We start from the raw sequence: 57671 nt of genomic DNA, 5'->3' as shown, positions 1-57671 counted from the left end.
AATCGTTAATTCATCAATTAATTTGGAACGTCTAAAACTAAATGATGCCATTTCGGTAAATGCCTCGTAACTAACAAAAAGCCTTATGAACCATTTAAATAAAGGCTTCTCAGTTCTCGAAACGTTAATATTAATGAATTTAAAAGCCCCAAGAACCCAGTGTTCTTGGGGCTTTTTTGTTTTATAAAAAATATGATTTTTACATATGTTTTTCTAAAAATGGACCATAATCACGATCCGTATCACAAATATGTTTAAGTAACCAATCACGAAGAACCGTAAGCAACTGATTGGCAGGCAAGAGGTTTTTATCATATAAGCATTTGTATTCCATTACTTTCACTTTGAAATCATCATGTATTTTTTTGTGCTTTTCATAATTAGGATAGTTGTATTTGGCCATTAACGTTTCTTCATGAGAAAAATGAGTGTTTACATATTTGGTTAGACTTAGAAGTAATTCTTCCATTGTATCTTTTCCACGACCTTCTTTCATTGCAGCATGAAGATTATTTATCATAGTAACCAATTTCTTGTGTTCTTCATCGAATTTAGGGATGCCAACACTAAATTCATCATTCCATGTAATAATAGCCATAATTGAATCCCCCTAAAGTATATTGTGAATCATTTTAGAGAAAAATTCGACAAATTAAATACAAGTCCTGCAATTTTAATGATTTGTTTCTACAGCTTTGTTCGAAAGTATAAGTCAAATGAATGCTGGCAGGATTTATATTTATTTTGGCGAACATTTAAAAACAAAGTGATTAAACAAAGGAGCATAAGTGTGATGGATCAGGATATTTGTTTTGGAAACATAGTTGTAGATTGCAATGATGAACAAAAGTTGTGCCGATTTTATAAACAACTGCTTGGGTGGGAAAAACGTGAAATGTATGGACATCCAGCAGTGCGAAACGAAAATGGATTGGTGTTTTTATTTATAGAGGACGAAGAATATGTTTCGCCTATTTGGCCTGACCAATTAAATAAGCAACAAAAACAAATGCATTTTGATTTTCAAGTCGAGGATGTAGCTGTTGCAGTTCAAAAAGCAGAAACATTAGGGGCTGTTAAAGCAAAATCGCAGTTTGGTGGAGACCATTTTGTAACGATGCTGGATCCTGCTGGGCATCCATTTTGTTTTTGTGCTAAAGAATGATTTATATGGAATAAAAAGCACCTTTCGGGGTGCTTTTATTTTAATCCATACGTATATTATATGTTTTGGGAGTGATAAATAGAATTATCAAATAGAGTTTTCTTCCGGATAGGGGTCACAACATTTCATATACTGATAAAATAGTGCCAAATATTCTGTTTTTATAGAGGTATTTATATTCAAATAGAGAAATATATTTATAGAATTAAGTAATAAAAACAAGTAGGAGGAATACGAAATGAGCTGGTTTAGTAATTTAAAAGTAAGTCAGAAGTTGTATGTCTTGATTACTGTTTTTAGTGTGGCAATTATTGTTATTGGAGGACTAGGGTATGTTAATTTAAAACAGAGCAGTAATAACATGGAGGTTTTGTATAAAATCAACGTTGAAAAGTCCAATTTAGCGTATGAAAGTCGTTTGGATATCAGGCGGATACAGGCTGATATTTTTGCTTTACTTCTTACAACGGATGAGCGTGAAAATATGCGATTAACCGGTGAAATTAAGGACTTAAGAGCAGGAATTGATAAAAATAATGATGCCTATGCAAAACTTTCCTTAGATGAAAATGAAAAAGCGGGATTGGAAGGGTTTAAAGGTCTGCTGGCTAAATTCGATGGGGCAAGTGGAGCGGTAATAGATTTAGCTGTGAAAAATAAAAATCAAGAAGCGTATCAGATTTTTCGAACACAGATGGAAGGAATCTCCAATGATGTTGCAAAAAATTTAATTTCTATATCAGAAAGTAGTCATAAAAAAGCGGATGAAATGAGTATGCAAGCCAAAGAAGATTTAGAAAAATCAACGATGCTTGCTTTGGTGATTACATTGATTGCGTTAATTTTAGGTATCGGGATAGGATTACTTATTATTCGCCAGATTAATGCACGATTACAAGAATCTGTGGCATTTTTAGGACAGGTAGCAACCGGGAATTTTTCGAATGATGTTGATGCTCATCGTTTGCTGGATAAAAGTGAATTTGGTGTTTTATCCAAATCTATGAATCAGATGAATCAAAATATTCGCTCGTTAATAAAACAATTACTTAATACTTCGGAGCAGGTAGCGGCAGCTTCGGAGCAATTAACGGCAAGTGCAGAACAGTCGGCACAAGCGTCACAGCAGATAGCTGTCTCTATTACCGAAGTCGCAGCTGGTGCGAATCGAGAATTAGAAATTGCGGTAGCAACAAATCATATTGTGGAAGAAATGGCAAAGGGTATCCATCAGGTTACGCAAAATACAACTGGCGTTGCGAAAACGGCGGAGTCAACGACTACATCTGCTTATGAAGGGGGAAAAGCTATTGAAAAAACAATAGCGCAGATGGGGGCAATTAATAAACGGACAGAGGATACGGCGGATGTCATTGATGAGTTAGAAGCAAAATCAAAAGACATTAATACAATGGTAACATTGATTTCAAATATTGCCGATCAAACCAACCTGCTTGCCTTAAATGCTGCGATCGAAGCAGCAAGAGCAGGTGAACATGGCAGAGGATTCGCCGTTGTGGCAGAAGAAGTTCGAAAATTATCGGAACAGTCTGCAAGCGCATCAAAGGATATTCAAGTTCTTATAAAGGATGTGCAGACAAGAACACAAACAGCGGTTACTTTTATGAAAGAAAGTAAAAGAGAAGTTGCAAGCGGTGCGGAACTTGTTGATATTGCAGGAAGAACATTTAATGAAATTGTTATGATGATTAAGGGGATTACCGAAGAAATTACTAGTATTTCAGCTGCTGCTGAAGAACTCAGTGCGGGAACAGAGGATGTTGTAAAGTCGGCGGAAAATATTAAAGAACAAAGCAGTAAAATCTCCGAAGAAACAGAAACGGTTTCCGCGGCCACGGAAGAACAATCAGCATCCATGCAAGAAATTGCTGCGGCAAGCACTCACTTATCGAAATTGGCAGCCGATCTCCAAAATGAAATTCAAAAATTTACAATTTAATATATAGGGCATCATTTTCTTTCTCCGTAAGACCACTCAACTCTATACCCAATTTCTGATGATTGCCATATAGAATATTTAATGCAACTTATATAGAGAAAAAGCACTCGCAAGAGAGTGCTTTTTTTGCTAATATTTATCGAGCTATTATAAGTTGTATTACCATTTTATGATGATTCCACCGTGTGTTAATCCGGCACCAAAGCCGTACAGAAGTAAAACATCCCCTTTTTTGACTTTTAAATTTTGCTGACCTAACCAAATAGCTAATGGAATGGATGCGGAAGATGTATTGCCATAAAAATCATTACTGATTAAAGTCTTTTCGAAGGGGAAATTCAGTTTTGTGCACATACTTTTTATCATACGCAAATTGGCACTGTGGGGGATGAACCAATCAATTTGCTGGAGTAACATATCATTTTTATCTAATAAAGTTTGAACGCCAGTAGGAATATTTTTAATTACATATTCATATAAGAGAGGTCCTTCTTGCTGGAAAATATGTTCTTTTTCAAAAGGTTTATCATTTACCGTTGGCGCTAAATTGCTACAGGCGACAAGCGGGGCTAAATTTCCATCTGATGTAAAATAAGATTGTAGAATTTTCTGATGCGATGAATTTTTTTCCATTAGTACAGCAACAGCCGCATCACCAAATAGGATACAGCTGCCACGTTCGGTATAGTCGAGAATTTTTGATGTTGTTTCAGCGGCAATTAATAGTATTTTTTTGCTATGCCCAGCGGTTAACAAAGAATCAGCTACACACAGACCATACGTAAACCCGGTACAAGCAGCGTTTAAATCCATTGTGCCAGCATTTTTAATTGCAAAGTGTCCTTGGACAAGGGCGGCAACACTAGGCGTCAGGTGATCAGCAGTGAAAGTCGTTACAATAACCATGTCGACATCATCGATTGATAGCACGGGATTGCTTAAAAGATTTTTGACTGCTTTAATTGCGAGATCACTCGAAAATTCATTTTCAGCAGCAATATGTCGTTCTTGTACACCAGTACGTTGAAGAATCCATTCGTTCGATGTATCAATCATGTTTTCAAGATCACCATTGGTTAAAATTTTTTGGGGAACATAAGCACCGATACCTGTTATATTTGTATACATTTAAATACCTTCTTCATAGATTATTAAATATTAGTACCTAGTACTAATGATTGGCTAATTTATTTTAACACTGGATAGTCTATAATACAATGTTAAAATTGTGAATTAAAGAATTTTAATTTATGTAGATATTCTATGTTAAAAAGTGTTATAATATAATTATATGAGTTAAAGAATTTTAATTTTTATAATTCTAAAATTATAAGGTGGCGTTTAGTATGAATCATTTCGCGAAGAAAATAACTTTATTGACACTGATAAGCGTAATTCAATTAGGATTTGCTGTCGGCTTTACAGAGGCTTCTCCTTTGCACACGAATAATGACTCCTCTGCACAAGTTCAATTTTATGAAGGTCCTGGTGATCCTGGCCCTGGTAATCCAAATGAACTACGGCATGAACCACCACGGCATGAACCGCAGCGACCTCCACAACCACCAAAATCTCACCACCACTGGTGGGATCTTTAATACTTCAAAAAAGATATAGTAATTATTTTATCTAAAGCGCTAGGGAGTTATAAGACGCTTTTCGTGTCTTAATTAAAGGGATTTTTACACATTTAAACAAGGAGGCTATTTTCATGAGTATTTTATCCAAAAAAGGTATAATTGGGTTAGCGACAGGTGTTGCTCTTTTTGCAGGAACAATGAGTCCATTCGTTGCACAAGCATCTCCACCGAATGATGGTGAAGATGGAGTCAGACCTCCAATGATGGATCAACATCAAATATCACCAGATAAAGTGGCCCAAAACTTGTCGGATACATTTGGCATTGCTAAAGATGATATTTTAGATTATGTAAATGAAGGCGTTGGTGAAAGAGCTTTGTCGACAGGTTGCTTTTTGGCGAAAGCCAGTGATAAATCTTTAAAAGCTGTTATGAGTATCAAAATGAAAAAAGCAAGTTGGCGCGATGTTGGTCAGTCTTTAGGTCTTACGAAAGAAAAAATGGAATCTACTGGCAATGAAATTGCCGCAAATCGACTTGAAAGCAAATTAAAGATTGCCAAACAAACGGGATTAGGACTTCTGCAAGATGGATATCAACCGAATGATATTGCGCTTGCCAATGAATTAGCAGGAAATAGTAAAAAATCAATTCAGGATGTTTTAGCTATGAAAAAAATGAATAATACATGGGAAGATGTAGCAGATTCTTTAAATATTGATGAAAGTACGTTTAGAAATGATATAAAAATCATTCGTGATGCTTTTTCGAATGCAGGAGAATTTCCTGGACAACATAATTCCTTTTCACTGTAAAATAAGCTTGTTAAACAATAAAAGCCGTGTACTCAATTGTATACGGCTTTTCTGTTGCAAGTTGTATCGATAGCCACGTGATTATATTTGGTATTTTTCAATAAGTTGGCTTTCTATTTTTTTGTAGACAGTGACGAGGGTTGTCTTTCGTGTTAGAATATAAAGATACATTATTTGAAAAAAAAGGCGGAGCTTATGGATTTTATTATTCGACAATGTACGAAAGATGATGCAGTAGTTTTGCAGGAAATTTCCCGGCAAACCTATCGCGATACGTTTTCTACTGCAAGTACAGTGGCAGATATGGAAGACTATCTACAAAAAGCCTATGATCTTGTGAAGTTAAAGAAAGAAATTTTAAATAAGAATACTTTCTTTTATTTTATTATTACAGGTCGAACAGTCGTCGGCTATTTAAAATTAAATATTGGGGCAGCACAAACGGATATAAAAGATGATTTTTCTTTAGAAATCGAAAGAATCTATGTTCGCAAAGAGGCACATGGTCAAAAATTCGGTGCAGTTTTAATGAATAAAGCAATTGAAATGGCAAAAGTATATCAAAAACAGTATATTTGGCTTGGTGTTTGGGAAAACAATCAAAGAGCTTTTAACTTTTATCAAAAAAATAGGTTTTATAAAATTGGTGAGCATGAGTTTGTTATGGGGAAGGCATCACAAGTTGACTGGCTTTTGCGTAAGGATTTATGTTGATGTTTAATTTTATCAAAAAAGGAGAGTTTTATTATGGAAAAAAAACTTCATTATCGCTTAATTACAGGAAAAGATGATGCATCTTTTTGCGAAAGAATTTCGGCATTATTAGAGAATGGTTATGAAATTTGTGGATCACCAGCACTTACTTTTAATGGAAACGATGTGATTGCCGCACAAGCCGTAATTTTAAAAAATGATCCTGATTTCTAGGTTGATGCTGTCTTTAAATGCTTGATTTTTAAAATTGACAACTTAAAATAAAAACAGTCCTATAGATAAAAATATGGGACTGTTTTATTTGTTTTTAGCTAAAATATCATTTGAAATGACGATTTTCCCGCTTTTTTTTGTAAGTATCACTAAGGGATTTGTTTAAGGCGGTCTTTTGAAATGTAAGATAATCACTTAAAAAAATACTATTTTTACTTATAAAGATTTATTTAATAAAAAAAGTTTAAAAAATCTGTTAAATATCAAAAAGAAAACGTTTTCGAACGATGCCAGAGGCTTGCTATTATCATTGTTTATAGTAAAATGGGCAATATGTTTAATATTTCTTCTTACTAATTGAAAGGTGGTTTCTATGGTACATACGAGAAAAACTGCTGTGGCGATTGTTTGCGGCGGCGGTCCGGCTCCAGGAATGAATAGTGTTATTAGTGCGGTAACGATGGAGGCACAACGACGTGGCTGGGATGTTTATGGAATCTATGATGGTTTTTCTCATTTGGCAAAAGGTGAAAAGCAGTATATCAAACTGAATTACGATTTAGTAAGCCGTATTCATTTGACGGGTGGCTGTATACTTCATATGTCACGTTTCAATCCGACCAAGCGGCAGGCGGATTTGCAAATGGTTGTTGATACGTTAAATGAAATAGGTGTGACCTATCTTGTTACAATCGGGGGTGACGATACGGCTTTTAGTGCGTCTAGTGTTGCAGAATATGCAAAACAATGTGGACGCTCACTTTGCGTAGTCCATGTGCCAAAAACGATTGATAATGATTTGCCGCTGCCGGCGGGAATGCCAACCTTTGGCTTTGAAACAGCCAGGGCAGTAGGGACTATGCTGCTTGAAAACTTAATGGAAGATGCCCGGACGACGAATAATCGTTGGTATTTTGCGGTCACGATGGGGCGGACGGCAGGGCATTTAGCATTGGGAATGGGAAAATCTGCTGGTGCGATTATCACATTAATTCCCGAAGAATTTACGAGTGTGACGATTCGTCTGCAGCAGATTGTAGATCTTCTGACTTGTTCAATCGTTAAACGTTATTTGACCGGGCGTAATTATGGTGTTGCAGTTATTGCTGAGGGCGTTATCGAAAAAATTGCACCAGAGGATTTTCATAAATTGGGGGATGCTTGTCTGGATGAGCATGGGCATCTGCGGTATGCTGAATTGAATTTTGGAGAAGTCTTGAAAAAAGCAGTGATGAAAGAACTCAAAAAAATACAGATTCAGTTGACTATTGTCGATGAAAAGATCGGCTATGCATTGCGCTGTGCGCCGCCGATTTCATACGATATTGATTATACAAGATCACTCGGTTATGCAGCAGTGCGTTTTCTTGATGAAGATGGCTGTTCGGCGATGATTACCATGCAGCACAATGAAGCAGTGCCAATGCCATTTTCCGAGCTGCGTGATGAAAAATTGGGGCGGACGAAAGTACGCCGTGTTGATATTGAATCGACGCATTATCAGTTAGCGAAAGATTTTATGATCCGTTTGCTGCCAGATGATCTGGATGATGTGAAACTGGCAAATATGTTTGATTTATCGCCACAGGCTTTTAAAGATCGTTATCAATATTTATTTTTATAAGGAAGAACTTTAAACTTTACCGACAATTTGTCTAACCTATCCAAAAAGTCGTTTATTTCACTTGTGGGATGAACGACTTTTTTAGAATAACAAGCAGGAAAATATCCTTGTAAAACCTAATAGATTAAAGATGGCAGCTATGGGTTATGTAAATACTTCTGCCAATAAATTTCTTAAAAAGCAGGGTGGATTTTAGCGTGCATGTTTTTATTTATCTATATAAGATTCTAACGTTTTTGGTCTTGCCAGTTGGGTTGATATCCGTCGTATTATTTGGTGTTTGTATTTATGCTTGGCGTCGAAAGCTGAACATCAAATATGCCTTGACCTTCATAACATTATTTTTGTATTTATGTGCCAATCCATTCATAAGTCATCTGCTTTTGCAGCAACTGGAGAAAGAATATATTCCATCGGCTGCTGTACAGGGGGATTTGATTGCCGTTTTGGGTGGTGGTGCCTTAAATGGTACTCCAGATATTGAAGCGGACGGAGGATCTTTGGGTGGTGGTTCGATGAATCGCCTGATTGCGGCGATTCGCCTGCAAAAACGCCTTCATATACCGATTGTTGTAAGTGGTGAAGATCCAGAAACAGCCAAAGCCAAAGAAATTATGCTGGATTTAGGTGTTTTTCCAGAAAATATCATTATTGATGATCAGGCGCATACAACGGTTATGAATGCTGAGCATATAGCTGCAATTTGTGAAGTCGCAGGCTTTAAAAAGCCGATTATTGTTACCTCGGCTTATCATATGCCGCGGGCGGTGCTTTGTTTTAAGCAGGCTGGAATGATGGATTTTGAAACATTTGCGGTCGATTATCAGACGGATTTTTCGGATTCTAGTAGTTACAACAAAGATATGTTTGTGTGGCTGCCCACTTTAGGAGCTTTAAAAAACACCACAACAGCGGTCCGTGAATATATGGGAATTACCGCCATGCAACTACAATGGCTCTAAATTTACTGGAATAAATTATTTAGGAATAAAGGATTTTAGCGGATGAGAAAGAATAAATATAAAGTTAAGTATTTATGTTTGATGAAATAGGAGGAGTATTTAGAATGAAAAAATTGCTTCAAATGTTATTGGTTGCCTGTGTTGTTCTTGTAAATGTACAGCTGGTATCAGCCAATCCTGAAAAAACGATAATTACGGAGGGTTTTGATCTTTCGACAATTCATCGTTTGGTAATTGTCGACCCTCAATATAGTCCGGTAAAAGATGGTGCTACGAAAGATGCTGTCATGAATATGTTTTACAAGACCGGTGCGAGTGCCAGAATTTATGTAATGCCAAAATCAGATGTTGAAAAATCAATTTTAAAGGATTCTAATGTGGATCTCAGCTCTTTAGAAACCAAAAAAGCGGATGAAGTATTTACGTCCAATGTTGGAAAATATGCGGATGCGTATATGGTAGCGACTATCGTACATAACAGTCGCGTTGTTATTTTCTATGATGTATATTCTGCACAGACAAACCAGATGGTATATTCTTATGAAATCGTGGCGGGCAGTCATGATGAAGATTCGCTTAAAACCTATGAAGGTTTGACAAAAAATTTCTATCGCTCTTTTGAAAAAACAGTACAACAACAAATTAAAGATCAAAATAAAAAGAAATAGAAAATACTAAAAAAGCGTATCAGTATCTCTTAACAGATGCTGATACGCTTTTTTACTTTATGAAATACAAAGGTGTTTGTTTTGTTTTTTCGGCAATGGCCGGGGCAACAAAACCAGCTCGTACCATTGTATCCAAAACAATGCTCTGACGTTTTTTTGCCATAGGAAAATCAACATATGGTGAATATAGAGAAGGCGCATTTGGCAGACCAGCAAGCATCGAAGCTTCGGCAAGCGTCAAATCTTCGGGATCTTTACCAAAATAACCTTGTGAAGCCTCCTGAATTCCATAAAAGTTAGAGCCAAAATAAATTGTATTCAAATAGAGTTCGAGAATTTTTTCCTTTGAATAGCGGTTTTCCATATCGACAGCTAATATGAGTTCTTCAGCTTTGCGACCGAAAGACTGTTCGTGGGATAAAAATAAATTTTTTACTAGCTGCTGGGTAATTGTGCTGGCTCCTTCTTCTATTTTTCCATATTGCAGATTGACAAGCGAGGCTCGCAGGATACTTTCAATATCGAAACCCCAATGTGAATAAAATCGATTGTCTTCAACGGCGATGATCGCCTGCTGCAGGGGAACACTAATTTTATCAATTGTTACATATTTTTTTCCATTCACTGTTTTTGCTACGGCATCCCGTAAAAAAACAATGCGTGAAACACGATCAAGGGTTGAAATGTTTTGGGATCTATTGGTATTGGTGGTTGGAACAGAACTATTGTTTGTTGCTGTATGCATTTGATCTTGCAGTTTGGTGCTAAGTGCTTTTGTATCTTGCGATATGATATTGCTGCCGCCGGAAAACCAAAAGCAGATAAAAAACAAAACAATGGATAAAAGTAAAAAGCGTGAAGTACGCATAAAATCCTCCTACAAATAAGAATAGCTCTATTATAACATTAGAACGTTTGTTTTCATATGATCTGAGGAAATTTAGTAGAAAGAAAAAACTTCACAGCATAAAATAAAGGTTTAAAGCCCCTTGATTTATAAAAAAATAAAAAAATAGTGTTATTTTGTAAATTTACTATTGAAATTTTATGCACTTATGATGTATAATTATGAGCATGGAGTTTGAGGAGGAATTGGTATGAAAGTTAGTGTTATTGGTGCTACCGGGTATGCCGGTGCAGAACTTTTACGACTTCTGCACAATCATCCCGAAGCAGAAGTTATGTATATGACATCGGAAAGCCACACCGGTCAACCGATTTCAGCGATATATCCTCACTTACGAGGAATTTATGATCAGAAGTTAATCAGCATGAAGGAAATGGATAAGATTGCTGGGGCTAGTGATGTTGTTTTTATTGGCTTGCCACATGGACATGCGATGGCGGTCGGTAAGGTACTGGAAGGTAAAAGTGTTAAAATCATTGATCTCGGAGCAGATTATCGCTTTACGGATACAAAAACATATGAAGAATGGTATAAAGTCGAACATACCCATAAAGATGCAAAACGTGTTTATGGATTAGCAGAGCTTTATCGCAAGGATATTAAAACTGCATCCATTGTTGGTAATGCTGGTTGTTATACAACCGCGAGTATTTTGGCATTAGCACCATTGGTCAAATATAATTTGATTTATATCGACACGATTGTAATTGATGCTAAATCCGGTGTGTCAGGAGCGGGGCGCTCCGCAAACTTGAGCAATCATTTTCCGGAAATGTATGATAATTTCAAAGCATATAATGTAGGCGGACATCGCCATACACCAGAAATTGAGCAAACTTTATCGGAACTTGCTGGCGAAAAAATCGTTTTGAGTTTCACGCCGCATCTTGTACCTATGTCTAGGGGAATCTTGAGTTCTTGTTATGCAAAGCTTAAACCAGACGTGACGGCAGAGCAGGTTGATGCAGCATATGAAGAGATGTATCAAAATGAATTTTTTATTCGGCTCCTGGGACGAGGCGGTTATCCGGCGACAAAGGAAGTGCGCGGTTCGAATTTCTGTGATATAGGCTGGCACATCGATGCCCGTGTTGGCAGGGTGATTGCTCTTTCAGCGATTGATAATCTTGTAAAAGGTGCTGCCGGTCAAGCCGTGCAGAATTTTAATATTATTTGTGGTTTTGATGAAAAAATGGGACTTTTAAATGTTCCTGTTTATCCTTAATGGATATATACGAAATAAATATTTGGAGGAATTTTTGTGTTTAGAGAAAATAATGCAGGTGTTACATTTGCCAAAGGGTTCACAGCAGCGGGTGTCAAAGCTGGAATTAAAAAAAGCGGTAAAGCAGATATTGCTGTAATTTATACAGAAAAAGCAGCGGTAGTTGCTGGGACATTTACGCAAAATGCAGTGGCTGCAGCTCCCGTACATGTTTCAAAAGCGGTAGTTAAATCAGGGACTGCTTTTGCAATTGTTGCTAATGCTGGCTGCGCGAATGCTTGTACTGGGCAGCAGGGGATGGATGATGCCAATCAAATGGCAGCTATCACAGCGCAGGAATTAGGTGTGAAGCCGGATGATGTTATTGTTGCTTCTACTGGTGTAATCGGTGTAAATTTGCCGATGGATAAAATGGAGCCAGGTATTAAAGCCGCTGTGAAAGAGTTAAATGCAAACGGCAGTGTGGCGGCAGGTAATGCCATCATAACCACAGATACAAAATCGAAAGCCTGCTCACTGGAAATCGAAATCAGCGGTAAAAAAGTCCGTTTAGGGGCGATTGCCAAAGGATCAGGTATGATTCAGCCTAATATGGCAACGATGCTTTGCTTCATTACTACGGATGTAGCAATCAATCAAAAATTATTACAAAAAGCACTTTCGGAAGTTGTTGAAACTTCGTTTAATATGATTTCGGTTGATGGCGATATGAGTACCAATGATATGGTCGTTGTTATGGCAAATGGCATGGCTGCAAATGTTGCAATTACAACAGAAAATGATGATTATAAAATTTTCTGTGATGCCCTTGATAAAATTTGTACAGGAATCTCACAAGAAATTGCGAAAGATGGTGAAGGAGCAACAAAATTTCTGACAATCAAAGTAACGGGCTCGCCTTCTTTTGCCGATGCAAAAACAGTTGCTATGTCGGTGGCTAAATCTCCACTTGTTAAGACGGCATTTTTTGGACAGGATGCAAACTGGGGCCGTGTAATTTGTGCAGTTGGTTATGCCGGAGTACAAATGATACCAGAACAAACGGTTGTGAAGTTTGGCGATATCACTGTTTTTGATAAAGGCATGGGTGCTGCTTTTGATCAAACGGCCCTGCGTGATGTTATGGAAGCTCATGATATTACGATTTCGATTGATATGGGATTAGGCGATGAAGAAGCTACGGTATGGTCCTGTGATCTTTCTTATGAATATGTAAAAATAAACGGAGAATATCACACCTGATAAGGAGGATAATACGTGGAATTTTCATCAAAAGATAAAGCCGCTATATTAGTAGAAGCTTTGCCATATATTCAAAAATTTTTTGGTAAAACAATTGTTATCAAATATGGTGGCAACGCGATGGTCAATAATGAATTAAAAGCAAAAGTAATGGAAGACATTGCTTTGATGAAATATGTTGGTATTCGGCCCGTTGTCGTACATGGCGGCGGGCCCGATATTACTGGCTTTTTGCAGAAAATCGGTAAAAAATCAGAATTTGTCAGTGGTTTGCGTGTGACAGATGAAGAAACGGTTCAAATTGCGGAGATGGTTCTGGTGGGCAAGGTCAATACTGAAATTGTCAGTTTGCTGAATCACCGCGGAGTAAAGGCTGTCGGACTAAGCGGTAAAGATGCAGAACTCATTCGCGCTAAAAAAAAGCTGGCTGAAGTTTACGAGGGTGAAACGGTTCGGATGGTTGATATTGGCTTTGTTGGTGAAGTCGAAAAAATCAATGTGGATATACTGAATGATCTTTTAGATCAGGATTATATTCCGGTGATTGCACCGATTGGTGTCGGTGAAAACAATGAAAGCTATAATATTAATGCCGATTATGTGGCAGCTGAAGTTGCCGGTGCACTTCATGCTGAAAAACTGCTTCTTTTGACAGATATTGAAGGTATTTATAAAGACTACCATGATAAAACAACGTTTGTTTCAACGCTTACACAAGATGAAGCAAAAGAAATGATAAAAGATGGAACTATCGCTGGTGGTATGATTCCAAAAGTAGAAGCGTGTTTGTGTTCACTCGAAGCGGGGGCGGGCAAAACCCATATAATTGATGGGCGCCTTGATCATTCGTTGATTTTAGAAGTTTTCACACCACAGGGGATTGGCACGGAAGTTGTTCGGTAACAAGTAAAAAAGCATACGGAGAGGACGAGTCAGATGACAAACGAAGAAATTTATAAACAAGACGAAGCATCCTATTTTCCGGTCTTTGCAAGATATCAAATTGTTTTAGATCATGGAGAAGGACCTTACGTATATGATACAGACGAAAAAAAATATATTGATTATCTGGGCGGGATTGCTGTTAATGTTTTAGGACATAATCATCCGGTCTTGGTAAAAGCGATTGCTGAACAAGCGGGGAAAATGATCCATTGCTCGAATCTTTATTATACAAAAGTCCAAGTTGATGTTGCAGAAAAACTAAAAAAACTCAGTGGTCTTGGCAAAGTATTTTTGGGTAATTCTGGTGCGGAAGCCAATGAAGGGGCTATGAAGCTGGCTCGTAAATATGCACATAGCATCGACCCAGATAAATCGCAGATCATTACAGCAATTCACAGCTTTCATGGACGTACGATTGCTACACTTACGGCCACGGGTCAGCCCAAATATCGGGAAGGATTTGGTCCTTTGCCGGCAGGTTTTGATTATGTACCGTATAATGATATTAAGGCTCTTGAAAATATGATGAGCGATAAGACATGTGCTGTTATGCTGGAACCAATTCAAGGCGAAGGCGGCGTGAATATGCCGGGCGTTGATTATCTTAAACAGGTTCGCGCTTTATGTGATAAATATCATGCAGTACTCATTTTTGATGAAATTCAGACGGGGATGGGCAGAACTGGTACATTGTTCGCTTATGAACAATTAGGCGTGAAACCGGATGTTGTTACACTTGCGAAAGGTCTTGCCGGCGGGGTACCAATTGGAGCCTTTATCGCCGCCGATGAAATAGCGAAGGTTTTCCATGCTGGCGATCATGGCTCGACTTTTGGTGGCAATCCGCTTGCTTGTGCAGCCGCAAATGCAGTTCTTGATACGATTGCAAGCGATCATTTACTGGAAAATTGTCAGGAAATGGGCGCTTATCTTAAGAGTAAATTGGAAGAATGTAAGGTGAAATACCCTTCGCTTATCGTAGATGTTCGTGGCCTTGGCTTGATCCTTGGCATGCAATTAACGAAACCAGGTCGTGACATCGTAAATGAATGTCTGGAGCAGGGAGCTATCATCAATTGTACAGCAGGGAATGTTTTACGGTTTGTGCCACCGCTTATCATCACAAAACAACATGTGGATGAGCTCATGACCATACTGGATAAAGTTTTAAAAAAACATGTATAAATTAAAGCTATTATAGTATAATAATTAGGTGCTTATCACCGAATATAGATAAAATATGCGGGCGGTAAAATTTTTGGGGGTTTTAATATGTTGAAAGGCAAAGATTTATTATCGATACACGATCTTACGACAGAAGAGGTGTATGAAATCCTTGACCTTGCCAAAGAATTAAAGGCAAAGCAAAAAGCTGGTATTGAGCATCACATTTTAAAAGGTAAAACGTTGGGGATGATTTTTCAAAAATCATCAACAAGAACCCGTGTATCCTTTGAAGTAGGAATGTATCAATTGGGTGGTACGGCACTTTTCTTATCTGGAAGTGAATTACAGATAGGGCGTGGCGAGCCGATTAAAGATACAGCGCGTGTTTTGTCACGGTATCTCGATGGTGTGATGATTCGTACGTTTGCTCATGCTGATGTGGAGGAATTTGCCAAATATGCAGATATTCCTGTCATTAATGCCTTGACGGATTTACTGCATCCTTGCCAGGTGCTAACGGATTTACTGACGGTACAAGAGCATAAAGGCAAGAACCTTAAGGGCTTGAAGCTCGCTTATATTGGCGACGGGAATAACATGACTCATTCGTTGATGTATGGTTGTGCCAAAGTTGGTATGCATTTTTCGGTGGCGGCGCCGCCAGGCTATGAACCAAATGCGGCTGTGACCAAAAATGCGGTGGAAGATGCAAAGCTGACGGGCGGTTCTATTACGGTAGGCCATGATATCTTTGCTGCCGCAAAAGATGCTGATATCCTGTATACAGACGTTTGGGCGAGCATGGGACAAGAATCGGAGCGTCAGGAACGTAAAGAAATCTTCAAAAATTATCAAATCAACAAAGAACTTTTACAAGCTGCTGATAAAAGAGCAATTGTACTGCATTGTCTGCCGGCTCATCGTGGTGAAGAAATCACGGAAGATGTTATGGAAGATAATGCACAAGTCATCTTTGATGAGGCGGAAAACCGTCTGCATGTCCAGAAGGCAATTATGGCCTTAACAATGTGTGATTGAAAAATTTAAATAATATTTTGGAAAAGAGAGGCGTTTTTTTTGATGGCTGATGTAAAGAAAGTAGTACTTGCATATTCCGGTGGTTTAGATACTTCCGTTATTATTCCATGGTTAAAAGAAAATTATAATGGCTGTGAAGTTATTGCAGTTTGTGCTGATATTGGACAAGGGGATGAACTTGATGTAGTTCATGACAAAGCTCTTGCCTCGGGTGCATCGAAAGTATTTATTGCTGATTTGACGGAACCATTCCTTGAAGAATATGTGTGGCCGACTTTAAAAGCAGGCGCAGTTTATGAAGGTAAATATTTATTAGGGACTTCGTTTGCTCGTCCGATTATTGCGAAAGCACTTGTGGAAATCGCTAAACAAGAAGGTGCAGATGCCATCGCTCATGGCGCAACTGGCAAAGGGAATGACCAGGTTCGTTTTGAACTTACGGTAAAAGCGTTAGCACCAAATATCCGTATTATTGCACCTTGGCGTGAGTGGGAAATTAGATCCCGTGAAGATGCACTTGAATATGCGGCAAAACATAAAATTCCTGTTGCAACAAGCAATAAAACATATAGTATGGATAGAAACATTTGGCATTTGAGCCATGAAGGTTCAGATCTTGAAGATCCTTGGAATGCACCGAAAAATGATATGCTGCTTATCTCAAAAGCACCAGAAGATGCGCCGGATAGAGCAGAATATGTAACGGTTGATTTTGAAAAAGGGATTCCTGTTGCAGTAAATGGCAACAAAATGGGTGCTGTAGAACTTTTAACTAAATTAAATGATATTGGTGCGGCGAATGGTATTGGTATTACGGATATTGTTGAAAACCGTCTGGTGGGCATGAAATCCCGCGGCGTATATGAAAATCCAGGCGGAGCAATTCTCTATTATGCGCATCGTGAACTTGAATATCTCTGCCTTGACAGACAAACGCTCCATTATAAAGAAGGTATTGCGATCCGCTATGGTGAGTTGGTATATGATGGAATGTGGTTCTCACAGCTTCGTGAAGCACTGGCTGCTTTTGTTGACAGTACGCAAGAATCCGTTACCGGTACGGTACAACTGAAATTGTATAAAGGCAATATTATGTCAGCTGGGGCGAAATCGCCATATTCGTTATACAGCAAAGAATTTGTTACGTTCGAACGTGATGAAGTCTACAATCAGGCTGATGCAACTGGATTTATCAACCTTTTTGGTTTGCCGCTTAAAGTGAGAGCCTTAATGAAAGAAGAAGCAGGACTTAAAAATGAGTAAAAAACTTTGGGGTGGAAGATTTTCCAAATCAACTGATGAAATGATCAACGAATTTCAGGCTTCTATCTCGTTTGATAAACGCATGTATCACGAAGATATTGCAGGTAGTATCGCGCATGCAACGATGCTGGCCAAATGCGGTATCATTGCCGATGCAGATAAGGACTCGATTATTGCTGGCTTGAAAAAGATCTTGACGGATATCGAACAAGGCAACTTTTCATTTGATGTTGCCTTAGAAGATATACATATGAATATTGAAAAACGTCTAACCGATGCAATCGGTGAAGCGGGTGGTCGACTTCATACGGCTCGCAGCCGTAATGATCAGGTCGCACTGGATACCCATATGTATGTACGTAAAGAAGTCGTAAATATTGCCAAGCTTGTATTTGATATGCAGACGGCTTTTGTCGAAACAGCAGAAAAATACAGTGATGTCATCATGCCTGGTTATACGCATTTGCAGCGTGCTCAGCCAATCCTATTCTCGCATCATATGATGGCTTATTTTTCGATGCTCAGTCGTGACTTTTCCCGTCTAAAGGGTGTGTATGAACGAGCTGATATAATGCCGCTTGGCGCGGGGGCTTTGGCTGGTACAACCTTCCCGATTGATCGCAGTTTTGTTGCGGATCAGCTTAATTTTGAGTCAATTTATACAAACAGTCTAGATGCGGTCAGTGACCGTGATTATATTCTGGAATTTTTGTCGGCAGCATCTATTATGATGATGCATATGAGTCGTCTCAGTGAAGAAATCATAATGTGGTGTTCACGGGAATTTTCCTTCATTGAATTAGATGATGCCCATTGTACAGGCTCCAGCATGATGCCACAGAAGAAAAACCCAGATGTATCAGAACTGGTTCGTGGTAAAACCGGTCGGGTTATTGGTCACCTTATGGCAATGCTTACAACAACAAAAGGTTTGCCGCTTGCTTATAATAAAGATCTGCAAGAAGATAAAGAAGGTCTTTTTGACACGATTGATACTGTGAAATTCAGTCTGGCTGTTTATGCCCAGATGATTCGGGCGATGAAAGTAAACAAAGACGTCATGTTTAAAGCTGTAAGCGATGATTTTTCCAATGCAACGGATTTGGCGGATTATCTGGTAAAAAAAGGTCTGCCATTTAGACAAGCTCATGAAGTATCCGGTAAAGCGGTACATTATTGTATTGAAAAGAAAATTTGGCTAAAAGATTTATCTCATGATGAGTTCAAAGAATTATCACCACTTTTTGAAGCCGATATTTTAGAAGCAATTAAACCGGAAACTTGTGTAAAGAATCGTAACTCGTTTGGTGGTACCTCCTATACACAAGTAGAAAATCAATTGCAGCTTGCCAAAGCAATGCTGGAAAAACAACAGGTCGTTATTGACGAATATGAAAGCAAACAAATTCAGATTTAAATAAAGAGAAGTTAGTACAAGCAAATTTGTCGGTAGTAGCAATATGTAAAAAAGCTGATTCCTATATAAAATAGGAGTCAGCTTTTTTGGTTCATATTCTTTTTTCCTAAAATGATATCTGTTTTTTTGTCTAAGATATGACGCTGCAGGTTGTTTTTACCGGACCAGCGGCACCGCCCAAATCAATAATAACATACCAATGATCCGTATCAGGAACATCAATGGTAACGGGTGAGTTTTTATAGTAACCACCAAAATATTTAAAAGCAAGCGAGTCATTGTATAAGGAAAAATTCATGCGATCCATTAACATTACATTCGCCTGTATATCAAGTGTAACTCTAACTTTATTTCCACCAGCAACAGGACCTAAATCATATTTTATAAAATTCATGTGTACACTTCCATTCTAAAACAGCAAAATTGCTATGATGTATTCATAAGTCTACTTTAAGCATACTTGTCACAGGAGGTTCTGTAAATGGGAAAAGAGTAGGGAGTTTGTACTAGAAAAACCAATTAATCTGTATAGCGTCTTGCAATAAGTGGCTTTTTTATATTTTATAATCGGTTGGCTACGAAAAAACGTATGCTTTTGATTTTTCGTTATCATATTTATTTATAAGAGTCATCTTTTTCTTGAGCTATACAAAAAAACAATATTGCACTATACTGGTTCTCAGATACCCAATAAATGTCTCATTGAAATCAAACTAGGAGGTTTTATAATGGAATTTGTGAATATAAGCTTACCATATGATAAGAGAAAGATTATAGCAAAAATCAACAAGAATAATTTAGCTGGTGTTTTGACTTCAGAAGCAGAAAATTATGCAACGAAGTTGTCGCAAGAAGAAATCGTAGAAGCATCCCTGGCTGCTCCGATTGGGTCAGATAAATTAGAAGAACTGGTTCGTGGCAAGAAAAAGATCGTTTTGATTAGTTCAGATCATACGCGTCCGGTACCATCAAAGATTATTACGCCGATTCTACTTAGACGTATTCGGCAGATTGAACCGGATGCAGATATTAAAATTTTAGTTGCTACTGGCTTTCATCGTCCATCAACCAAAGAGGAATTGATTGATAAATATGGCGAAGATATTGTGAATCACGAACAGATTATCATGCATATTTCAACAGATGATGATGCTATGGTGCAAATAGGCATCCTGCCATCTGGCGGACCCTGCATCATCAATCGTATTGCAGCTGAGGCGGATCTGCTTATTGCGGAAGGCTTTATTGAATCACATTTTTTCGCGGGATTTTCTGGCGGTAGAAAGTCTGTATTGCCGGGAATTGCATCGTATAAAACGATTATGGCGAATCACTGTGGAGAATTTATTGATACGAGTGAGGCGCGTACCGGTAATCTTAAAGGGAATCTGATTCATGCTGATATGTTGTACGCGGCGAAGAAATCCGGGCTTGCTTTTATTTTAAATGTAGTATTGGATGGAAATAAAAAAATTATTGCTTCTTTTGCTGGTGATTTAGAAAAAGCCCATCAAACAGGCTGTTCTTTCGTAAAAAAAATGTCGGAAGTAAAAAAAATACCTTGTGATATAGCTATTTCCACAAATGGTGGTTATCCTTTAGATCAAAATATTTATCAGGCAGTTAAAGGAATGACAACGGCTGAAGCTGTGAATAAAGAAAATGGTGTTATTATTATGGTTGCAGGCTGTGCTGACGGGCATGGTGGGGAAGGATTTTATAGAAATTTAGCTGACGTAAAAACACCAGAAGAATTTTTAGAAAAAGCAATACATACAAAACGACAGGATACGATTCCGGATCAATGGACCTCGCAAATATTAGCACGTATTCTTGCGAAACACCATGTGATTATGGTGTCGGATCTTGTCGATGAACAATTGATTAAAAACATGCATATGGAGCTTGCCAAAACATTAGATGAGGCTTTGAAACGAGCCTATGAACTGCAAGGCGAAGGGGCAAAGATAACGGTTATTCCGGATGGCCTTTCCGTAATTGTAAAAGACTGAGTATAAAGAAGAACCTGAGCAAACGGATACATTAAAATGAGAAACAATACGAAGGAGACGCGCGAATGATTAAGGCAATGATTTTTGATTTAGATGGAACGATAGGAAATACACTTCCTCTTTGTATCAAGGCTTTTCGTCAAACAATTGAAACTTTTATGAAAAGAAATATCAGTGATGAAGAAATTATCGCAACTTTTGGACCTTCGGAAGAAGGTACGATTCACTCGCTGATACCAAAACAGTATGAAGAGGGGTTAGAAAAATATTTGCATTATTATAAACTTTTTCACAACGAATGTCCAAAAGCATTTGAGGGTATCGTGGAGATCATAAAAGATTTAAAGCAAAAAGGCATACGGATAGCCATGGTGACGGGCAAGGGAAAGAAAAGTACAGATATAACCTTAGAACAATATGAAATTGGAGATTTATTTGAACAGGTTGAAACGGGTTCAATCACGGGAAGTGTAAAATTGGCAGGAATGTCAGCTGTTCTCAAAAATTTTAAAATTAAACCGGAAGAAGCCTATTATGTTGGCGATGCACCGACTGATATAACAGCTGCCAGAAAAGCAGGCGTAAGAATGATCTCGGCAGCATGGGCGGAGACCACAGAAATCGAAAAATTGAACAAATTAAAGCCAGATTATATTTTTGCGACAATCCATGAATTTGCCAAATTTTGCAACACAATTCCTAGAATTTCCGAATAGCATTTGTTATAAAAACCGCAATTTAGAAAACAAGCATACTTTAATTGTAATATAAAATACACCCCTTTCAGAATGGTAACTGGTTTTGATACCATCATTTTACCATTTTGGATAGGGGTGTATTTCTTTTTATTAGGGTGGAGGAAAAAATTCTACATCTTGGGTTTTCTATGCGGGTCTATTGGAATAAAGGTGGCTTTTTAAAAACCTTCTAGTTTTGTATTTAACGGCTTATTCGCCACAGAGATCTCCAATCATTTCAAGAATAACATGCCGATTGATAGGAAGGCCTTTGTAAGTACCTTGCACGTTGCAAAGGCTTTGGCAGCCTTGCGTCATTGATCCATTGTGAGCAAATTCCGGCTCATCTAATAAAGCTGTCAATGTGATATCGAGATTCTCTGTCGGAATGGAAATATGAATGCTGGCAGGGTATTGATTGCTGGTACGGCTGCTTGTCCAAATATGATCATACGTTATATCCGCATTCACATTTACTTGAGTACCATTGCGATTTAAGATGGTAGCAAAAGCATTTCGCTTTCCACCAGAATAAGTATCCCATAACGAAATGGCACCGCTTGCATCCTCATTTAGTGTCATACCGAGCCACAGCCATGCTGGCTTAAGAGTTTTGTCTGATGATTTTGCAAGAAGACCTTCCGCCGAGCCAAATCCCCATTGTCTGTCGAACCATGCAGTTGCATGATCAACCTTGTATTCTTTTCCTTTAATCGTAACGGTTCCCTCGATATCCATATTGGGGAATGAAAATTGATAAGAGTTGGTGCCAAGTAAATCAAGAAGACCCGTTGTTCCATTATAAAGAATATTGTTTTTCCTCGGTCTTAAAACTACATCAACATTTCCATTCTCTACTGCAAGTTTTAACGTCATTTTTTGGCAATTACCATGAAGGTTCCCAAACTCTGAATATACATTTAATTCTTTATCTGATGCGCCATGAAATGAAGAAGTCGGTCCTGTTTTTGCATTGTCTATCCAAATTTTTTCAGTACCTTCCATTAATAGAAACTCTGTATTATTGACTTGGACTGTACCAGAACCCATAAACATTTGGTGCCATTCAAAACCAATCTGCTTGCCTTCAGATTCAAAGTTGCAGATGATATACCAGGAATCTGCAGTGGCCTTGGGCTTTGCAGACAAATCTTCTTTGTAGTCTACAAAAAGAGGGATACCGCTATTTTTCATTAAATTTTTCTTTGACATAAAAAAACCCCTTTACTATTTTTAAAATTTTTTTGGATATGATTTCCTGGCAACTATGTACCAAGAAATCATGAAATCACAGTGATCATAAATGAACACTATGTTGATTTATGATCTTGTATTGATTATAATATAAGTAATTAAAAAATACACTAGTCAATAATCTGATTTGTGTTTTATATCAAACAGAAGAACAAGAAATGTTCATTATTAAATTTTTTTGAAAGGATATATAAGAATGGATAAACAAATTCCAGACAGAAGAATTAGGAAAACTAAAAAATTATTGCGAGATACACTTTTTGAATTAATGAATGAGAAGTCATTGGATAACATTACTATCAAGGATTTGACAGAAAGAGCGGATCTGAATCGCGGTACTTTTTATTTACACTATCGCGACATATTTGACTTGCTCGAGCAAAATGAAAGAGAAATGCTGCAGGAAATGAGTGAAATTTTAAAGAAAATAGACCCTTCCGTATTTGTTGCGTATAATTTGAAAAATAAAACATATCCTCCTTTGGTTGAATTATTTGAATGGTTTAAAAATAATTTAAATGCTTGCAATGCATTAATGGGGCCTAATGGTGGTATTTCATTTTTAGAAAAAACCAAAACCGTAATTGAAAATGAATTTTACAAAAGACAAAATATAATGGACAGGAAAAATAGTGATTTAGCATTCAGTAAATATTTTTATGCCTATATAATCTTTGGCTTTTTAGGAATTATTAAACAATGGTTTGAAACTGGTGCATTAATTCCACCAAAGGAAATGGCAAAAGTTTTAATAAAAATTGCATTAAATGGGTTTCAAACAGGGGTAGAAAGCCGGAAATCGCAAAAAAATCCAAACTGGTTAATCTTTCCGGAAACGTAAAACCGCAACTTAGAAAACTGAAGAGGCTCTATTGCATAAAAAACTTTCAGAATGGTACTTCAAATAAACTCCATTGAATTTATAGTAGGTTGGCAGGTATTTGTTGTTATTGTGGAAAATACTATAGTTATAGTTATAGCTTTTTTGATTTAAAAAGAGTGCAACTAGTCTTCTATGCAGGCTGGTTCATTAGCAAAAAGGGGAAGAATATGAGTATTATACGTCCTAAGATACCAGCACAACTCAATCTAGTGGATACGTTTTCTTTTTATGTACAGGAATTTATGGCGGAGGAATTGCCAATTGAGGAAATTGAAATCCGTGAAGAGTGCCTTGAAGATGAAGCGTTTTTTAAAATTGAAATTCGCAAGAGCATTTTTGAAAAATGTACGTTTCGTAATTGTAACTTTGAAAAGGCGACTTTTATTGACGTGGTATTTCAATCGTGTGATTTATCAAACAGCAAGTTTGAAGGAGCATATTTTGAGCGATGCCGCTTTGTCTCCTGTAAATGTATTGGTATAGATATGAGTGATATCGTTATCAAACACACAACATTTGAAGAATCAAATTTGCAATATGCATATTTCATTAAAACGAAAATAACGGATGTTTTATTTGATCGTATTGATTTTACAGAATCATCCATTATAGAATCACAATTGAAACGCTTTGCTGTTATGAAGTCCACATTTGTGAAGACAAATTTTTTTAAAACAATGCTGACGAACGTTGATTTTAGCAATAGTGAATTGTTGGCACCCTTGGTATCGATTCCTCCCATGGAGCTTAAGGGGTGTATAATCAATACATTTCAAGCTGCAAATTTAATCGGCCTCTGGGGTATTCAGGTTAAGCCATGAAAAATAGCTTTCTATGAGAAAATAAAAAATCATAGAAAGCTATTTTTTTATGGAACTTATAAATGCTGATTGTAGCGACGGTTTTTTCATTATATATAATGCATTAAAGAAATTACATCGTGTCTATTAGTCTGCCAGATATAGGGCATCGTTTGCATTGCTATATAGAATATTTAATGCAACTTATACAGATTAAAACAATTTATAAAACATTTGCCCAATTAAGAGTAAAATAATCGAAAGTAAAAGACGTTTGGCCATTTTTTGCGGAATTTTAGGTAAACACAAAAGACCGATTTGAGAACCAAGGATAGAACCAATCCCCATAGAAATAGCATAAGACCAATTGATGAATCCAGTTTGATAAAATACAATAAATCCTCCCGTGCAGCTGCCCAAAATTAAAACTCTTGTCATTTGAACGGCTTTCATATAGTTATGAAAATTTTTCAAATAATAAATAATGCCGAACGTAGAAGAACCAGGACCAAATCCTCCATCATAGATCGCCACTAAAAAGGGAATATATAAATTTGCTTTCATGCTAGACGAAAGCGGTTTATGGATAGCAATGCTGCCAGTCCAGTCTTTATTTTTCATTGTTACCAATAATGCAAAACAAAGCAAAAAAAATGCAACAACATTCATAGTTTGTTCAGCAACCTGGGCCGTTAATAAGGCACCGCATAGTCCACCTGCAAACGCTACGAGTACATTACGAAGTATTGACTTCGTTTGAAGCTGTTTATGCTGGATCAGATAAAATACACTTGAAATAGCAGCGATCCCAGAGGAGAATTTGTTTGTAGCAATGCTTGTTTGAATGGGGATGCCCGTTAACATCATAGCCGGAATTGTAATTAAAGCAGCACCACCGGCTAATGTACCTAAAAAAGAAGCAATCAAACCGATGAAAATTAAAAGGAAAAATTGATAATCGGTACTTGCCAGCAGAGTACTTTCAAAGGTATAACTTATGAATAATATAAGGACAAGAATAAAAAATATAATTTTTTTGATATGTGATTTTTGTTTTAGCGAGGGGGTTGCTTCTTTTTTCAGTATATGTGTATTCATGAATTTATTTATCTCCTTTGCTTCTTTATATAAATGATATACAATAAATAATAATAAATCTAATATATGTTTCATAGTAAATCATAAAATTTTCTTATAAAAGGAGACGATGCAATGAATCTTCATGCGCTTCGTATCTTTACGGCGGTGGCATCGATAAAAAGTGTTACGGAAGCTGCTGAAATCCTTTCGATTAGCCAGCCGGCGGTAACGATGCAGATTCGGAATTTGGAAAGAGAAACTGGATTGAAATTGATTGAAGCGAACGGCAGGGGGATGAAATTAACAAATGCCGGAAAATTTCTATTTAAACAAGCCGAATATTTATTTGATATGGAAAAAGACCTTGAACATAAATTAGAACAATTTAAAAACGGGGAACTTGAAGATTTACGAATTGCATCAACTTATTTGCCCGCTAATTTTCTATTACCGTTAGGCTTAGCTCAGTTTAAAAAAGCAGCACCGTCTGTAAACGTAAAATTATATAGCGGTAATTCAATGGAGACATTGGAACGATTAATTCACTATAAAGCCGATGCTGCTTTTGTCGTAAAAGAAGCTTGGCAACAACCCGAGCTGAATCTTATTCATTTAATGGATCTTGACTTTTGGTTTATTGTTCCAAAAGGACATAAATATGCTGGCAAAGAAATATCATTATCTGATTTAGTACAAGAACCCTTTTTGTTAAGGGAAGAAGGAAGTTCAACAAGGGAAATCTTGTTTGCTTTGTGTAAAGTCCATGGTGTGGCAAATCCTAAAATAGGCGTACAATTTCATGGGCTAAATGAATCAATTCATGCTGTTATCGCTGGCTACGGGACGATGTTAGCCCCTTCACTGGCAGTTGAAAAACATTTGCAGCGTAATGAGGTTGGGCGCGTTCACGTAAAAGGAATAAAAATAAAACGCCCGGTATATTTTTGCAGTCGTAAAACCGACAAAGAACTATCTCCCCATATAATAAAAATTCTTGCGATCATCAAACAAAAATTTGTTCAGTCTTAGCCGCACTAAAATAAGTTTTTTTAAGATTAGACACAATCTGCATTATGTTGTCGTAGCAGTATTAACATATTCTTAATAAAAACGTAACCATTTACCATCCGTAAGACATTAAAATAAAAGAATACAAGATATTTACAGTAACGGAGGGATTTTTGTGAAACAAGAAAAAAGTTTGCTTGATCTATTTCAAGAAACCAACAAGGGGATTAGTCGTCGACTTTTTTTAGAAACATGTGGTGCTTCTCTAGTAGCTGCTGCTTTACCGATAAACCTGACGAAAGTATTCGCAGCCGATGCAGTTGCTTCAGCAGGTCATCTGACACTTACTTGGAGCCTTGATCCAAAAACTACACAAACGATTGCCTGGTCTACAGCAGAAAACAGTGAAAAAGGTAGTTTGCAAGTCATAAAAACGAGTATTTATAAAAAAAGTGGTTGGGAAAAAGCGGTTACTATAGAAGCGGATCATGAACTTTTCAAAACAAATACAGAAAATGTTATGCTTCATTATGCTACAGCCGTCTCCCTAAAACCCGGAACAATTTATACATATCGTGTCAAAATAGATGATAAATGGAGTGAACCTCTGCAATTTTCTACACAACCAGATAAAGAGGATTCTTTTAAATTTCTTGTTTTCGGAGATTCACAAAGTGGACTGCCTAAAAACCCAGAATATGGGCCATGGAAAAAAACAATTAACAATGCCTATGCCGCTCATCCAGATGCCGCATTTTTTATGAATGTTGGAGATCTTGTTGAAGTGGGGCAAGACTACGCCCATTGGAAAAACTGGTATGCCGCCGCAAAAGATGTTATTGATAAAATTCCTAGCATGTCGGTACCAGGAAATCATGAAACATACGATGTACCTGAAGAAAATCATTCCGTGTTGCCGCTCTATTTTAAAAAACAATTGCATCTGCCAATGAATGGACCCGAAGCACTCAAGGGTCAAGTGTATTCTTTTGATTATGGCAATACACATTTCGCGGTTCTAGATAGTCAATTGGAGGAAGAGCATTCCTACGTTGACCATATGCTGGAACTTCAAGCAAACTGGCTTGATCAAGATCTTACTGCTAGCAAGCAGGAATGGAAGATTGTTCTATTTCATAAAACCCCTTACTATAACAAGGCTACCCGTTCGAATGAACAAGTAAAAGCAGTTTTGACGCCTGTTCTTGATAAACATCATGTAGATCTGGTTATCAATGGACATGATCATGGCTATTCACGTACTTATCCGATTTATCAGGATACGTTTGTTGATGCACCGGCAAAAGGAACCGTATATTTGGTTTCTGGGCGCAGCGGCAATAAATATTATACAGATTTATCGCCTAAAGTATGGGATGCCTTTTTCCACGATCCACAAGCTGAACCGAATTATGTGACGATTACGGTTAATCAAAAAGTTCTTACCATAAATGCCTATACACAAAGTGGTGAATTGATTGATGTATATAGTATCGATAAGCAAAAACAAGTTGATATTCCGCGCACGAGTTTGCCAGAACCATCCAACAATACGCTTTTAGTCATTTGGGGGAATCTACTGCAAACACCTTTAGTTGCAGTACCGCCACAAAAAATATCCGGTATCTGGCATATTCCACTACGCAGCTTTATCGAATTTATCGGCGGTAAGATTGATGGTGATAGTGAGGGGAATATTATTGCATCGTATCAAAAAACAACTGTATTATTAAAGCTTAACGCTACACAGGCAAATTTAAATAGAGAAGCACATACTTTGACTTATCCACTTACACTGCTTAAGGGAACCGCAATGATATCAGTGGATGATATTAAAACAATGTTTGCTTTCCAGAGCCGCTACGACAAAGCAATGAATATGTTGTTCATGGTAAAATAAAGATCGGGAATTTATTCAAAAAATGAATGAACGCCCTGAGTCTAAAAATTTGCTAGGAGATACAGCCAATTACTGACTTTTAAGGTATATTGGAATTATTTATGAGAGACGTTTCGTAAAAATATAAAAGACGATATAGATTAGGCCATTACAAGCCAAATTTATATCGTCTTTTTTTTATGTATTTTATTTTTTTGCAGGCAAATATTCACCAAACATTTTTTGTAATTGAACTTTTGCCCAAATACGTATATCTGGATCAGCGGTATTTAGTATATTGCGGAGGTTATCTAATAAATCTTCCGTTTCTTCATTGCTATTCGGAATTTGTTTTAAGTCTAATGAAGTATGAGTTCCCGTTAATAACCAATCAAAGGATACACTACAATTATTGGCTACGGTGAATAGATAACTAATACTAGGTTTTCCACCCCGCTCTGTATTTTTCACATAAGAGGATGATACATTCATTAAATTAGCAAGGTCTTGCTGTGACATATTAGCAGATTTTCGCGCTTCTTGTAATCGTTTTCCTATTTCTAAATAGTTAGGTTCCATAAAATAAAATCCTTTCTATAAAAGCATATATTTATAACTTTAATATTGACTAAGAACAAATATGTGTCTATAATAAAGGTGTAGATCAGATAAAGAAACAAATAAGTGTCTTGAGTTATTTGTTGATATGAAAGCATGACAAATAAGATTTTTCAACGTAAATGTTAAAAATAAGTAGAATGTATATTTATTTTTGGTGGGGTGCTTTTTATCAAAAGTATTACTGCACAATAAAAAAAGCTTGTTTGGTTAAAAACTAAACAGTCTTGATCAAAACTATCAAAGTAGAAAAAGACTCTTTAAAACGGTTCGATAATTCTGTCATGTATTCCTTTCGGAAAAAAGAAAAACGGAATTTATATGGGCAAATCTAGTCGATTGCAACCCATACTGTATTGTTTCGCTTCCATATATTGCTATAGCAATTATACCATAATTAAAAAGAACAAAACACGTGTGAAAATAAAATTCATCTTTATCTATATAAACGCATTAAAGAAATTACCTCCATTCTATCAGTCTGCCAGGAATGGGGTTAGGGCATCGTTTGCTTCCTGCGTAACGCCACTCAACCCTATACCCCATTCCTGACGATTGCCATATAAAATGTTTAATGCGTTCTATATATGGAAATTTGTATCTTGTGAAAGGCGGGGGTTGCTTTGGAAAATTTGGCGGAAATTCGTAAGGCAAAGGGGTGGTCACAACAGGAGTTAGCAGATAAATCAGGGGTTTCACAAACTTACATATCGGAATTGGAAGCAAATAAGAAACAGCCAACAGTTCCGATTGCACAAAAATTGGCTTTGGCTTTAGGTGTTAGTATTGGGGAATTATTACAACCTAAATCGTAAATTTATTTATATACGATATGAAAATTAAAATCGGAAAATTCTGTTATTTATAAGGAGGGAACATAGATTGGCTGAAATTTTATTTAATGAAACAAATACGAGACTGCGAATAGAAGCTGAGTCTTGGGAAGCAGCTGTCGGGATTGGCGGGGAACTATTGGTTGCACAGGGTTGTGTGGAGGAATCGTATATTGATGGAATGATTCAAAATGTCAGCCAGCATCGTGTAGATGTTGTTATTGCAGAAGGGATTGCCATTCCGCATACGCGCTATGAAGATGGAGCATTCCGAGCGGGAATCAGTTTAGTTACATTGAAGACACCATTATCTTTTTCTGGGTCAAAGGAAATGGTCAAGGTAGTGCTTTGCTTTTCGGCAATGAATGTCCAAGATTATTGGCATATGGTGTCGTTTGCACTCGATCTGATCGAATACGGTGTGCTTGACCGGTTGACAGAGGCAAAGACTTTGGAGGAGGTGAAGTCGATCGTAGCTCTATGCTGAAAGGAGGCTTTTTATAAATGAAGCAGATAAGCGAAATGTGTTTTTTACGATTTGTGCCATAAAAGGCAGGCTTGGAATGGAGGGTGAATTATGAAACAGGAACAGCAGGGGGAAAAACCTTATGTTGTGGTAATCGGGGGAGCAAATATTGATATTGGCGGGCAAGCATTTGAACCTCTTGTTTTGAAAGATTCAAATCCGGGAACGATATCAATGAAACTGGGTGGTGTAGGGCGGAATATTGCCCATAATATGAGCTTGCTTGGACTTCATGTATGTTTTATTACTGCTTTTGGTGAAGATGTTTATGCGGCAAAAATCGCTTCTTCCTGCAATGAATTAGGGATTGACAGCAGCCCGTCAATGCATGTCCAGCATGGTTTTACATCCACGTACCTTTTCATTGAGGGGAAGGATGGGGATATGGAGGCAGCGATTGCGGATATGGCACTTTATGAACAAATCACACCGGAATTTCTACAGACCAGGGAATATTTGTTGCAGGAAGCACAGGTTATTGTTGTTGATACGAATATTCCAGAAAACTCAATCGCGTGGATTGCAAAGCATTGTCGGACACCGATTTTTGTTGATCCTGTATCGACGACGAAAGCGATGAAATTACAAGCGGTATTAGGGCTTATTCATACGCTAAAACCAAATCTACTTGAAGCGGAAATTCTTTCTGGTGTGAAAATTACGGATAGAGTTACATTATATCAAGCAGTCGATGTTTTATTAGCTACAGGCTTGCAGCGCGTTTTTATCAGTATGGGAAAACAGGGCGTCATGGCGGCAGATCATAGGGGATGTAAGATGCTGCCATGTATAAAGACTACACCAGTCGGTATGACAGGCTGCGGTGATGCGTTTATGGCAGCGCTTGTCTGGGCCTATTTGAACGAACTGGAATTAGAAGAGTCTGCAAAAGCCGGCTTGGCAGCGGCTTCTTTATGCATTGAATATCCAGAAACCGTAAATCCGAATTTGAATCAAAAACATCTTAAAGAACGAGCTAATTTTACAGAATATTCCGTTTCTACAATATAAAATATAAAGGTGGTCATTTTATGAATTTAGAAAAATATTTAGAAATCAGCCAAGAAGTAAGTGCAGCGATAAAAAATAAAAAAGCGGTTGTTGCCTTGGAATCTACGATCATTTCTCATGGTATGCCTTATCCAAAAAATGTGGAAACTGCACTTCAAGTGGAAGCAGTTCTGCGCGAACATGGTACTGTACCCGCCACGATTGCTGTAATCGGTGGAAAACTAAAAGTCGGTTGCTCGAAAGACGAAATTGAGTATCTTGGCAAGAGTGGTGCGAAAATCAATAAGGCAAGTCGCCGGGACCTTGCTGTTTTGACAGCACGTCGTGCAGATGGTGCTACTACGGTAACAACAACGATGATGATTGCTCATATGGCTGGAATTTCGGTTTTTGCTACAGGCGGAATCGGTGGCGTACATCGTGGTGCGGAAACAAGTATGGATATTTCTGCGGATTTGGAAGAAATAGCGCATACACCAGTTTTGGTAGTTTGTGCGGGAGCAAAGTCTATTCTTGATTTAGGCTTAACGTTAGAATATCTCGAAACTCACGGTGTCCCTGTGATCGGCTATCAAACGAAAGAATTACCGGCATTTTATACTCGTCACAGCGGATTTGAAGTAGACTATGAAATCGATTCTCCAAAGAAACTGGCGGAAGCATTCCATACAAGTCAGGAAATGGGTTTGTGTGCAGGAATGCTAGTGACGAATCCAATTCCTAAAGAATATTCGATGGAACATGAAGTTATTGAACAGGCAATTGCAAAAGCTGTGGAGGAAGCTCGCATAAAGGGGATTCATGGGAAACAAACAACACCGTTTTTACTGTCCAGGATTAAAGATGTTACGGGAGGTCGCAGTCTGGAAGCCAATATTCAGCTTGTTTATCATAATGCGAAACTCGCCGCACTGACGGCGGTAGAATTGTGCAAATTAGAAACTGTCTAGAATTAGTTAAAACTTTAAGGAAAGGTGATTTTGTCTTGTGAATGTTATATTTTTGCTGACAGGGCTGGCTTTTGTGTTTGCTGTAGGATGGTTTATGAGTTCAGATCGTAAGAAGATTCGTTTTAAGAATATTGGTATTTTGTTTTCGCTGCAAATTCTGATTTCTTTTTTGTGTTTGAATACATCAGGAGGTATCTATGCACTTACGGAAATTTCCAATTTCTTTAGTTGGCTTATGGCGCAGGCATCAGGTGGGGTTGATTTTGTTTTTGGTGGTTTTGTTCTGAAAGAAGGGGCTGCGGTATTTTTCTTTATTGTTTTGATGCCAATTGTCTTTGTTTCGGCACTGGTTGGTATTTTGAACTATACAAAAATTCTGCCGTTTATTATTCAGTGGACTGGGTGGGCTTTGAATAAAGTTGCACGCATGGGAGAACTGGAAAGTTATTTTGCCATATCGACAGCGATTTTAGGGCAGCCAGAAGTGTTTTTAACTGTGAAAGAGCAGATTCCTAAGCTAACAGAGCAGCGACTCTATACGATTTGTGCTTCGGCGATGAGTGCTGTGAGTGCGGCAATGCTGGCATCTTATATGAAGATGGTTCCTGGGCAGTATGTAGTGGTTGCGGTATTTTTAAATATTTTATCGGCATTAATTATTTCCTGTATTGTGAATCCATATGAACCGGAAATGGATGATGAACTTGTAAAAATCCCGAAGGGGAACAAAGATCCTTTTTTTCAGGTATTGGGAACATATATTTTAGACGGGTTCAAATTGGCTGTTACCGTAGGGGCGATGCTGATTGGCTTTGTTTCGCTGGTAACTTTTCTAAACAGTTCATTTGATGTTTTTTTTGGCATGACGTTTACGACTTTGATCGGTTATGTTTTTGCGCCCATTGCTTTTGTTATGGGAGTTCCGGGTCAGGATATCGTCCAAGTCGGCAGTTTGATGGCTACGAAATTGATCACGAATGAATTTGTCGCGATGGGAACTTTACACGAATTGGCAAGTAATTTGACGCTAAAAGCAAATGCCATTATTTCGGTATATTTGGTTAGTTTTGCTAATTTTGGTACGGTCGGTATTATTACAGGCTCGATTAAGGCTATAAACGAAAAATCCGGTTTCCATGTGGCAAAATTTTCGATGAAATTATTAACCGGTGCAACGCTGGCGTCTATTCTTAGTGGAACCATTGTTGGTCTGTATTTCTAAAATTCAAGTCTTAAATTAGGGTATAAATCGAATTGGTAATTTTATTAAAAATATTTAATTCAACTTAGACGTATGGAGGTTTTTCTTATGAAAAAAATAATTTTGGATTGTGATCCCGGGCATGATGATGCACTGGCTATGATGCTGGCAATTGCATCGCAGGATATTGAACTTCTTGCAGTTACTACATCGGTGGGGAATCAGACACCACAGAAAACTTTGAAAAATGCGATGCGTTTGCTGACTTTGATGAAACAACAGAATATTCCCGTGGCAGGTGGCAATCAAAAACCTTTGTTAAACGAACTGATTATTGCTGATAATGTACATGGAGAAAGTGGATTGGATGGTGCGGTGCTGCCGGAACCGGATTTTAAAGCACAGGATATGACGGCAATTGAATTGATTGCTAAAACTTTGCAGGAAAGTAAGGAATTGATTACTCTCGTAGTTACTGGACCGATGACGAATGCGGCCTTATTTCTTGCTGTATATCCAGAGCTTAAAACCAAGATTGAGCAGATTGTATTTATGGGCGGTGCTATGGGACTGGGGAATTGGGCACCATCTGTCGAATTTAACATCTTTGTTGATCCACATGCCGCTAAAATGGTTCTGGGTTCTGGCATACCAATCGTTATGGTACCACTAAATGTTACACATAAAGCACAAATTTTAAAATCGGAAATTGCAAAAATTCATGAAATCGGAAATCCTGTGGCGGATGTTTTTGCCGGTTTGCTTGATTTTTTTGAACGGTATCATGAAGACCCAAAATGGGGATTTAAAGGTGCGCCATTACATGATCCCTGTACAATCGCATGGCTTATAGATCCAACGATATTTCAAGAAAAATTTTTAAATGTAGAGGTTGAAGTGGATGGAGCACTTACGCAGGGGGAAACCGTGGTGGATTATTATGACTTGAGTTATCGCCAGAAGAACTGCAAGGTTTTGCTCGATATTGATCGTGATGCATTTATTAAAATGCTCATGGATGCTCTGAAAACGTTTCATTCGCAATGAAGAATATGTGAAAATGAAGTGATTTTTGTTTAAAAAGAAACAGAGGCACTGTCCCGAAGTGGGGCAGTGCCTCTGTGGCTGTCAACCGATAAAATTAGTATACCATATTTATTTGTCCAAATACTGTTTTTTCATTAAAAAATAAAAAGGAATACCAATAATGAGACCACCGAGACCAATTAGAATTTTCTCTAAATCGGATTGGACAAGCAGCCAAACACTTACAATGACGGAAATGAGTGGAATAACGGGTCCAAAGGGAAGGCGAAGGGAACTTTTTTCTGTGGGATTTTTCTTGCGAAGGACAATAACGGCCAGACAGGTTGGGAGATACTGGGTAAATCTCGATACCACACTGATGGCTGCCAGCTGAGTAAAGGAGCCAGAAAGTGCAATGAAAATCGTCAAAATTGCTGAAAAAGCAATGGCTACATAAGGTGTGCCATATTTGCTGTATCTTGAAAATACAGGTGGCAGTAATTTATCATCAGCGATGGCTACAATGTTTCGTGGTGTTAAAAAAGAAGCAGCAATATTGATGCCGCCAATTGAAATCAACGTACCGGCCGTTACAAGAATGCCACCAACTGGGCCCAGAAATTCAGAGGCTGCAGTGGCAATCGGTGTCTGTGTATTGGCGAGCGACGTGCCTAAAATGCCGATCGAAACTGCCTGAATGGAAAGGTAAAAAGCTGAAACAATCAGCATCACGACAAGAATTGCTCGCGGCAGGTTCTTTTTTGGATCATCCATATCTTCAGCGGCAGAGGAGATGGATTCAAATCCGGTAAATGCATAAAATATGAGTAATGCCGCTGCCCCAAACGAGCTGGTTTCAGTTACTTGAGTGGTAAAAAACGGGGTAAAATTTCCACCGTTGATAAAGAAAATACCGACACTGATGAAAAGGAGCAGTGGCAGAATTTTCCCAATCGTAACAATGTTATTGAGAATTTCTGATAATTTTACACCCAGAATATTAATAATGGCAAGAAACGTAATTAAGGCAATGATAATACTGTTTTTGTAAATAGGGCCACTGGCTATGGGCCATACGGCTGAGAGTGCAGTGACAAAACCATTGGCCATTGTGGCCCAGGCAATGATGCTGACCGCTGCTTTCATGAAGCCGACTTCAAAACCCACAAAATCACCAAAAGCGGCTTTTGCATAGACATAAGGGCCGCCGTTTTTCTTGAAGAGGCCGCTGAGTTCGGCAAAACATAATGCCATTGAAATTGCTAAAATCATATCAAATAAAATCACAATTAGTGAAAATGAACCGGTCAATGCGTAAGCTTTATTCGGCAGTAAAAAAATACCGGAGCCAATGATCGCATTGATTCCTAATAAAACAATGCTCCAAAAACCAAATTTGTTTGTACTCATAGAATCACCTGTTTTCTTTAAGATTTTTCAAGTAAGAGCTTAAATAATTTACGCATATCTTGATTTACACCAGACAGCATTTCTGGATGCCATTGGACAGCTAGGATAAAGGAACCTGTTTCTTTTTCCATTGCTTCAATAATACCATCGGCAGCGGTTGCTGTAATTTTAAATCCGGGTGCTAGGTCTTTAACTGACATATGATGGAAGGAATTGACTAAGGTTTGTGAGCCGAAAATTTCGTAGAGATATGAATCCTTTTCAATTTTCACCGAATGTGAGACTTGCGTTGGTGTGTGTCCCTGCGAATGTTTGATATAGGACCCTTCGGATAAAGAACAGTCCTGATATAAAGTTCCACCACAAGCTGTATTGATGATTTGAATGCCGCGGCAGATGCCAAGAATTGGTTTTTTCATTTCGAGTGCATATTTGATGAGTGCCAGATCGAAGGTATCACGCTGCGCGAGGGTCATGCCAAGCAGATGATGTGGTTCTTCACCGAATAACAAAGGGTTCACATCATATCCACCAGAAATAACGAGTCCGTCAATACATGCAAGTTGTGCTTTGATGATTTCTTCATTGGTATTTACAGGGATAATCAAAGGAATACCACCTGCGTCGAGGACGGATCTTACATAGTCGTGATTTACATAAGCTCTTGGATAACCTGGGAACATACCGCCTTCATCAAACATGATGCTGCCAGAGATTCCGATAATTTTTTTCATGGGTATTTCACTCCTTGGTTCGATGTGTAAATTGAATGAATGGATTTTTAATTCATTATATAGCATCATAATACATTTCTTTAAAAAAATAAATAGTAAAAATACATGTTTAGTCAAGCTTTTTTTGGATGGCTTTATTGAGCATGATTTGTAGAATTTCAGCATCGGTTTGGGTCATGCCCTGGCAGGCTAATTGACCAAGGTTTTTAATGGATTGATCGACATTTTCATCGACGATTCCTTCATTACCGCTTACTCGTGTTTCATCAAGCGCCATCAGGACTGCTTTGTAGGCTGAGGCAGCAGATGTGGATACTTTCATCGCACAGCTGTTTGACGCACCATCACAGATCATACCAGCTACATCTCCGATCATATTTGAAATTGCCATGTTCACGTAGATGATATCGCGTTTTAAAAGCCAGGCCATGCCGGCGGCAGCACCCATCGCGGCGGTTGTGACAGCACATAAAGCTGATAATTTTGGCAGCTTATCATGAATATAGATCGCGGTCATATGTGATAAAATAAGGGCTCGAATCAATGTTTCACGATCTACCTTTAGATATTCAGCCACCACAACTACAGGCATGGTAGCCGTTATTCCCTGATTCCCTGAACCGGAATTTGTCATCGCCGGGAGGTTGGCTCCGCCCATCCGAGCATCGGAAGCAGCCGTTGTCCGCATGAGGAGTTGAGTCAAAAGACCGTCGGGCAGGAGTCCTGTTTCAATTTGACGATTCATGGTCGCACCGATATGCAGACCATAGGTTCCGCGCATCCCTTCAGCTGATAATGAGATATTGAGATTAGCCGCATCGTGAATAAAATCAATTTGTTCAATGGGAACTTCTGTGGCAAATTCAAAAATATCCTCCATTTGCAGGTCAGATAAGGAATACACAATGGGTTCGACTGTATCATCTTGCTCAGTAGAAGCTTCAAATAAAGTCAGATCATTTTTTTCGATTTTAATGATATTGGTATGCGTGTCAGCAATTGTTACTCTTGCCCATTGCTTACCATGAAATACCTGAGCTTGTGCGAAGAGGATATTGGGGACATCAGCGATTGAAAGTTCGACACGATGTTCTTTGACCATACATTTTGCATCGGCAATTTGTTTTTCTGTGAGTGTCTTTAAAACTTCAAGCTGCCCTTCCGGATCACCACCGATAGCTCCTACGGCTGCGGCAATCAATAAACCTGTAGTTTCTGTGCCGGGAACGGTTACGCCCATACCGTTTTTCATGAGATTGGCTGATACCTTTGCTTGGATTTTTTCTACAGGCAAGCCTAGGGTTTTGGCCGCTGTCGCTGCAGCTAATGCCAGTGAGATTGGTTCCGTACAGCCGAGTGCGGGAACGACTTCTTTTTTGATGACTTTAATCAATTCGCTCCATTTCAAATTATGGTTGATCGATTTTCGATGCATCATTGTCATACCTCCTGTGAATTTATCGACATTCATATGTAAGAAAAAAGCTTAAAGGGGTTAAATCTTTAAGAGGTCTAATTCAATTTTTTATACTGTTTATTTTTTATCTATGAGATGTAATTTCTTTAAGGTATTATATATGTCTAGTAATCATATAATTTCATATTCTAAATTGCAATATAAATCTAACAGAAAAGAAAATTATGGAAAAATTTCATTGTAATCAAATAAAAACGGCTTATAATAAAATTGAGTCTATATTAAGTTGCATTAAATGTTCTATATCCCATGTTTGGCAGACTGATAGGCTAGATGTAATTTCTTTAATGCATTATATATAATGAAATTTAAATGAGGTGAATTTATGATTGATTTCCATAAACGGATAGTAGCTTTTCTTGCTGTGCTGGCAATTTTTTTGCTAGGTTATACAGCAACATCGCTTGCTGGAGGAGATGTTACTGTAAAAACGACGGCCAGTGAACCGACAACAACCTGGGCAGTAGAAAATATGCCAGAAGCAGATCGACAGCATTATGCAGGGGAATTTTGGCGCCTTGATGCAGAAGATAATGAAGATCTGCCAAAGAATTTTCGTACGAGCCTGGATACAGTAGGAAAAGTAAATGGTATTCTGCCGGATAGTACGGGGATGGATAAATTGAAAATATCTGGTAGCGGTCAAATGTCAGAGTCGGGTATGGAGGGGTTGCTGGAAACCATAAGGACAAAAACAGATGTTCCGATTTATATTGTCGATCTGCGTCAGGAAACGCATGGATATTTGGATGGTACAGCTGTGAGCTGGTATGGTAAACGTAATTGGGGAAATATTGGTAAAAAAACAGAGGATATTATCAAGGCGGAATCGGTTCTTTTGCAAGACGCACTAGCTGTGGATACAAATGTGTATCCTTTAGATAAATCAAAACATAAGGCGGAAGATGCGGCGATTACTTTTACACCACTGGAAACAAAAACGGAAGCGGAAGTTGCGGCAGAATATGGTGCGAACTATTTTAGAATTACTTCGACGGATCATATTTGGACAAGCCCGGAAAATATTGATCGTTTCATCGCTTTTTATAAGACTCTGCCAAATGATGTGTGGCTGCATTTTCATTGTATGGCTGGAGAAGGTCGAACCACCACATATATGGTTCTTTATGATATTTTAAAAAATGGCAAAAATGTTTCTCTTGCTGACATTGCGGCTCGTCAGTATGTTATTGGCGGCATTGATATCATGGCAATGAATGAATCAAACAAAATGACTCATTCAGCTGCACCGGTGACTGATACAGCAATAACTAGCTGGAAGCAGAGCTTTGGACAAGAACGTACAGAAATGATACCTTTGTTTTATCAGTATGTTCGCGAAAATCCAAAACTAGATATAAGCTGGTCGGAATGGCTTCGCCGTGAGAAAAAAACAGTATGATCGTTTCTTGCTGCTGGAGCATTTATACAAATAAATACATCATGAAAGGAAAAATGTACTTTCTGAAAATACTGAATGTAAAATATTCATATTAAAACACGAAAAAAATGATATTTTTCTTGACTATTGTATAGGTTGCGGAATATAATGTATACATTGTATTTCCGGGAGAGAAATATATACACTTTGTCAAATATCGTAAGGGGATGTATATCAATGGCTGAAATTAAATTTGAAGCAACAAAAACTTTTAAGGAAAAACCAGATGTATCCAGCATCGGTTTTGGAACACATTTTTCCGATTATATGTTTGAAATGAATTATAATCGCGAAGACGGATGGCATGATCCTAAGATTGTACCATATCATGATATTTCCGTAAGTCCGGCTAATACAACACTTCATTATGGGCAGGCTATTTTTGAAGGTATGAAAGCATTCCGGCAGCAAGATGGCAAAATCGTTATTTTCCGCACGTTGGATCATTTGAATCGTTTAAATAATTCAGCACGGCTTTTAGATATTCCAAATGTTGATATCAATACGGTTCATCAGGGATTAAAAAAATTGATTGAAATTGAAAAAGAATGGGTACCAGCTAAGATTGGTCAGAGCCTTTATATCAGACCATTTATATTTGCAACGGATCCTTATCTTGGTGTCAGTGTCAGTGATACATATAAGTTATTGATTATCCTTTCGCCAGTAGCCGCTTATTATGCACATGGTTTTGCACCAGTCAAGATTATGGTTGAAGATCATTATGTACGTGCAGTACCGGGGGGGCTTGGTGAGGCTAAGACACCAGCAAATTATGCAGCCAGTCTGCATGCAGGGCTTGTGGCGCATGAAAAAGGGTATGATCAGACATTATGGCTTGATGGCGTAGAACGTAAATATATTGAAGAAGTCGGGTCCATGAATATATTATTTAAAATTAAGGGAGAGATCGTTACACCGTCGCTTTGCGGGAGTATTTTAGGTGGGATCACGAGAAAAACGGTACTTGCTGTAGCTAAAGAGTGGGGCATACCAGTTTCCGAACGACGTATTACGATTGATGAAGTTTGTGAAGCTTATAAAAATGGCGAGCTTGATGAAGTTTTTGGCTCTGGTACAGCAGCGGTTATCTCACCAGTCGGACTGCTTAGTTATAAAGGACAGGATATGATTATCAATGAAGGTAAAATTGGTTCGTTTTCCCAAAAAATGTTCGATCATATAACGGGATTGCAAAGTGGACTTATAAAAGATACACAAGGATTTATTGAAGGAGTAACCAAAATATAATTTCCCCAAAAGTCTCTCGATCATTGCGAGAGGCTTTTTTTTGAAAAAAACAAATAAAATACGACTTTTATCCTATGGAAATTGCAAATAATTGTGGATTTTTTTTTCGGGTGCAACTTTTTAAAAATATCAGCTGATAACAAAGGATTTTGATATTTGAAAAGAGAATAGAAAAAAGAGGTGTAGTAAAGTTGTAAGAAAGATAAATTGAGGAGTTTTGTATATGTCGTTACAATTAAAAGGATTATTATCAACCATTAGTCTCCTTGATTTAGTCGATATCCTGATAGTAGCATTTATTCTCTATAAGCTATATGTCATGCTTCAAGATACCAGGGCCATTACGCTCGTCAAGGGATTGCTTGTTGTATTGGGGTTGACTATGGTCAGTAATTGGCTAGGTCTGCATGTAATTTATTGGTTGTTGCAAAAAACAGTAACTTTATTGTTTGTGGCGTTGCCAATCGTGTTTCAGCCTGAACTTCGCCGGACGCTGGAGCATCTCGGTCAGGGGAAGCTCTTTGGCAGGTCTGTACTGCTCAATGTGGAGGAAGCACGTTCTTTGGTTAATGAATTGGATCGGGCCGTTATGGTGTTGGCACAAAATAAAATAGGGGCGCTGATTGTTTTGGAACAAGAGACGGGCTTAAATGACTTTTGTGCGACGGGTATACAAATTGATGGTCTTGTCACTTCAGAATTTTTGATGAATGTTTTTATTCCCAATACACCACTACATGATGGTGCAGCGATTATTCGCGGTAAGCGGATGGTAGCAGCGGGTTGTTTGCTGCCACTAACGGAAGATCGGACACTCAGCAAAGAACTTGGAACAAGGCATCGAGCTGCAATTGGTTTATCAGAGCAGTGTGATGCTATTGTCGTGATTGTAAGTGAAGAAACGGGAACAATATCCATTGCTCAAAATGGGAAAATCTATCGTCATTTGGATTCTGAAAAATTAAAGCAAAGCCTGCAGCCGCTATTTGCACCGCAGCCAACCACGCTTAAAGGCGCTTTTGCGAACTGGAGGCATGGAAAATGATAAATCTTGTTCAAAAGAATTTACCAGCAAAAATTATTGCTTTGCTTGTTGCTATTGTTTTATGGTTTTTTGTTATGAGTGATCAAAATCCATCTATGGATAGCAGCTTTTCGATTCCGGTAGATATAGTAAATGCACCGGATGGCTATAAAATCAGCCGCAATGTGGATACTGTGACCTTGAAAGTCCGTGGAGCACGTTCCTTGTTTGCAACAACTTCTGCTTCGGATCTAAAAGCATATGTTGACTTAAAAGGTATCACGGAAGGCAGACATGCGGTGAAGATCCAGTCGGTATTGCCACCGGGGTTTGAACTCTTAGAAACATCGCCGGAGACCATTGCTTTTGCAATTGATAAAATCATACAAAAGCAAATTCCAGTTGAACTGGCTGTTGCGGGAGCACCTGAGACAGGTACGACAGTTGGGAAGGTTCTGCCATCAGTGCAGAGTGTTACCATTGAGGGACCAAGCAGCTTTATTGATACAGTCACGCGTGTTATTGCAAATGTGAATGTGGCAGGGAATCGGAGTGATTTTTCGGTTACAGTTCCATTGACTGCTGTTAATGCCGATGGCAAGGAAGTTGAAAGTGTAAAGATTATGCCGCAGTCTGTTGATGTAGTGGTTGCTATTGTAAAAGGAGTGGCTAAAAAAATGGTTGGCGTTAAGCCTGTTCTTGGTTCGGATTTACCAGCTAATTATGTTGTAAATGGAATGAAATTTGATCCGACCAAGATTGAGATTACTGGTGATCAAAAGCTAATTGATCCGATTAATTTTATTGAAACGGAAAAAATATCTTTAGCGGATATCATAAAACCAGTCAAAAAAGATGTAAAACTGGTTTTGCCGGCAGGAATTACAGTGACAAATGATACAATAACTGTTACTATTGATGTTGCAGAAAAAAAGTAATGGAATAAGGAGGGTACGATACGTGTTACGTATTATAAATTTTCATGTACCTTTTGACGATGAATCTCCATTGATGGACCTTGCAGCAAAACGGTTACAATTACCACCCCAAGCTGTGCTTGAGGTGGTAATTGTTCGTAAGGCTGTTGATGCGAGACGTTATAAAAACGCACCGATTTGTTTTGTCTATATAGTCGATGTAAAAGTGTCCGCGCCAGAAAAGAAAGTTTTGGCGAGATTGCGTGGGGACAAAAATGTAGAGACTGCCAAACATCCGGCAGGTGAGTCAGTAGAATATGGGAGCCAAATGCTTGACTGCAGGCCGCTGGTCATTGGTTTTGGACCGGCTGGTATGTTTGCGGCCTTGACACTTGCCAGACACGGCTACCGACCTTTAGTTTTGGAACGAGGTCGTGATGTTGACAGCCGAAGTCGGGATATTCAACATTTTTGGCAAAGTGGTGAATTGAATGAAAGTTCAAATGTGCAGTTTGGCGAAGGCGGTGCAGGCACCTTTTCAGATGGTAAGTTGACGACACGCATTAATGATCGTAAAATGATGGATGTATTAAAAATGTTTGTTGATGCCGGAGCACCGGAAGAAATTCTTTATTTACAAAAACCACATATTGGCACGGATTTACTAAAGACCATTGTGAAAAATATTCGTCAGGAAATCATTGCGTTAGGTGGTACGGTGAAGTTTGAATCGCTGGTAACGGATCTTGGTATCGAGGCTGAACAGTTAAAATATGTCATTGTAAATCATGAAGAAAAGATTTTTTGCAATGCAGCTTTAATGGGAATTGGTCATAGTGCCAGAGATACGTATACCATGCTTCATGATAAACAGGTCGCCATGGAGGCGAAAGCTTTTGCAATTGGGGTTCGTATTGAACATCCGCAGACAACAATTGATCAGGCTCAGTATGGGAATGATTCAAAAAGCCCAAGACTTGCAGCAGCCGAGTATGCCGTAACATTTCAAGATAAACAGACGGGCCGTGGAGCTTATTCTTTTTGCATGTGTCCTGGTGGTCAGGTCGTAGCTGCGACATCGGAAGAAAATCAGGTTGTGACGAATGGCATGAGCAATTATCAGCGTGCTTCAGGTATTGCCAACAGTGCTTTGCTGGTTACAGTTACGCCGGATGATTTTGGCACGCATGTTTTAGATGGTATAACGTTTCAACGTAAGTATGAAAAACTTGCTTTTTTGTGTGCAGGCAGCGATTATAAAGCACCAGTACAAACGGTAGGAGATTTTCTTAAAGGTACAAAGGGATCAATGGATTTTTTGACAAGACCTACATACAGGCCTGGGATAAAACCTGTTGATTTAAGGGAATGTCTGCCAGGGTTCGTTACTGATACATTGCAGAATGCACTGCCTTATTTTGGCAGTAAAATAAAAGGGTTTGATGATCCGGGCGCTGTGATGACGGGAATAGAAACACGTTCATCTGCACCGTGTCGAATTATTCGAAATCGTGATAATTTTGTATCCATCAATACGGGTGGGTTATATCCGATGGGCGAAGGTGCAGGCTATGCTGGCGGCATCATGAGTGCTGCGATTGATGGTATGAATGCAGCTTTTGCGTTTATGCGAATTTACAAAGCCTAAACGAAGATTATTTTGGATTGTAGAAAATAAAAAATTTATAGGTCTTGGGAAGAGATGAAGGGAGAATGATTCATGGCTAGACTTTTTGGAACAGATGGGGTGCGCGGTGAGGCGAATATTGATCTTACGCCGGAACTTGCTTATCGATTAGGCAGATCTGCTACGATACTTTTTGGTGAGGATACGCCGCATCAGCCAGTGATTTTAATTGGTCGTGATACGCGTATTTCAGGGCAGATGTTTGAATCGGCACTTGCGGCAGGAATCTGTTCAGCTGGTGGGAAAGCACTTATAGTGGGGGTTATTCCGACACCGGCAATTGCCTATTTAACAAAAAAATTAAAAGCACAGGCTGGCATTGTAATTTCGGCTTCGCATAATCCGTTTCAGGATAATGGAATTAAGTTTTTTGGCGGGAATGGTTATAAACTGCCAGATGAAGTGGAAGATAAACTGGAAGAACATGTACATGAAATTGAAGCTGGCAAACATCTGTTTAGACCAACTGGTGATAAAATTGGTACTGTTGAATATCGGCATGACTTAGTGCAGGATTATATTAATTTTGTTACAGGTACGGCTGATGATAGCTTTAACGGCTTAAAAGTAGTTTTAGACTGTGCAAATGGCGCAGCCTATGAATCGATGCCAACGGTACTTAAACGTCTTGGAGCGAATGTCATTGTAACGAATGCAAAACCAAATGGAGTCAATATCAATGCAGGCTGCGGATCGATGCATTTGGATACTTTGCAAAAAGCAGTACTTGAACATAAAGCTGATTTTGGGATTGCCCATGATGGTGACGCGGATCGTTGCTTATGCGTTGATGAAAAAGGTAATATTATCGATGGTGATCGCATTTTAGTTATGTGCGCACTGGAAATGATGAAAAATGGACGTCTTAAAGACAATACAGTTGTATCAACGGTTATGGCAAATATTGGTTTTCATCAGGCTATCAAAGCAGCGGGTGGACATGTTGAAGTGACTAAAGTTGGGGATCGTTATGTACTGGAAAATATGCTGGAACATGGATATAATCTGGGCGGTGAACAATCAGGTCACATCATATTCAGCGAGTTTAGTACAACGGGTGATGGTTTGATTACCGGCATACAGGTGCTTTGCTCGATTAAACGCAGTGGTAAAAAAGCATCGGAACTTTCTGAACTGATGACAAGTTACCCGCAGCTATTGGTAAATGTTCGTGTGGCGACAAAAGATGGATGGGAAGAAAATGGCGCTATTTGTAAAGCGATTGCTTCCGGGAATGATGAGCTTGGGGAAAGCGGCCGTATATTAGTTCGTCCATCCGGTACGGAATCTTTGATTCGTGTGATGGCAGAAGGTGCTGATCAAGAGCAGCTAGATGTGATTTGTCATCGTATCGCGGGGATTGTGAAAGAAGAACAAGGCTAACGAAAAAGTAAATGAGTCGTTCGAATAGAACCAAAAAGTATCTGTAGAAACAGGGGCTTTTTGGTTCTATTCAACGGTCATTCTTTTATTTGCAATCGAATCTAAAATGTGATAGTATATTTTCAATAGTTATAGTTTTTTCGCAGTGATGTGAAAAACGTAAGATATCCGATTACAGGCAATGAAGAAGAGAGTACATGTTTGGTGGCAGTTTAGAGATGAAATCCCTGGCTGAAAGATTTCTCTGTTTAGAATATGGAAAGTAGCTTTGGAGTTGCTGCATTGAACTTAAGTAGATGCAGCCGCAGATGCAGCGTTATGGCATTGGAGTTTTATGAGGCTTTGCTTTATAAAAAAACTTAGGTGGTACCACGAGAGTAGTCTCTTTCGTCCTTTGCGGATGAAAGGGATTTTTTTATTTGTATTTTATTTTAGGGAGGATTCTTTTTATGGAAGAAAGTAACATACCAAAAGTTTATGATCCACAATCATTTGAAAAAAAATGGTATAAATATTGGGAAGAAAAGAACTTATTTCATGCGGAGGTAGAAGCCGATAAAAAACCTTACAGCATCGTTATTCCCCCACCAAATGTGACGGGGCAGCTTCATATGGGGCATGCTTTGGATAATACGTTGCAGGATATCTTGATTCGCTGGCGTCGGATGCAGGGGTATAATACACTTTGGATGCCGGGGTGTGATCATGCTGGTATTGCAACGCAGGCTAAGGTGGAAGAGGCACTTCGTAAAGAAGGGAAAAGTCGTCATGATCTGGGGCGCGACAAATTTTTGGAACGCGTTTGGGATTGGAAAAATCAATTTGGCAGTCATATTACGATGCAGCTGCGAAGTTTGGGTTCTTCGTGTGATTGGGAACGGGAACGTTTTACAATGGATGAAGGTTGCTCAAAAGCCGTTCGTGAAGTATTTGTCAGCCTTTATAATAAAGGATTGATTTATCAGGGAACTCGCATTACGAATTGGTGTCCTCGCTGTAGTACCGCTCTCAGTGATATTGAAGTAGATCATGAAACCGAAGCTGGTCATTTCTATCATTTGCGCTATCAGGTCGAAGATACAGCTGAGTATGTTCAGATTGCAACAACGCGTCCGGAAACTATGTTTGGTGATACTGGGGTGGCTGTACATCCCGAGGATGATCGTTATAAACATCTAATTGGAAAAACTTTAATTTTACCGCTTGTCGGCAGAAAAATTCCTGTTTTTGCGGATGAATATGTAGATCCAGATTTTGGTACCGGAGCTGTAAAGGTTACGCCAGCACATGATCCGAATGATTTTGATATGGGTCAGCGTCATGGCTTGGAACAGATTGTTGTGCTGAATAATGATGCTACAATGGCAAGCAATACGGGCAAGTATGCTGGAATGGACCGATATGAATGCCGCAAACAACTGATTGCTGATTTAAAAGAACAGGGGTTTTTGATTAAAATTGAAGACCATGAACATGCAGTCGGACATTGTTCACGCTGCCATACTACGGTAGAACCGCTTGTTTCAAAACAGTGGTTCGTGAAGATGGAATCTCTGGCGAAACCGGCCATTGAAGCAGTAAAAAGTGGAGATATTCAGTTCGTACCGGAACGCTTTACGAAAATTTATACGAATTGGCTGGAAAATATCCGTGACTGGTGTATTTCACGTCAACTTTGGTGGGGACATCGTATTCCAGCTTGGTATTGTGATGATTGTGGTCAGACAAGCGTTGTAGGTGAAGATCTGACAACTTGTCCAAAATGCGGCAGTACGCATCTTCATCAGGATGAAGATGTTCTTGATACTTGGTTTAGTTCCGGATTATGGCCTTTCGAAACAATGGGCTGGCCGGATAAGACCCCTGAACTCAAGCAGTTTTATCCTACGAGTGTTTTAGTTACGGGATACGATATTATTTTCTTCTGGGTAGCACGCATGGTTATGATGGGGCTGGAATTTGGCAAGGATATTCCATTTAAACATGTTTTTATTCATGGGCTGGTACGTGATTCGCAGGGGCGAAAAATGAGTAAATCGTTGGGGAATGGTATTGATCCGGTTGAAGTAATCGACAAATATGGAGCGGATACATTGCGCTTTATGCTCATTACAGGCAATACGCCAGGTAATGATATGCGCTTTTACTGGGAACGTGTTGAATCAGCGCGGAATTTTGCCAATAAGTTATGGAATGCTTCTCGCTTTATGTTGATGAATTTAGAAGGATTTGATAAGAGTTTTGTACCGGAAAAGTCAGATTATACATTGGCTGATCAATGGATTTTGAGTCGTTATGCTAAAACTGTACAAGAAGTTACGAATAATCTGGAGAAATTTGAACTTGGTGAAGCTGGACGTACGATTTATGAATTTATCTGGAATGAATTTTGCGATTGGTATATAGAATTATCGAAAGCACGTCTTTACGATACCGAAGCTGTTAGGGCTCGCCAGACAGCGCAGTACGTGCTTGGTTATGTATTAGAACATACTTTGCGCCTTTTGCATCCGTTTATGCCGTTTATTACCGAAGAAATTTGGCAGCATATTCCGCATGAAGGAGAAAGTGTTATGGTTTCTCCTTGGCCAGCCGATGAAATGAGTAAAATTGACGATGCAGCAGAAACGAATATGACAGCGATTATGGAAACAATCAAGTCGATTCGGAATATGCGTGCGGAAGTGAAAGCTGTTCCAAGTAAAAAAAGTGCAGTGGTGCTTCATTTTGCCAGTGAAACGCTTCAAACTGTTTTTGCGTCAAATCAGGGTTATTTAACAGTACTTGCATCCGCACAGCCTATTACATTGGAATCACTGGCAGAGGGAAAACCAGAAAATGCTATGACTGCCGTTGTAAATGGTGTGGAAATTTATTTGCCGCTTAAGGGTTTGATCGATGTGGAAAAAGAAACAGCACGTCTTAATAAAGAACTGGATCTGTTGGACAATGAAATCAAACGTGTGACAGGTAAATTATCGAATGTTGGTTTTATTGGCAAAGCACCGGCAGAACTCGTGGAAAAGGAACGGGAAAAACAAAAAGGTTTTGAAGAAAAACGGTCAGCTGTCCAGGAGCGCTTAGTTTATCTTGCTACGTTGTAAAGGACTTGAAAATATGAATTATCAGGAAACATTACTGTATTTAGACAGTTTGAATACATTTGGTATAAAATTGGGTTTGGAACGAATTACAAGTTTACTAAAACGAATGGATCAGCCGCAGAATCGTTATAAAACGATTCACGTTACGGGGACCAATGGTAAAGGATCAACAACGAATATGCTTGCCGGTATTTTGACGCAGGCGAAGATCAAGACGGGGATGTATACATCCCCGCATCTTGTATCTTATACGGAGCGAATGCAAATTGATGGTCACCAGATTCGTGAAGCGGATTTTGCGAATTGTATCAGCCAGGTAAAGTTATGTGCTGACCAGATGGTTGCAGATGGCAATGAAAGCCCAACGCAGTTTGAAGTTTTGACGGCTGGCGCATTTTTGTATTTTGCTACTATGAAGGTAGAATATGCTGTCATTGAAGTCGGGTTGGGCGGGCTGCTTGACTCAACGAATGTCATTGTTCCCGAGGTATCTGTTATTACCAATGTTACCTTTGAACATGCCGATCGTTGTGGCGGTACGCTTGCGGGAATTGCTGCACATAAAGCTGGCATTATTAAAGAAGGTGTGCCTGTAGTAACGGCAGCTGATGGCGAAACATTGCAGATTATTCGTGAAACAGCTCATGCTAAAAATTCTGATATTTTTGTGGCTGGTGAAGATTTTTCAGCTGCTTTTATAGCGTTTGATGGGCACAAACAAAAATTAGCCTTTTCATCTCGCTTACTAGGGGCATCAGAAGAATATTTTTTACGGGTTTTAGGAAAGCATCAAATTGAAAATAGCTCTTTGGCGATTATGACAGCACTGTTAATTCATAATCAAGATAGCCGTGTAACTATGGAAGGAATTGGTCATGCACTGGATTTAGCTACTTGGGCGGGGCGTTTTGAGATCATGAATCAAAACAATCAGAAGATTCTCGTTGACGGAGCTCATAATTTGGCAGGTATGAAGGTTCTACGGAGTAATTTAGATTCCTATTTTCCGGCTCAGGAACGTGTTATTTTATTGGGAATTTTAAAGGATAAAGATGTGGACGGCATGATTGAGACATTAATTCGACCAATTGATACGGTGGTTGTTACAGAGCCAAGTTCGGACAGGGCTGCAATGCCGGATTATATTGCGAAAAAAATCAAATCGCAGCATGTAGAAGCCTATATTGATATTCCGGAAGCTTTGGCACGAGCGCAGGAACTTGCTGGAAGCAATCGTTTATTATGTATAGCGGGATCTTTGTATTTGATTGGTGAAGCCCGTCAATTGCTGTTAACAGAACAATAGTTTTTAGGGGAAAGGGAATCTTCCATTTTGACAGAAATTTTGTTGTTGGTTGATTTCCTTTTTGTCTTAGTGATAAAATAAATAATAAAAGGTGAGATCGTGAGTACATTGAAACAAGAGCGATTATTAGGTGATTTAGACCGTTTGATTTTTTATGCGATTTTGGCATTGGCATTTTTTTTGGCGTTATTTCCGGATTTGGCGACAGTTTCGCTTATCATAGGAAGTTTTTTTTGGTTTATTAAACTATATATCACCAAAGGAAAAACATTCAAAAGGACGCCGTATGATATAGCGATTGTTACTTTTGTTGTTATTTCAGGATTGTCCGTGTTTGTTTCACCAGACCCGGCTTTTAGCTTTTATAATTACTACCATCTTATTGGCCGTTATGTTTTTACCTATTTGCTCGTGGTTCAGAATATAGTTAAGATGCAGCAAATAAAACAGATTGTCTATGCACTTGGTTTATCCGCTGCTTTTGTTGTTGGCTATGGGTTTTATCAATCGATACATGGAATTGATATCAGCAGTATGAAATGGGTGGATGGGGAGGCTTTTCCAGAACTTAAAACGAGAGTCTTTTCAACGTGGGAAAATCCCAATATCTTAGCAGGCTATCTTGTTGTGATCATGTCGATTGTGTTTGGTCTGTTTTGTAAGTTGGCAGATAAAAAACAACGTGGGATTTTAACAGCATTTTTTTGCTTGCTTGGTATTTGCCTTGGCTTGACCTATGCACGCGGGGCTTGCTTGACACTAGCCCTGGTGATTGCTGGGTATGGGATTTTGCAGAATCGAAAAATACTAGCTGGTTTTATCGTATTAACCATTATGCTTTTGGCATTTGATACTGCTTTGTCTGAGCGGCTTTTATCCGTTTTTACGAAAGTAGACACTTCATCTGAAATGAGATTTGCTCTTTGGGAAAGTACGATGGCAATGATTTTGGATCATCCGCTTTTAGGGATTGGCTGGGGTTCGTATTGGATGGTGTATCCGGAATATGATTTTTATATTAATAATCCGGCAGTTCGAATCGTTCATGCCCATAACTTATATTTGAATTTTGCAGCAGAGATAGGTCTTGCTGGTTTTATGAGTTTTATGGTTTGTATGCTTGGCCATATGAGTTTGGCACTTTCGAATACACATCTAAGAGAATCAAAGTTTTTAAATGGACTATTGCTGGGGTGTGGCTTGGCGATTGTGTCTATTTTACTAAATGGTTTTACGGATTATGTTTTGTTTAATATTGAATCATCAATGCTGTTTTGGTTTTTGTGTGCGCTGATTGTGCTCATTACTCGACAATCGCTGGATTGAATATTTTGATTGGCAGCAATCTGAATGTTTGTTACCAAAACGTTAAAGGATTTTACAGTTTGATTACGAATAATACTATTTATGTATGTATATCGCGTTTATCTGAGGATAGTCGTTTGAGGAGGACTTGGTTTGAAGGGACAAATTGTAATATCGAAAGCGACAATTGATCGCTTACCCTTATATTTTCGTACACTTCGTTTAGCACAAGATGAAGGAATAGACATCATTTCATCGGATGAGTTAGGTCGGCGTTTAGGTATCACACCAGAGCAGATCCGCAAAGATCTAGCATCGTTTGGACAATTTGGTAAAAAAGGCGTAGGCTATTATGTGAACGAATTGAAACGCAATGTTGGTGAGATTCTGGGACTGGATAATCATTGGAATATTGCAGTGATTGGTATTGGGCATTTGGGTGCAGCTTTGGCAAATTATCAAAACTTTGTCACTTTGGGGTTTAACCTTGTGGCACTTTTTGATCAAGATCCCGGCGTAATCGGATCGACGGTCAACCATGTGAAGGTTGAAGACATTATGAATTTAGACGAGATTATAAAAGAGAGAAACATTCATATTGGTATTATTGCTGTTCCGGCGGCTTTTGCTCAAGGGGTAGCGGATAAACTTGTTGCCGCCGGTGTACGCGGAATTTGGAATTTTGCTCCAATCAAAATGAAAGTTCCAGATTTCATGCATATTGTAAATGAAGATTTATCTGTGGGGCTTAGCAGTCTGTCTTACCATATTACGAGAAAATAATCATAAAAATTTTGCCAACTGATTTTTCTGAAAAATTAGCGTAAACCTAGGAAAAACAAATAAAGCTTGAACAAAATTTCACAAATGCAGAAAATAAAAATAAAAAATGCCGTCAAGAATACGTAGTGTCTATCTTGACGGCATTTCTTTGTAGTGGTATGCTTGTCAATGGGATATAACTAATACATGTTGTTATTATAATCTTTAATTATAAATATCTACGAATGATTTATAATTTATTTATGATTAATTGATGTGTTTTATCTCGGATTATGTATAATATATTGTGTTAGTGAAAAGATTACAGGCCAATATTTTTGACCTACCGAGGGAGGATTTTATCAATGATTGATATTCTCGATCGTGTGCGAAATACCGCATTGCATGCGAAGATCGTTAGTGCCGAAGAAGCTGCTGCTTTCATTAAGCCTAATATGAACGTTGGTACAAGTGGATTTACCCCAGCAGGGTATCCAAAAGCAGTTCCTTTAGCATTGGCTAAACGAATGGAAAAAGAACCATTTCAAATCAATTTATGGACGGGCGCATCTGTTGGTAAAGAACTAGATGGTGCTTTGGCAAAAGTCCATGGTATCAAAAGACGTATGCCATATCAGACCAATAAAGATTTGCGCGCTCAAATCAATAATGGTGAAGTACAATACTGTGATTTGCATTTAAGCGAATCCGCACAACTGGCACGTTATGGCTATATGGGTGGAAAAATTGATGTAGCAATTGTTGAAGCTTGTGCGATTACGGAAGATGGCAATATAATCCCTACAACTTCGATGGGGAATGCAGCTTCTTATGTTCAGACTGCGGATGTAGTCATTGTTGAAGTTAATACATCACAGCCAATTGAACTGGAAGGTATGCATGATGTATATGTTCCACTTGATCCACCACACCGTTTACCGATTCCTGTTGTAAAACCAAATGATCATATCGGCACACCATATATTCCATGCGGTTTGGATAAAATTAAATACATAGTAGCATGTGATATAAAGGATGATGTTCGTCCATTTGGTGAAATTGATGAAAATTCACATAAAATATCACAGTACATTATTGATCTTTTCCATAAAGAAGTAAAAGAAGGCCGTTTGCCTGCAAATTTACTCCCAATACAATCTGGTGTTGGTAATGTTGCCAATGCAGTAATCAGTGGATTTGTTGATTCAGATTTCACCGATCTTTCAGTGTATACGGAAGTTATTCAAGATGGTATGTTTGATTTGATTGATGCTGGCAAGCTGAGCTTCGCATCGGGCACCTCTTTATCACCATCACCAACAGGTTTAGACCGTTTTTATAATAATATAAAAAAATATCGTAAAAAATTACTGCTTCGTCCACAAGAAATTGCGAATAGTCCGGAAGTAGCACGTCGTATCGGGATTATTGCGATGAATACAGCAATTGAATGCGATATTTATGGTAATGTAAATTCAACCCATATTATGGGTACAAAAATGATGAATGGTATCGGCGGTTCAGGAGATTTTGCTCGTAATGCATATTTAACATGTTTCTTCACAGCATCAACGGCAAAAGATGGTCTTATTTCTTCGATCGTTCCAATGTGCTCACATATCGACCATACAGAACATGATGTAGATATCATTGTTACGGAACAGGGACTTGCTGATTTGCGCGGGTTGAGTCCGAGAGAACGTGCCCGTGTTATCATCGAAAATTGTGCACATCCAGATTATAAACCAATGCTTATGGACTATTTTGAAAGAGCTGATAAGGCCACAAAACATGCCCATACTCCTCACTTGCTGAAGGAAGCATTATCATGGCATGAAAGATTTGTAGAAACAGGTACAATGAAGCAATAAGGTAGGAGGCAAAAATTATGAGTAATGATAAAGTAAAAGCTGACTTGGCTGCCTATGAAGCCAAAGTAGAAAAAGCAATCGCGAAATTCCCGGAACGGGCTAATATTCCAAAACAACGTATTTATACACCGCTTGATATTCAAAATACAGATTATGCCGATGAAATCGGATTCCCAGGGGTATATCCTTTCACTCGTGGCGTACAGCCGACGATGTATCGCGGTCGTTTCTGGACGATGCGTATGTATGCAGGGTTTTCCACGGCCGAAGAATCCAACAAACGGTATCGCTATTTGATTGAATCCGGTGCTACAGGTCTTTCCTGTGCATTTGACTTACCAACGCAGATCGGTTATGACTCCGATGATGATATCTCGGAAGGTGAAGTTGGTAAAGTAGGGGTTGCTATTGATTCGTTAGCAGATATGGAACTTCTGTTTGATAAAATTGATCTTGGCAAAGTTTCGACTTCCATGACAATCAATGCCCCGGCATCGGTACTACTTGCCATGTACATAGCCGTTGGTGAAAAACAGGGTGTGAGTGCAGATCAACTAAAAGGAACCATTCAAAATGATATTTTAAAAGAATATTCAGCTCGTGGAACGTATATTTTCCCACCAAGACCATCCATGCGTTTGATTACAAATATCTTTGCTTATTGTTCAAAAAATGTACCAAAATGGAATACAATTTCCATTTCTGGTTATCATATTCGTGAAGCTGGTTCAACCGCATCACAGGAAATCGCCTTTACAATTGCCGATGGTATTGCATACTGCGAAGCTGCTATTAAAGCAGGCCTTGATGTAGATGCATTTGCTGGACGTCTTTCGTTCTTCTGGAATGCGCATAACAATGTGCTCGAAGAAGTTGCGAAATTTAGAGCATCCCGTCGTGTATGGGCAAAAGTAATGAAAGAACGTTTTAAAGCTAAAAACCCTAAATCCTGGATGCTGCGTGTTCATACACAAACAGCCGGTTCGATGCTGACAGCACAACAACCAAACAATAACATTGTTCGTGTTGCTCTGCAGACAGCAGCAGCTGTAATGGGGGGCACACAATCCCTTCATACAAATTCACGTGATGAAGCCTTAGCACTTCCTACGGAAGATTCCGTAATGGTTGCACTTCGTACACAGCAGATTGTTGCGTGTGAAAGCGGACTGGCTGACGTAATTGATCCACTTGCCGGCTCTTACTATGTAGAAGCTTTGACAAACAAAATCGAAGCCGAAGCATGGGATTACATCAAAAAAATTGACGAAATCGGCGGAGCTGTTTCGGCAATTGAACAAGGATATATCCAAAAAGAAATCCAAGACAGTGCCTATCAATGGCAGATGGATGTTGAATCCGGTGCGAAAACAATTGTTGGCGTAAACAAATTCCAAGTTGAAGAAAAACCAGTTGAAGGTTTACTTCGCGTCGATGCTTCTGTTGGCGTAAAACAGAAAAAACATTTGGCTGAACTTAGAGCAAAACGCGACAATGCAGCGGTAAAAGAAGCACTTATAGCCCTTGAAAAAGCATGTAAAGATGAAGAAGAAAATCTTATGCCGCATATCTTAACAGCTGTTAAGACCTATGCAACACTTGGTGAAATTTGTGGAGTAATGCGCAGCGTGTTCGGTGAATATGTTGCCCATGTGAATCTGTAATTAATAGTAAGAGTTGGAGGGACAAATACGATGGAAAAACGTATTAGAGTATTAGTAGCAAAACCGGGCCTTGATGGTCATGATCGTGGAGCAAAAGTGGTAGCACGTGCACTTCGTGACGCAGGTTTCGAAGTAATATATACAGGTCTTCGTCAGACCCCGGAACAGATTGCTGAAGCAGCACTGCAAGAAGACGTAAACGTAGTAGCAATGAGTATCTTATCGGGCGCACATGCGCATATTTTCCCTAAAGTTGTAAATTTACTTAAAGGAAAAGGGATGGATGATGTGCTGGTTGTTGGCGGCGGTGTTATTCCTGAAAGTGATATTCCGGCTCTTAAAGCAGCAGGAATTGCGGAAGTATTTACACCAGGAGCAACAACGGGAACAATCATAGATTTCATTAAAGAAAACGTAAAATAATTGTCATATGAGGTGATGGGTGCTCTTCGGAGTGCCCGTATCGCCGAAGGTGGTGCAACATGGATATAGCACAAGAATTACTAAATGGTTCAAAACTTGCTTTGTCGCGTGCCATTACCGCAATCGAAAATGAGCACGACGATGCAGTAGACATCATGAAAAAGTTGTATCCGCATACAGGAAACGCTTTTGTATTTGGAATAACGGGACCACCCGGTGCAGGTAAAAGCACATTGACAGATAAACTCGCCAGAGAATATCGTTTAATGGGTAAAACCGTAGGCATCATAGCAATTGACCCGACAAGCCCATTTTCGGGCGGCGCAATTTTAGGCGATCGCATTCGGATGAATGATCTTACATTAGATGAAGGTGTATTCATTCGCAGTATGGGAACGCGAGGCAGTCTCGGCGGCTTATCACGCAAAACGGCAGATGCAGTGAAAGCAATGGATGCATTTGGTAAAGATATTATCTTTATTGAAACCGTAGGTGTAGGTCAGTCAGAGGTAGACATTGTCAAAGCAGCCGATACAACCATGGTTGTACTGGTACCTGGTCTTGGTGATGATATACAAGCCATAAAAGCTGGGATCTTAGAAATTGGTGATGTATTTGCCATCAACAAAGCCGATCATGAAGGTGCGGACCGGCTGAATGTTGAACTCAATATGATGCTTGACCTTGGCGGCATGACGAAAGATTGGCGACCACCAATCAAACAAGTTGTGGCCAATCAGGGACAAGGTGTGAAGGAACTCATCATAACAATTGAAGAGCATTACGCGCATTTGAAAACGACAGGGCAGTTGACTACGAGACGTACAGAACGCACGAAAAATGAAATGCTGGATATCCTGAAAAATGGAATCGGCACGTATATTACAAATCATATTACGGCATCCGGGCAGTTTGACCAGTATGTAAAAGATGTAGAAGACCGGAGAATTGACCCATATAGTGTCGTAAATGATCTATTAAAAGGTATGCTAAAATAAAGGCGGCTTTGTATCGGCCACTTGAAATTGTTAGTTTTTGAGGAGGATCTTTATAAATGTTTAATGTTGACAGAGTAGACCATATTGGTATTGCTGTTGCTGATCTGGCAGAAGCAAAAAAATTCTATACAGATATTCTTGGACTTAAAGCAACAGGCGAAGAAATTGTTGAAGAACAAAAAGTAAAAGTT

General features: G+C 38.7%; 53 protein-coding genes and 1 other annotated feature. Of the genes, 43 read left to right on the top strand and 10 right to left on the bottom strand.

All coding sequences use genetic code 11. The annotated features are described in order from the left end of the window. Positions 1 to 199: 199 nt before the first annotated feature. Positions 200 to 598, bottom strand: a complete 399-nt coding sequence (locus tag BMY14_RS07475) for a bacteriohemerythrin (protein ID WP_091830610.1) — start codon at positions 596 to 598, stop codon at positions 200 to 202. 195 nt (positions 599 to 793) lie between these two features. Here BMY14_RS07475 and BMY14_RS07470 point away from each other — a divergent pair, with 195 nt between their 5' ends. Together BMY14_RS07470 and BMY14_RS07465 are read left to right on the top strand one after the other, a co-directional pair. After that, entirely contained in the window at positions 794 to 1165 is a 372-nt protein-coding gene (locus BMY14_RS07470) for a VOC family protein (RefSeq protein ID WP_091830608.1), read from the top strand. A 238-nt stretch (positions 1166 to 1403) separates the two neighbouring features. Next, entirely contained in the window at positions 1404 to 3125 is a 1722-nt protein-coding gene (locus tag BMY14_RS07465) for a methyl-accepting chemotaxis protein (RefSeq protein WP_091830607.1), read from the top strand. Between the two features lie 159 nt (positions 3126 to 3284). On the opposite strand, the gene BMY14_RS07460 is transcribed toward BMY14_RS07465, so the two are convergent. Next, complete coding sequence (locus tag BMY14_RS07460; RefSeq protein WP_091830605.1) at positions 3285 to 4253, bottom strand: ketoacyl-ACP synthase III; 969 nt, start codon at positions 4251 to 4253, stop codon at positions 3285 to 3287. Between the two features lie 218 nt (positions 4254 to 4471). Here BMY14_RS07460 and BMY14_RS07455 point away from each other — a divergent pair, with 218 nt between their 5' ends. From BMY14_RS07455 to BMY14_RS07425, 7 genes are all read left to right on the top strand, one after another. Then, on the top strand, positions 4472 to 4723 hold the full coding sequence (locus BMY14_RS07455; protein WP_019554446.1) for a hypothetical protein: 252 nt from the start codon (positions 4472 to 4474) through the stop codon (positions 4721 to 4723). A 113-nt stretch (positions 4724 to 4836) separates the two neighbouring features. Next, positions 4837 to 5520, top strand: coding sequence for a hypothetical protein (locus BMY14_RS07450; RefSeq protein WP_091830603.1), 684 nt, complete (start codon positions 4837 to 4839; stop codon positions 5518 to 5520). A gap of 195 nt (positions 5521 to 5715) precedes the next feature. Then, positions 5716 to 6234, top strand: a complete 519-nt coding sequence (locus BMY14_RS07445; protein WP_091830601.1) for a GNAT family N-acetyltransferase — start codon at positions 5716 to 5718, stop codon at positions 6232 to 6234. A gap of 33 nt (positions 6235 to 6267) precedes the next feature. Next, entirely contained in the window at positions 6268 to 6447 is a 180-nt protein-coding gene (locus BMY14_RS07440; RefSeq protein WP_091830599.1) for a DUF1737 domain-containing protein, read from the top strand. Positions 6448 to 6820: 373 nt separating this feature from the next. Then, positions 6821 to 8071, top strand: coding sequence for a diphosphate--fructose-6-phosphate 1-phosphotransferase (pfp, locus tag BMY14_RS07435; RefSeq protein WP_091830597.1), 1251 nt, complete (start codon positions 6821 to 6823; stop codon positions 8069 to 8071). A gap of 197 nt (positions 8072 to 8268) precedes the next feature. Then, positions 8269 to 9033 carry a YdcF family protein gene (locus BMY14_RS07430; RefSeq protein ID WP_177177513.1) on the top strand — a complete coding sequence of 255 codons (765 nt, stop codon included), beginning with the start codon at positions 8269 to 8271 and terminating at the stop codon, positions 9031 to 9033. Between the two features lie 104 nt (positions 9034 to 9137). Beyond that, positions 9138 to 9701 (top strand): hypothetical protein, encoded by a 564-nt coding sequence (locus BMY14_RS07425; protein ID WP_019554450.1) that lies wholly within the window; start codon positions 9138 to 9140, stop codon positions 9699 to 9701. 52 nt (positions 9702 to 9753) lie between these two features. Here BMY14_RS07425 and BMY14_RS07420 read toward each other — a convergent pair whose 3' ends face one another. Next, entirely contained in the window at positions 9754 to 10569 is an 816-nt protein-coding gene (locus BMY14_RS07420) for a transglycosylase domain-containing protein (RefSeq protein WP_091830593.1), read from the bottom strand. Positions 10570 to 10798: 229 nt separating this feature from the next. Here BMY14_RS07420 and argC point away from each other — a divergent pair, with 229 nt between their 5' ends. The 7 genes from argC to argH all read left to right on the top strand — a co-directional run bounded on the left by argC (position 10799) and on the right by argH (position 18905). Continuing rightward, the gene (gene argC, locus BMY14_RS07415) at positions 10799 to 11833 is read left to right on the top strand and encodes an N-acetyl-gamma-glutamyl-phosphate reductase (protein WP_091830592.1); all 1035 of its coding nucleotides are present in this window, start codon (positions 10799 to 10801) and stop codon (positions 11831 to 11833) included. 36 nt (positions 11834 to 11869) lie between these two features. Beyond that, positions 11870 to 13075 (top strand): bifunctional glutamate N-acetyltransferase/amino-acid acetyltransferase ArgJ, encoded by a 1206-nt coding sequence (argJ, locus tag BMY14_RS07410; RefSeq protein ID WP_091830590.1) that lies wholly within the window; start codon positions 11870 to 11872, stop codon positions 13073 to 13075. A 15-nt stretch (positions 13076 to 13090) separates the two neighbouring features. Further along, on the top strand, positions 13091 to 13978 hold the full coding sequence (gene argB / locus BMY14_RS07405; RefSeq protein WP_091830588.1) for an acetylglutamate kinase: 888 nt from the start codon (positions 13091 to 13093) through the stop codon (positions 13976 to 13978). A gap of 33 nt (positions 13979 to 14011) precedes the next feature. Next, positions 14012 to 15205, top strand: coding sequence for an acetylornithine transaminase (locus BMY14_RS07400; RefSeq protein WP_091830586.1), 1194 nt, complete (start codon positions 14012 to 14014; stop codon positions 15203 to 15205). Positions 15206 to 15292: 87 nt separating this feature from the next. Next, positions 15293 to 16225 (top strand): ornithine carbamoyltransferase, encoded by a 933-nt coding sequence (gene argF / locus BMY14_RS07395; protein ID WP_091830584.1) that lies wholly within the window; start codon positions 15293 to 15295, stop codon positions 16223 to 16225. A 42-nt stretch (positions 16226 to 16267) separates the two neighbouring features. Continuing rightward, positions 16268 to 17488 (top strand): argininosuccinate synthase, encoded by a 1221-nt coding sequence (locus BMY14_RS07390; protein WP_425438918.1) that lies wholly within the window; start codon positions 16268 to 16270, stop codon positions 17486 to 17488. Beyond that, a complete protein-coding gene (argH, locus tag BMY14_RS07385) occupies positions 17481 to 18905 on the top strand; it encodes an argininosuccinate lyase (protein WP_091830580.1) in 1425 nt (474 codons plus the stop codon). The genes BMY14_RS07390 and argH overlap by 8 nt, the downstream gene beginning before the upstream one ends. A gap of 130 nt (positions 18906 to 19035) precedes the next feature. Here argH and BMY14_RS07380 read toward each other — a convergent pair whose 3' ends face one another. Next, positions 19036 to 19299 carry a DUF1883 domain-containing protein gene (locus tag BMY14_RS07380; RefSeq protein WP_091830578.1) on the bottom strand — a complete coding sequence of 88 codons (264 nt, stop codon included), beginning with the start codon at positions 19297 to 19299 and terminating at the stop codon, positions 19036 to 19038. 334 nt (positions 19300 to 19633) lie between these two features. Between BMY14_RS07380 and larA the strand changes: the two genes are divergently transcribed. Together larA and BMY14_RS07370 are read left to right on the top strand one after the other, a co-directional pair. Beyond that, positions 19634 to 20917, top strand: coding sequence for a nickel-dependent lactate racemase (gene larA, locus BMY14_RS07375; protein ID WP_091830576.1), 1284 nt, complete (start codon positions 19634 to 19636; stop codon positions 20915 to 20917). Between the two features lie 65 nt (positions 20918 to 20982). Then, positions 20983 to 21633, top strand: a complete 651-nt coding sequence (locus tag BMY14_RS07370) for an HAD family hydrolase (RefSeq protein WP_091830574.1) — start codon at positions 20983 to 20985, stop codon at positions 21631 to 21633. A 231-nt stretch (positions 21634 to 21864) separates the two neighbouring features. Here the strand turns inward: BMY14_RS07370 and BMY14_RS07365 are convergent, their stop codons facing one another. Further along, positions 21865 to 22866 carry a lipocalin-like domain-containing protein gene (locus BMY14_RS07365; protein WP_091830572.1) on the bottom strand — a complete coding sequence of 334 codons (1002 nt, stop codon included), beginning with the start codon at positions 22864 to 22866 and terminating at the stop codon, positions 21865 to 21867. Positions 22867 to 23104: 238 nt separating this feature from the next. On the opposite strand from BMY14_RS07365, the gene BMY14_RS07360 reads away from it, so the two are divergent. Both BMY14_RS07360 and BMY14_RS07355 read left to right on the top strand, forming a co-directional pair. Next, on the top strand, positions 23105 to 23749 hold the full coding sequence (locus BMY14_RS07360; RefSeq protein WP_091830570.1) for a TetR/AcrR family transcriptional regulator: 645 nt from the start codon (positions 23105 to 23107) through the stop codon (positions 23747 to 23749). Positions 23750 to 23958: 209 nt separating this feature from the next. Next, complete coding sequence (locus tag BMY14_RS07355) at positions 23959 to 24612, top strand: pentapeptide repeat-containing protein (RefSeq protein ID WP_091830568.1); 654 nt, start codon at positions 23959 to 23961, stop codon at positions 24610 to 24612. Between the two features lie 192 nt (positions 24613 to 24804). Here BMY14_RS07355 and BMY14_RS07350 read toward each other — a convergent pair whose 3' ends face one another. Next, positions 24805 to 25764, bottom strand: a complete 960-nt coding sequence (locus BMY14_RS07350) for a sulfite exporter TauE/SafE family protein (protein ID WP_245741313.1) — start codon at positions 25762 to 25764, stop codon at positions 24805 to 24807. Positions 25765 to 25803: 39 nt separating this feature from the next. Here BMY14_RS07350 and BMY14_RS07345 point away from each other — a divergent pair, with 39 nt between their 5' ends. Together BMY14_RS07345 and BMY14_RS07340 are read left to right on the top strand one after the other, a co-directional pair. Continuing rightward, positions 25804 to 26700, top strand: a complete 897-nt coding sequence (locus BMY14_RS07345) for a LysR family transcriptional regulator (protein ID WP_091830566.1) — start codon at positions 25804 to 25806, stop codon at positions 26698 to 26700. 154 nt (positions 26701 to 26854) lie between these two features. Beyond that, entirely contained in the window at positions 26855 to 28579 is a 1725-nt protein-coding gene (locus BMY14_RS07340; RefSeq protein ID WP_091830564.1) for a purple acid phosphatase family protein, read from the top strand. Between the two features lie 186 nt (positions 28580 to 28765). On the opposite strand, the gene BMY14_RS07335 is transcribed toward BMY14_RS07340, so the two are convergent. Then, entirely contained in the window at positions 28766 to 29137 is a 372-nt protein-coding gene (locus BMY14_RS07335; RefSeq protein WP_091830562.1) for a helix-turn-helix domain-containing protein, read from the bottom strand. A 662-nt stretch (positions 29138 to 29799) separates the two neighbouring features. Here BMY14_RS07335 and BMY14_RS07330 point away from each other — a divergent pair. From BMY14_RS07330 to rihA, 6 genes are all read left to right on the top strand, one after another. After that, on the top strand, positions 29800 to 29991 hold the full coding sequence (locus BMY14_RS07330; protein ID WP_019554470.1) for a helix-turn-helix domain-containing protein: 192 nt from the start codon (positions 29800 to 29802) through the stop codon (positions 29989 to 29991). A gap of 67 nt (positions 29992 to 30058) precedes the next feature. Continuing rightward, a complete protein-coding gene (locus BMY14_RS07325; RefSeq protein ID WP_177177512.1) occupies positions 30059 to 30496 on the top strand; it encodes a PTS sugar transporter subunit IIA in 438 nt (145 codons plus the stop codon). Between the two features lie 90 nt (positions 30497 to 30586). Further along, positions 30587 to 31546, top strand: coding sequence for a carbohydrate kinase family protein (locus BMY14_RS07320; RefSeq protein WP_091830558.1), 960 nt, complete (start codon positions 30587 to 30589; stop codon positions 31544 to 31546). A gap of 20 nt (positions 31547 to 31566) precedes the next feature. After that, complete coding sequence (locus BMY14_RS07315) at positions 31567 to 32496, top strand: pseudouridine-5'-phosphate glycosidase (protein WP_091830556.1); 930 nt, start codon at positions 31567 to 31569, stop codon at positions 32494 to 32496. A 37-nt stretch (positions 32497 to 32533) separates the two neighbouring features. Then, complete coding sequence (locus BMY14_RS07310) at positions 32534 to 33718, top strand: NupC/NupG family nucleoside CNT transporter (RefSeq protein WP_091830554.1); 1185 nt, start codon at positions 32534 to 32536, stop codon at positions 33716 to 33718. 87 nt (positions 33719 to 33805) lie between these two features. Beyond that, positions 33806 to 34744, top strand: a complete 939-nt coding sequence (gene rihA, locus BMY14_RS07305; RefSeq protein WP_091830552.1) for a pyrimidine-specific ribonucleoside hydrolase RihA — start codon at positions 33806 to 33808, stop codon at positions 34742 to 34744. Positions 34745 to 34852: 108 nt separating this feature from the next. Here the strand turns inward: rihA and BMY14_RS07300 are convergent, their stop codons facing one another. The 3 genes from BMY14_RS07300 to BMY14_RS07290 all read right to left on the bottom strand — a co-directional run bounded on the left by BMY14_RS07300 (position 34853) and on the right by BMY14_RS07290 (position 38305). Beyond that, positions 34853 to 36133 (bottom strand): APC family permease, encoded by a 1281-nt coding sequence (locus BMY14_RS07300; RefSeq protein WP_091830550.1) that lies wholly within the window; start codon positions 36131 to 36133, stop codon positions 34853 to 34855. Positions 36134 to 36150: 17 nt separating this feature from the next. After that, complete coding sequence (locus BMY14_RS07295) at positions 36151 to 36867, bottom strand: gamma-glutamyl-gamma-aminobutyrate hydrolase family protein (RefSeq protein ID WP_091830548.1); 717 nt, start codon at positions 36865 to 36867, stop codon at positions 36151 to 36153. Between the two features lie 109 nt (positions 36868 to 36976). Beyond that, entirely contained in the window at positions 36977 to 38305 is a 1329-nt protein-coding gene (locus tag BMY14_RS07290) for an L-cysteine desulfidase family protein (protein WP_091830546.1), read from the bottom strand. Between the two features lie 364 nt (positions 38306 to 38669). Here BMY14_RS07290 and BMY14_RS07285 point away from each other — a divergent pair, with 364 nt between their 5' ends. The 15 genes from BMY14_RS07285 to BMY14_RS21015 form a co-directional block, all read left to right on the top strand. Continuing rightward, a complete protein-coding gene (locus BMY14_RS07285; protein WP_091830545.1) occupies positions 38670 to 39746 on the top strand; it encodes a protein-tyrosine phosphatase family protein in 1077 nt (358 codons plus the stop codon). A 216-nt stretch (positions 39747 to 39962) separates the two neighbouring features. Continuing rightward, positions 39963 to 41036 (top strand): branched-chain amino acid aminotransferase, encoded by a 1074-nt coding sequence (locus BMY14_RS07280; protein ID WP_091830543.1) that lies wholly within the window; start codon positions 39963 to 39965, stop codon positions 41034 to 41036. A gap of 223 nt (positions 41037 to 41259) precedes the next feature. After that, entirely contained in the window at positions 41260 to 42081 is an 822-nt protein-coding gene (cdaA, locus tag BMY14_RS07275; RefSeq protein ID WP_019554482.1) for a diadenylate cyclase CdaA, read from the top strand. Next, entirely contained in the window at positions 42078 to 42998 is a 921-nt protein-coding gene (locus BMY14_RS07270; protein WP_091830541.1) for a CdaR family protein, read from the top strand. The genes cdaA and BMY14_RS07270 overlap by 4 nt, the downstream gene beginning before the upstream one ends. Positions 42999 to 43020: 22 nt before the next feature. Continuing rightward, positions 43021 to 44625 (top strand): NAD(P)/FAD-dependent oxidoreductase, encoded by a 1605-nt coding sequence (locus BMY14_RS07265; protein ID WP_091830540.1) that lies wholly within the window; start codon positions 43021 to 43023, stop codon positions 44623 to 44625. Between the two features lie 72 nt (positions 44626 to 44697). Beyond that, entirely contained in the window at positions 44698 to 46047 is a 1350-nt protein-coding gene (gene glmM / locus BMY14_RS07260) for a phosphoglucosamine mutase (RefSeq protein WP_091830539.1), read from the top strand. Between the two features lie 172 nt (positions 46048 to 46219). Continuing rightward, positions 46220 to 46445, top strand: a binding site (T-box leader). Between the two features lie 51 nt (positions 46446 to 46496). Next, positions 46497 to 49151, top strand: a complete 2655-nt coding sequence (locus BMY14_RS07255; protein ID WP_091830537.1) for a valine--tRNA ligase — start codon at positions 46497 to 46499, stop codon at positions 49149 to 49151. Positions 49152 to 49164: 13 nt separating this feature from the next. Next, positions 49165 to 50457 (top strand): bifunctional folylpolyglutamate synthase/dihydrofolate synthase, encoded by a 1293-nt coding sequence (locus tag BMY14_RS07250; RefSeq protein ID WP_091830778.1) that lies wholly within the window; start codon positions 49165 to 49167, stop codon positions 50455 to 50457. A gap of 99 nt (positions 50458 to 50556) precedes the next feature. Beyond that, the gene (locus BMY14_RS07245; RefSeq protein ID WP_091830535.1) at positions 50557 to 51783 is read left to right on the top strand and encodes an O-antigen ligase family protein; all 1227 of its coding nucleotides are present in this window, start codon (positions 50557 to 50559) and stop codon (positions 51781 to 51783) included. 132 nt (positions 51784 to 51915) lie between these two features. Further along, a complete protein-coding gene (locus BMY14_RS07240; RefSeq protein WP_019554489.1) occupies positions 51916 to 52545 on the top strand; it encodes a redox-sensing transcriptional repressor Rex in 630 nt (209 codons plus the stop codon). Positions 52546 to 52889: 344 nt separating this feature from the next. After that, positions 52890 to 54395 carry a succinyl-CoA:acetate CoA-transferase ScpC gene (gene scpC / locus BMY14_RS07235; protein ID WP_091830533.1) on the top strand — a complete coding sequence of 502 codons (1506 nt, stop codon included), beginning with the start codon at positions 52890 to 52892 and terminating at the stop codon, positions 54393 to 54395. Positions 54396 to 54412: 17 nt separating this feature from the next. Continuing rightward, positions 54413 to 56059, top strand: a complete 1647-nt coding sequence (locus tag BMY14_RS07230; RefSeq protein ID WP_091830531.1) for an acyl-CoA mutase large subunit family protein — start codon at positions 54413 to 54415, stop codon at positions 56057 to 56059. Positions 56060 to 56089: 30 nt separating this feature from the next. Then, a complete protein-coding gene (locus BMY14_RS07225) occupies positions 56090 to 56482 on the top strand; it encodes a cobalamin B12-binding domain-containing protein (protein ID WP_091830529.1) in 393 nt (130 codons plus the stop codon). Between the two features lie 59 nt (positions 56483 to 56541). Further along, positions 56542 to 57480, top strand: a complete 939-nt coding sequence (gene meaB, locus BMY14_RS07220) for a methylmalonyl Co-A mutase-associated GTPase MeaB (protein WP_091830525.1) — start codon at positions 56542 to 56544, stop codon at positions 57478 to 57480. Between the two features lie 56 nt (positions 57481 to 57536). Further along, positions 57537 to 57671: VOC family protein (locus tag BMY14_RS21015; protein WP_177177511.1), on the top strand; the 135-nt coding region annotated here is incomplete at its 3' end.

The sequence above is a fragment of the Propionispira arboris genome (assembly GCF_900109225.1).
Taxonomy (GTDB): domain Bacteria; phylum Bacillota; class Negativicutes; order Selenomonadales; family Selenomonadaceae; genus Propionispira; species Propionispira arboris.
The sequence above is the reverse complement of the archived record's forward strand: the minus strand, read 5'-3'. Positions and strand labels throughout refer to the sequence as shown.

What these genes read in the sequence shown, in the direction of transcription:
- BMY14_RS07425 (WP_019554450.1), top strand. Translation starts at nt 9,138, where the DNA reads ATGAAAAAATTGCTTCAAATGTTATTGGTTGCCTGTGTTGTTCTTGTA.
- meaB (WP_091830525.1), top strand. Translation starts at nt 56,542, where the DNA reads ATGGATATAGCACAAGAATTACTAAATGGTTCAAAACTTGCTTTGTCG.
- BMY14_RS07270 (WP_091830541.1), top strand. Translation starts at nt 42,078, where the DNA reads ATGATAAATCTTGTTCAAAAGAATTTACCAGCAAAAATTATTGCTTTG.
- BMY14_RS07470 (WP_091830608.1), top strand. Translation starts at nt 794, where the DNA reads ATGGATCAGGATATTTGTTTTGGAAACATAGTTGTAGATTGCAATGAT.
- BMY14_RS07290 (WP_091830546.1), bottom strand. Translation starts at nt 38,305, where the DNA reads ATGATGCATCGAAAATCGATCAACCATAATTTGAAATGGAGCGAATTG.
- BMY14_RS07460 (WP_091830605.1), bottom strand. Translation starts at nt 4,253, where the DNA reads ATGTATACAAATATAACAGGTATCGGTGCTTATGTTCCCCAAAAAATT.
- BMY14_RS07380 (WP_091830578.1), bottom strand. Translation starts at nt 19,299, where the DNA reads ATGAATTTTATAAAATATGATTTAGGTCCTGTTGCTGGTGGAAATAAA.
- BMY14_RS07455 (WP_019554446.1), top strand. Translation starts at nt 4,472, where the DNA reads ATGAATCATTTCGCGAAGAAAATAACTTTATTGACACTGATAAGCGTA.
- BMY14_RS07315 (WP_091830556.1), top strand. Translation starts at nt 31,567, where the DNA reads ATGAATTTAGAAAAATATTTAGAAATCAGCCAAGAAGTAAGTGCAGCG.
- BMY14_RS07475 (WP_091830610.1), bottom strand. Translation starts at nt 598, where the DNA reads ATGGCTATTATTACATGGAATGATGAATTTAGTGTTGGCATCCCTAAA.
- BMY14_RS07440 (WP_091830599.1), top strand. Translation starts at nt 6,268, where the DNA reads ATGGAAAAAAAACTTCATTATCGCTTAATTACAGGAAAAGATGATGCA.
- BMY14_RS07400 (WP_091830586.1), top strand. Translation starts at nt 14,012, where the DNA reads ATGACAAACGAAGAAATTTATAAACAAGACGAAGCATCCTATTTTCCG.
- BMY14_RS07360 (WP_091830570.1), top strand. Translation starts at nt 23,105, where the DNA reads ATGGATAAACAAATTCCAGACAGAAGAATTAGGAAAACTAAAAAATTA.
- argC (WP_091830592.1), top strand. Translation starts at nt 10,799, where the DNA reads ATGAAAGTTAGTGTTATTGGTGCTACCGGGTATGCCGGTGCAGAACTT.
- BMY14_RS07350 (WP_245741313.1), bottom strand. Translation starts at nt 25,764, where the DNA reads ATGAAACATATATTAGATTTATTATTATTTATTGTATATCATTTATAT.
- pfp (WP_091830597.1), top strand. Translation starts at nt 6,821, where the DNA reads ATGGTACATACGAGAAAAACTGCTGTGGCGATTGTTTGCGGCGGCGGT.
- BMY14_RS07280 (WP_091830543.1), top strand. Translation starts at nt 39,963, where the DNA reads ATGGCTGAAATTAAATTTGAAGCAACAAAAACTTTTAAGGAAAAACCA.
- BMY14_RS07390 (WP_425438918.1), top strand. Translation starts at nt 16,268, where the DNA reads ATGGCTGATGTAAAGAAAGTAGTACTTGCATATTCCGGTGGTTTAGAT.
- BMY14_RS07370 (WP_091830574.1), top strand. Translation starts at nt 20,983, where the DNA reads ATGATTAAGGCAATGATTTTTGATTTAGATGGAACGATAGGAAATACA.
- larA (WP_091830576.1), top strand. Translation starts at nt 19,634, where the DNA reads ATGGAATTTGTGAATATAAGCTTACCATATGATAAGAGAAAGATTATA.
- BMY14_RS07345 (WP_091830566.1), top strand. Translation starts at nt 25,804, where the DNA reads ATGAATCTTCATGCGCTTCGTATCTTTACGGCGGTGGCATCGATAAAA.
- cdaA (WP_019554482.1), top strand. Translation starts at nt 41,260, where the DNA reads ATGTCGTTACAATTAAAAGGATTATTATCAACCATTAGTCTCCTTGAT.
- BMY14_RS07365 (WP_091830572.1), bottom strand. Translation starts at nt 22,866, where the DNA reads ATGTCAAAGAAAAATTTAATGAAAAATAGCGGTATCCCTCTTTTTGTA.
- BMY14_RS07295 (WP_091830548.1), bottom strand. Translation starts at nt 36,867, where the DNA reads ATGAAAAAAATTATCGGAATCTCTGGCAGCATCATGTTTGATGAAGGC.
- rihA (WP_091830552.1), top strand. Translation starts at nt 33,806, where the DNA reads ATGAAAAAAATAATTTTGGATTGTGATCCCGGGCATGATGATGCACTG.
- BMY14_RS07225 (WP_091830529.1), top strand. Translation starts at nt 56,090, where the DNA reads ATGGAAAAACGTATTAGAGTATTAGTAGCAAAACCGGGCCTTGATGGT.
- argF (WP_091830584.1), top strand. Translation starts at nt 15,293, where the DNA reads ATGTTGAAAGGCAAAGATTTATTATCGATACACGATCTTACGACAGAA.
- BMY14_RS07250 (WP_091830778.1), top strand. Translation starts at nt 49,165, where the DNA reads ATGAATTATCAGGAAACATTACTGTATTTAGACAGTTTGAATACATTT.
- BMY14_RS07285 (WP_091830545.1), top strand. Translation starts at nt 38,670, where the DNA reads ATGATTGATTTCCATAAACGGATAGTAGCTTTTCTTGCTGTGCTGGCA.
- BMY14_RS07445 (WP_091830601.1), top strand. Translation starts at nt 5,716, where the DNA reads ATGGATTTTATTATTCGACAATGTACGAAAGATGATGCAGTAGTTTTG.
- BMY14_RS07420 (WP_091830593.1), bottom strand. Translation starts at nt 10,569, where the DNA reads ATGCGTACTTCACGCTTTTTACTTTTATCCATTGTTTTGTTTTTTATC.
- BMY14_RS07320 (WP_091830558.1), top strand. Translation starts at nt 30,587, where the DNA reads ATGAAACAGGAACAGCAGGGGGAAAAACCTTATGTTGTGGTAATCGGG.
- BMY14_RS07335 (WP_091830562.1), bottom strand. Translation starts at nt 29,137, where the DNA reads ATGGAACCTAACTATTTAGAAATAGGAAAACGATTACAAGAAGCGCGA.
- BMY14_RS07450 (WP_091830603.1), top strand. Translation starts at nt 4,837, where the DNA reads ATGAGTATTTTATCCAAAAAAGGTATAATTGGGTTAGCGACAGGTGTT.
- BMY14_RS07300 (WP_091830550.1), bottom strand. Translation starts at nt 36,133, where the DNA reads ATGAGTACAAACAAATTTGGTTTTTGGAGCATTGTTTTATTAGGAATC.
- BMY14_RS07355 (WP_091830568.1), top strand. Translation starts at nt 23,959, where the DNA reads ATGAGTATTATACGTCCTAAGATACCAGCACAACTCAATCTAGTGGAT.
- BMY14_RS07230 (WP_091830531.1), top strand. Translation starts at nt 54,413, where the DNA reads ATGAGTAATGATAAAGTAAAAGCTGACTTGGCTGCCTATGAAGCCAAA.
- glmM (WP_091830539.1), top strand. Translation starts at nt 44,698, where the DNA reads ATGGCTAGACTTTTTGGAACAGATGGGGTGCGCGGTGAGGCGAATATT.
- BMY14_RS07255 (WP_091830537.1), top strand. Translation starts at nt 46,497, where the DNA reads ATGGAAGAAAGTAACATACCAAAAGTTTATGATCCACAATCATTTGAA.
- scpC (WP_091830533.1), top strand. Translation starts at nt 52,890, where the DNA reads ATGATTGATATTCTCGATCGTGTGCGAAATACCGCATTGCATGCGAAG.
- argH (WP_091830580.1), top strand. Translation starts at nt 17,481, where the DNA reads ATGAGTAAAAAACTTTGGGGTGGAAGATTTTCCAAATCAACTGATGAA.
- BMY14_RS07465 (WP_091830607.1), top strand. Translation starts at nt 1,404, where the DNA reads ATGAGCTGGTTTAGTAATTTAAAAGTAAGTCAGAAGTTGTATGTCTTG.